The organism is Chromobacterium sp. FG89, from assembly GCF_057808735.1.
This window is the reverse complement of record NZ_JBMDIQ010000023.1, coordinates 1-56,571: the sequence shown is the minus strand read 5'-3', so window position 1 is coordinate 56,571 and position 56,571 is coordinate 1. Positions and strand designations below refer to the sequence as shown.

Annotated in this window: 56 protein-coding genes and 1 tRNA gene (1 of these 57 only partly in view); 19 read left to right on the top strand and 38 right to left on the bottom strand. The window is 64.6% G+C overall.

Features of this window, described 5'->3' with window-relative positions; all coding sequences use genetic code 11:
• The 15 genes from nuoL to tpiA form a co-directional block, all read right to left on the bottom strand.
• Positions 1-1,252, bottom strand: partial view of an NADH-quinone oxidoreductase subunit L gene (gene nuoL, locus ACODRW_RS19630; RefSeq protein WP_107800398.1) — the 5' portion only. Its footprint begins 782 nt before the window's first position; the window shows 1,252 of its 2,034 coding nt (coding positions 1-1,252); the start codon lies at positions 1,250-1,252; its stop codon lies off the left edge, out of view.
• A 32-nt stretch (positions 1,253-1,284) separates the two neighbouring features.
• Positions 1,285-1,590, bottom strand: coding sequence for an NADH-quinone oxidoreductase subunit NuoK (nuoK, locus tag ACODRW_RS19625; protein WP_019102195.1), 306 nt, complete (start codon positions 1,588-1,590; stop codon positions 1,285-1,287).
• A 26-nt stretch (positions 1,591-1,616) separates the two neighbouring features.
• Positions 1,617-2,276, bottom strand: coding sequence for an NADH-quinone oxidoreductase subunit J (locus ACODRW_RS19620; protein WP_107800399.1), 660 nt, complete (start codon positions 2,274-2,276; stop codon positions 1,617-1,619).
• Between the two features lie 9 nt (positions 2,277-2,285).
• Positions 2,286-2,765: an NADH-quinone oxidoreductase subunit NuoI gene (gene nuoI, locus ACODRW_RS19615; protein ID WP_196783887.1), complete on the bottom strand. Its 480-nt coding sequence runs from the start codon at positions 2,763-2,765 to the stop codon at positions 2,286-2,288.
• A gap of 28 nt (positions 2,766-2,793) precedes the next feature.
• The gene (gene nuoH, locus ACODRW_RS19610; protein WP_048413406.1) at positions 2,794-3,840 is read right to left on the bottom strand and encodes an NADH-quinone oxidoreductase subunit NuoH; all 1,047 of its coding nucleotides are present in this window, start codon (positions 3,838-3,840) and stop codon (positions 2,794-2,796) included.
• A 3-nt stretch (positions 3,841-3,843) separates the two neighbouring features.
• Complete coding sequence (nuoG, locus tag ACODRW_RS19605) at positions 3,844-6,174, bottom strand: NADH-quinone oxidoreductase subunit NuoG (RefSeq protein ID WP_488906501.1); 2,331 nt, start codon at positions 6,172-6,174, stop codon at positions 3,844-3,846.
• Positions 6,175-6,177: 3 nt separating this feature from the next.
• Positions 6,178-7,473 (bottom strand): NADH-quinone oxidoreductase subunit NuoF, encoded by a 1,296-nt coding sequence (gene nuoF / locus ACODRW_RS19600; protein ID WP_488906500.1) that lies wholly within the window; start codon positions 7,471-7,473, stop codon positions 6,178-6,180.
• Positions 7,473-7,973, bottom strand: a complete 501-nt coding sequence (nuoE, locus tag ACODRW_RS19595; RefSeq protein WP_107800402.1) for an NADH-quinone oxidoreductase subunit NuoE — start codon at positions 7,971-7,973, stop codon at positions 7,473-7,475. Before nuoE ends, nuoF begins: the two co-directional genes overlap by 1 nt.
• Positions 7,973-9,226 carry an NADH-quinone oxidoreductase subunit D gene (locus ACODRW_RS19590; RefSeq protein ID WP_107800403.1) on the bottom strand — a complete coding sequence of 418 codons (1,254 nt, stop codon included), beginning with the start codon at positions 9,224-9,226 and terminating at the stop codon, positions 7,973-7,975. The genes nuoE and ACODRW_RS19590 overlap by 1 nt, the downstream gene beginning before the upstream one ends.
• Positions 9,219-9,815 carry an NADH-quinone oxidoreductase subunit C gene (locus ACODRW_RS19585; protein WP_488906499.1) on the bottom strand — a complete coding sequence of 199 codons (597 nt, stop codon included), beginning with the start codon at positions 9,813-9,815 and terminating at the stop codon, positions 9,219-9,221. Before ACODRW_RS19585 ends, ACODRW_RS19590 begins: the two co-directional genes overlap by 8 nt.
• A gap of 11 nt (positions 9,816-9,826) precedes the next feature.
• Entirely contained in the window at positions 9,827-10,303 is a 477-nt protein-coding gene (locus ACODRW_RS19580) for a NuoB/complex I 20 kDa subunit family protein (protein ID WP_019103471.1), read from the bottom strand.
• Positions 10,294-10,650: an NADH-quinone oxidoreductase subunit A gene (locus ACODRW_RS19575; protein WP_019103472.1), complete on the bottom strand. Its 357-nt coding sequence runs from the start codon at positions 10,648-10,650 to the stop codon at positions 10,294-10,296. Before ACODRW_RS19575 ends, ACODRW_RS19580 begins: the two co-directional genes overlap by 10 nt.
• A gap of 90 nt (positions 10,651-10,740) precedes the next feature.
• Positions 10,741-10,825 (bottom strand) — tRNA-Leu (locus tag ACODRW_RS19570).
• A 17-nt stretch (positions 10,826-10,842) separates the two neighbouring features.
• Entirely contained in the window at positions 10,843-11,193 is a 351-nt protein-coding gene (gene secG, locus ACODRW_RS19565; RefSeq protein ID WP_227104753.1) for a preprotein translocase subunit SecG, read from the bottom strand.
• Between the two features lies 1 nt (position 11,194).
• Positions 11,195-11,941, bottom strand: coding sequence for a triose-phosphate isomerase (gene tpiA, locus ACODRW_RS19560; RefSeq protein ID WP_107800406.1), 747 nt, complete (start codon positions 11,939-11,941; stop codon positions 11,195-11,197).
• Positions 11,942-12,129: 188 nt separating this feature from the next.
• On the opposite strand from tpiA, the gene pstS reads away from it, so the two are divergent.
• The 5 genes from pstS to ACODRW_RS19535 all read left to right on the top strand — a co-directional run bounded on the left by pstS (position 12,130) and on the right by ACODRW_RS19535 (position 17,622).
• A complete protein-coding gene (gene pstS, locus ACODRW_RS19555) occupies positions 12,130-13,173 on the top strand; it encodes a phosphate ABC transporter substrate-binding protein PstS (RefSeq protein ID WP_107800407.1) in 1,044 nt (347 codons plus the stop codon).
• A 70-nt stretch (positions 13,174-13,243) separates the two neighbouring features.
• Complete coding sequence (gene pstC, locus ACODRW_RS19550; protein ID WP_107800408.1) at positions 13,244-14,206, top strand: phosphate ABC transporter permease subunit PstC; 963 nt, start codon at positions 13,244-13,246, stop codon at positions 14,204-14,206.
• Positions 14,207-14,241: 35 nt separating this feature from the next.
• Positions 14,242-15,135: a phosphate ABC transporter permease PstA gene (pstA, locus tag ACODRW_RS19545; protein ID WP_233246796.1), complete on the top strand. Its 894-nt coding sequence runs from the start codon at positions 14,242-14,244 to the stop codon at positions 15,133-15,135.
• Positions 15,136-15,147: 12 nt separating this feature from the next.
• Positions 15,148-15,912, top strand: a complete 765-nt coding sequence (gene pstB, locus ACODRW_RS19540; protein WP_043590752.1) for a phosphate ABC transporter ATP-binding protein PstB — start codon at positions 15,148-15,150, stop codon at positions 15,910-15,912.
• Between the two features lie 255 nt (positions 15,913-16,167).
• Positions 16,168-17,622, top strand: a complete 1,455-nt coding sequence (locus ACODRW_RS19535; protein ID WP_107800410.1) for an inorganic phosphate transporter — start codon at positions 16,168-16,170, stop codon at positions 17,620-17,622.
• A 274-nt stretch (positions 17,623-17,896) separates the two neighbouring features.
• On the opposite strand, the gene recG is transcribed toward ACODRW_RS19535, so the two are convergent.
• The 9 genes from recG to dusA form a co-directional block, all read right to left on the bottom strand.
• The gene (gene recG, locus ACODRW_RS19530) at positions 17,897-19,945 is read right to left on the bottom strand and encodes an ATP-dependent DNA helicase RecG (RefSeq protein ID WP_488906498.1); all 2,049 of its coding nucleotides are present in this window, start codon (positions 19,943-19,945) and stop codon (positions 17,897-17,899) included.
• Positions 19,946-20,032: 87 nt separating this feature from the next.
• Positions 20,033-20,461: a DUF2147 domain-containing protein gene (locus tag ACODRW_RS19525; protein ID WP_488906497.1), complete on the bottom strand. Its 429-nt coding sequence runs from the start codon at positions 20,459-20,461 to the stop codon at positions 20,033-20,035.
• Positions 20,462-20,648: 187 nt separating this feature from the next.
• Complete coding sequence (locus ACODRW_RS19520) at positions 20,649-21,485, bottom strand: PhzF family phenazine biosynthesis protein (RefSeq protein ID WP_488906496.1); 837 nt, start codon at positions 21,483-21,485, stop codon at positions 20,649-20,651.
• Positions 21,482-21,940, bottom strand: a complete 459-nt coding sequence (locus ACODRW_RS19515; RefSeq protein ID WP_227104763.1) for a DUF4124 domain-containing protein — start codon at positions 21,938-21,940, stop codon at positions 21,482-21,484. Before ACODRW_RS19515 ends, ACODRW_RS19520 begins: the two co-directional genes overlap by 4 nt.
• 242 nt (positions 21,941-22,182) lie before the next feature.
• A complete protein-coding gene (locus ACODRW_RS19510; protein WP_043642167.1) occupies positions 22,183-22,563 on the bottom strand; it encodes a RidA family protein in 381 nt (126 codons plus the stop codon).
• Positions 22,563-23,771 (bottom strand): radical SAM family heme chaperone HemW, encoded by a 1,209-nt coding sequence (hemW, locus tag ACODRW_RS19505; RefSeq protein WP_227104765.1) that lies wholly within the window; start codon positions 23,769-23,771, stop codon positions 22,563-22,565. The genes ACODRW_RS19510 and hemW overlap by 1 nt, the downstream gene beginning before the upstream one ends.
• 58 nt (positions 23,772-23,829) lie before the next feature.
• Entirely contained in the window at positions 23,830-24,423 is a 594-nt protein-coding gene (gene rdgB, locus ACODRW_RS19500) for an RdgB/HAM1 family non-canonical purine NTP pyrophosphatase (RefSeq protein WP_488906495.1), read from the bottom strand.
• A gap of 346 nt (positions 24,424-24,769) precedes the next feature.
• Complete coding sequence (locus ACODRW_RS19495; protein WP_107800417.1) at positions 24,770-25,840, bottom strand: ABC transporter substrate-binding protein; 1,071 nt, start codon at positions 25,838-25,840, stop codon at positions 24,770-24,772.
• A gap of 318 nt (positions 25,841-26,158) precedes the next feature.
• Complete coding sequence (gene dusA, locus ACODRW_RS19490) at positions 26,159-27,181, bottom strand: tRNA dihydrouridine(20/20a) synthase DusA (RefSeq protein WP_488906494.1); 1,023 nt, start codon at positions 27,179-27,181, stop codon at positions 26,159-26,161.
• 462 nt (positions 27,182-27,643) lie between these two features.
• Between dusA and ACODRW_RS19485 the strand changes: the two genes are divergently transcribed.
• The 10 genes from ACODRW_RS19485 (at position 27,644) to ACODRW_RS19440 (ending at position 40,640) form a co-directional block, all read left to right on the top strand.
• Positions 27,644-29,671 carry a glycoside hydrolase family 3 protein gene (locus ACODRW_RS19485; RefSeq protein WP_227104769.1) on the top strand — a complete coding sequence of 676 codons (2,028 nt, stop codon included), beginning with the start codon at positions 27,644-27,646 and terminating at the stop codon, positions 29,669-29,671.
• Between the two features lie 247 nt (positions 29,672-29,918).
• Positions 29,919-30,680 (top strand): AraC family transcriptional regulator, encoded by a 762-nt coding sequence (locus ACODRW_RS19480; RefSeq protein WP_199225921.1) that lies wholly within the window; start codon positions 29,919-29,921, stop codon positions 30,678-30,680.
• 181 nt (positions 30,681-30,861) lie between these two features.
• Positions 30,862-31,818, top strand: coding sequence for a DMT family transporter (locus ACODRW_RS19475; protein WP_199225922.1), 957 nt, complete (start codon positions 30,862-30,864; stop codon positions 31,816-31,818).
• Positions 31,819-31,862: 44 nt separating this feature from the next.
• Complete coding sequence (locus tag ACODRW_RS19470; RefSeq protein WP_048415426.1) at positions 31,863-32,684, top strand: beta-keto acid cleavage family enzyme; 822 nt, start codon at positions 31,863-31,865, stop codon at positions 32,682-32,684.
• 12 nt (positions 32,685-32,696) lie between these two features.
• Entirely contained in the window at positions 32,697-33,365 is a 669-nt protein-coding gene (locus tag ACODRW_RS19465) for an alpha/beta hydrolase (protein WP_227104771.1), read from the top strand.
• 12 nt (positions 33,366-33,377) lie between these two features.
• Entirely contained in the window at positions 33,378-34,580 is a 1,203-nt protein-coding gene (pcaF, locus tag ACODRW_RS19460) for a 3-oxoadipyl-CoA thiolase (protein ID WP_488906493.1), read from the top strand.
• Between the two features lie 52 nt (positions 34,581-34,632).
• The gene (locus ACODRW_RS19455) at positions 34,633-35,844 is read left to right on the top strand and encodes an 8-amino-7-oxononanoate synthase family protein (RefSeq protein WP_227104775.1); all 1,212 of its coding nucleotides are present in this window, start codon (positions 34,633-34,635) and stop codon (positions 35,842-35,844) included.
• Positions 35,837-37,048: an MFS transporter gene (locus ACODRW_RS19450; protein WP_488906492.1), complete on the top strand. Its 1,212-nt coding sequence runs from the start codon at positions 35,837-35,839 to the stop codon at positions 37,046-37,048. Before ACODRW_RS19455 ends, ACODRW_RS19450 begins: the two co-directional genes overlap by 8 nt.
• A 17-nt stretch (positions 37,049-37,065) precedes the next feature.
• Positions 37,066-38,670 carry a carboxyl transferase domain-containing protein gene (locus ACODRW_RS19445; protein WP_488906491.1) on the top strand — a complete coding sequence of 535 codons (1,605 nt, stop codon included), beginning with the start codon at positions 37,066-37,068 and terminating at the stop codon, positions 38,668-38,670.
• A gap of 5 nt (positions 38,671-38,675) precedes the next feature.
• Positions 38,676-40,640: an acetyl/propionyl/methylcrotonyl-CoA carboxylase subunit alpha gene (locus ACODRW_RS19440; protein ID WP_488906490.1), complete on the top strand. Its 1,965-nt coding sequence runs from the start codon at positions 38,676-38,678 to the stop codon at positions 40,638-40,640.
• Between the two features lie 71 nt (positions 40,641-40,711).
• On the opposite strand, the gene cyoE is transcribed toward ACODRW_RS19440, so the two are convergent.
• The 14 genes from cyoE to ACODRW_RS19370 form a co-directional block, all read right to left on the bottom strand.
• Positions 40,712-41,617, bottom strand: coding sequence for a heme o synthase (cyoE, locus tag ACODRW_RS19435; protein ID WP_488906489.1), 906 nt, complete (start codon positions 41,615-41,617; stop codon positions 40,712-40,714).
• A 22-nt stretch (positions 41,618-41,639) separates the two neighbouring features.
• A complete protein-coding gene (gene cyoD, locus ACODRW_RS19430) occupies positions 41,640-41,960 on the bottom strand; it encodes a cytochrome o ubiquinol oxidase subunit IV (protein WP_048408833.1) in 321 nt (106 codons plus the stop codon).
• The gene (gene cyoC / locus ACODRW_RS19425; protein ID WP_166452675.1) at positions 41,957-42,571 is read right to left on the bottom strand and encodes a cytochrome o ubiquinol oxidase subunit III; all 615 of its coding nucleotides are present in this window, start codon (positions 42,569-42,571) and stop codon (positions 41,957-41,959) included. Before cyoC ends, cyoD begins: the two co-directional genes overlap by 4 nt.
• Before the next feature lie 15 nt (positions 42,572-42,586).
• The gene (cyoB, locus tag ACODRW_RS19420) at positions 42,587-44,629 is read right to left on the bottom strand and encodes a cytochrome o ubiquinol oxidase subunit I (protein ID WP_107800428.1); all 2,043 of its coding nucleotides are present in this window, start codon (positions 44,627-44,629) and stop codon (positions 42,587-42,589) included.
• Between the two features lie 7 nt (positions 44,630-44,636).
• Positions 44,637-45,569, bottom strand: a complete 933-nt coding sequence (gene cyoA, locus ACODRW_RS19415; RefSeq protein ID WP_107801943.1) for a ubiquinol oxidase subunit II — start codon at positions 45,567-45,569, stop codon at positions 44,637-44,639.
• Positions 45,570-46,296: 727 nt separating this feature from the next.
• A complete protein-coding gene (locus tag ACODRW_RS19410) occupies positions 46,297-48,213 on the bottom strand; it encodes a BglG family transcription antiterminator (protein WP_488906488.1) in 1,917 nt (638 codons plus the stop codon).
• Positions 48,214-48,259: 46 nt separating this feature from the next.
• Positions 48,260-48,994 carry a 2-dehydro-3-deoxy-phosphogluconate aldolase gene (gene dagF, locus ACODRW_RS19405; RefSeq protein WP_081545444.1) on the bottom strand — a complete coding sequence of 245 codons (735 nt, stop codon included), beginning with the start codon at positions 48,992-48,994 and terminating at the stop codon, positions 48,260-48,262.
• A complete protein-coding gene (locus tag ACODRW_RS19400) occupies positions 48,991-50,109 on the bottom strand; it encodes a DgaE family pyridoxal phosphate-dependent ammonia lyase (RefSeq protein ID WP_488906487.1) in 1,119 nt (372 codons plus the stop codon). Before ACODRW_RS19400 ends, dagF begins: the two co-directional genes overlap by 4 nt.
• Positions 50,093-51,226, bottom strand: coding sequence for an amidohydrolase/deacetylase family metallohydrolase (locus ACODRW_RS19395; RefSeq protein ID WP_488906486.1), 1,134 nt, complete (start codon positions 51,224-51,226; stop codon positions 50,093-50,095). Before ACODRW_RS19395 ends, ACODRW_RS19400 begins: the two co-directional genes overlap by 17 nt.
• 10 nt (positions 51,227-51,236) lie before the next feature.
• Complete coding sequence (locus tag ACODRW_RS19390) at positions 51,237-51,890, bottom strand: DUF4310 family protein (protein ID WP_019101591.1); 654 nt, start codon at positions 51,888-51,890, stop codon at positions 51,237-51,239.
• A gap of 17 nt (positions 51,891-51,907) precedes the next feature.
• Positions 51,908-52,684, bottom strand: coding sequence for a DUF4311 domain-containing protein (locus tag ACODRW_RS19385; protein ID WP_166452683.1), 777 nt, complete (start codon positions 52,682-52,684; stop codon positions 51,908-51,910).
• Positions 52,685-52,718: 34 nt separating this feature from the next.
• Complete coding sequence (locus tag ACODRW_RS19380) at positions 52,719-53,021, bottom strand: DUF4312 family protein (protein ID WP_043591096.1); 303 nt, start codon at positions 53,019-53,021, stop codon at positions 52,719-52,721.
• Positions 53,022-53,024: 3 nt separating this feature from the next.
• Positions 53,025-53,387: an SFCGS family glycine-rich protein gene (locus ACODRW_RS19375; RefSeq protein WP_107800435.1), complete on the bottom strand. Its 363-nt coding sequence runs from the start codon at positions 53,385-53,387 to the stop codon at positions 53,025-53,027.
• Positions 53,388-53,426: 39 nt separating this feature from the next.
• Positions 53,427-53,759 (bottom strand): glycine dehydrogenase, encoded by a 333-nt coding sequence (locus ACODRW_RS19370; protein ID WP_107800436.1) that lies wholly within the window; start codon positions 53,757-53,759, stop codon positions 53,427-53,429.
• Between ACODRW_RS19370 and ACODRW_RS19365 the strand changes: the two genes are divergently transcribed.
• The 4 genes from ACODRW_RS19365 to ACODRW_RS19350 form a co-directional block, all read left to right on the top strand.
• Positions 53,758-53,949 carry a hypothetical protein gene (locus ACODRW_RS19365; protein ID WP_488906485.1) on the top strand — a complete coding sequence of 64 codons (192 nt, stop codon included), beginning with the start codon at positions 53,758-53,760 and terminating at the stop codon, positions 53,947-53,949. The genes ACODRW_RS19370 and ACODRW_RS19365 overlap by 2 nt on opposite strands.
• Positions 53,950-53,966: 17 nt before the next feature.
• Positions 53,967-54,686 (top strand): two-component system response regulator RstA, encoded by a 720-nt coding sequence (gene rstA, locus ACODRW_RS19360; protein WP_235086934.1) that lies wholly within the window; start codon positions 53,967-53,969, stop codon positions 54,684-54,686.
• A 6-nt stretch (positions 54,687-54,692) separates the two neighbouring features.
• Complete coding sequence (rstB, locus tag ACODRW_RS19355; RefSeq protein WP_107800437.1) at positions 54,693-55,964, top strand: two-component system sensor histidine kinase RstB; 1,272 nt, start codon at positions 54,693-54,695, stop codon at positions 55,962-55,964.
• 147 nt (positions 55,965-56,111) lie between these two features.
• On the top strand, positions 56,112-56,571 hold a 460-nt coding region (locus ACODRW_RS19350), incomplete at its 3' end, for a hypothetical protein (protein ID WP_488906484.1).

The following is a 56,571-nucleotide window of genomic DNA, read 5'->3' as shown; positions in this document are numbered from 1 at the left end:
GCACCGCCTCGATGATGGAGTCCTTGGAGTAGAAGCCGGAGAAGAACGGCGTGCCGATCAAGGCCAGCGAACCCAGCAGCGAAGTCAGCCAGGTGATGGGCATGTACTTGCGCAGGCCGCCCATATTGCGCATGTCCTGATCGTGATGCATGCCGATGATCACCGAGCCCGCCGCCAGGAACAGCAGCGCCTTGAAGAAGGCGTGGGTCATCACGTGGAACATCGCCACCGAGTAGGCCGAGGCGCCCAGCGCCACGGTCATATAGCCCAGCTGCGACAGCGTGGAGTAAGCCACCACGCGCTTGATGTCGTTCTGGACCACGCCGAGGAAGCCCATGAACAGCGCGGTGATGGAACCGGCGACCATGATCACGTTCAGCGCGGTGTCGGACAGTTCGAACAGCGGGCTCATACGCGACACCATGAAGATGCCGGCGGTCACCATCGTGGCCGCGTGGATCAGCGCCGAAATCGGCGTCGGGCCTTCCATCGAGTCCGGCAGCCAGACGTGCAGCGGGAACTGCGCCGATTTGCCCATCGCGCCGATGAACAACAGGATGCAGGTCACGCTCAGCAGCGACCATTCGGTGCCCGGAATCAGGCTGATGGTCTTGTTAGCCAGCGCCGGAGCGGCGGCGAACACATCGCTGTAGTTCAGCGAGCCGCCGAAGTAGGCCAGCACCAGGCCGATGCCCAGCAGAAAGCCGAAGTCGCCGACGCGGTTGACCAGGAAAGCCTTCAGGTTGGCGTAGATCGCGGTCGGACGCTTGAACCAGAAGCCGATCAGCAGATAGGACACCAGGCCCACCGCTTCCCAACCGAAGAACAGCTGGATGAAGTTGTTGCTCATCACCAGCATCAGCATCGAGAAGGTAAACAGCGAGATATAGCTGAAGAAACGCTGATAGCCCGGGTCTTCCTGCATGTAGCCGATGGTGTAAATGTGCACCATCAGCGACACGCTGGTCACCACCACCAGCATCATCGCGGTCAGCGAATCCACCAGGAAGCCTACGGAGAATTCGTAGCCTCCCACCGTCAGCCAGGTGTAAACCGGACCGTTGAACACTTCAGCCTGCCCGGTCAGGAAGGCGTGAAGCACCTTGAGCGACAGCGCGGCGGACAGCGCCACGCCGGCTATCGTCACGACGTGCGAAGCGCGCCGGCCGATGGCCCATCCAAATAGGCCTGCAATGATGGAACCCGCCAGCGGGGCGAGTGCAATCAGCAGGTATAAGCTCTTCATATCCATGCTTGTGTGCTTTGTGTAGGTTCCGGTTTGCCTTAGCCTTTGAGGCTGCCCAAGTCTTCAACGTTGATGGTGCGCAGATTGCGGAACAGCACCACCAGGATGGCGAGACCGATCGCGGCTTCGGCCGCGGCCACCGTCAGGATGAAGAATACGAAGATCTGGCCCGCCGTATCCGACAGGTAATGCGAGAACGCGATGAAATTGAAGTTCACCGCGAGCAGCATCAGCTCGATGGCCATCAGCAGCACGATCAGATTTTTCCGGTTCAGGAAAACGCCCAGCACGCCGATGGCAAACAGGATTGCGGCCAGCACCAGGAAGTGAGTCAGTGTCAGCACATTTCCTCCCTTATGTTGATTGGCCGTCAGGCCTGTTGCTTACCGGATTCGGCCTCGGAGGCCTCCTCCACCGTGGATTCTTCAGCAGGCTGTTCGGCCTGCATCTTCACCAGACGCACGCGGTCGTTGCGCTTGACCTTGACCTGCAGCGCCGGATCGATAGCTTTGGTGTCCTTGCGGCTGCGCATGGTCAGACCGATGGCGGCCACCATGGCCAGCAGCAGCACCACCGCCGCCACTTCGAAAGGCAGCAGATAGGTGGTGTACAGCTGGCGACCCAGCACTTTGACGTTGCTGAAGTCCGCCGCCAGCGGCGCGGCCGCCTGGTAGGCGTCCAGCCGCGCGCTGGGGCTGGCCAGAATCATCGCCATTTCAAACACCATGATGATGCCGACGGCGGCGGCGACCGGAAGATTCCTCCAGAAGCCCTCGCGCAGTTTCTCGATGTTGATGTCCAGCATCATCACCACGAACAGGAACAGCACCATCACCGCGCCCACATACACCACCACCAGGGTGATGGCCAGGAACTCGGCTTCCATCAGCAGCCACAGGCCGGCGCTGTTGAAGAAGGCCAGCACCAGGAACAAGGCCGCGTGAATCGGGTTCTTGGCCGTCACCACGCGGATGCCCGCGAACACCAGGATGGCGGACAGAACATAGAAGACAAACAGTGTGAAGTTCATGACCCCCCCTTAGCGATACTTGGCGTCGGCCGCCTTGTTGGCGGCGATCTCGGCCTCGTACTTGTCGCCGATCGCCAGCAACATCGGCTTGGTGTAGTACAAGTCGCCACGTTTTTCGCCGTGGTATTCGAAGATGTGGGTTTCCACGATGGCGTCCACCGGACAGGCTTCCTCGCAGAAGCCGCAGAAGATGCACTTGGTCAGATCGATGTCGTAGCGCGTGGTGCGGCGGGTGCCGTCGTCGCGCTGCTCGGACTCGATGCTGATCGCCATCGCCGGGCACACCGCCTCGCACAGTTTGCAGGCGATGCAGCGCTCTTCGCCGTTGGCGTAGCGGCGCTGCGCGTGCAGACCGCGGAAGCGCGGCGAAATCGGCGTCTTCTCTTCTGGGAACTGGACCGTGATCTTGCGGGCGAAGAAGTAGCGGCCAGTGACCATCAGGCCCTTGACCAGCTCCACCAGCAGGAAGGTCTTGAAAAAGTTTCGGATCGAATTCATCTTTTCACCTATCCCCGTCTCAGTGCCACAAGGACAGCGGGGTCATCATCCAGACGCCCACCACCAGGATCCACACCAGGGTCACCGGGATGAACACCTTCCAGCCCAGACGCATGATCTGGTCGTAGCGATAACGCGGGAAGGTGGCGCGGAACCACAGGAAGCAGAACAGCACCATGGCCACTTTAAGCGCCAGCCAGAAGAAGCCGCCCGCGCCCAGAATGCCCCAGGACGCAGGGAACGGCGACAGCCAGCCGCCGAGGAACAGCAGCGCGGTCAGCGCGGCGACCAGGATCATGTTGGCGTATTCGGCCAGGAAGAAGATGGCGAAGGCCATGCCCGAGTACTCGACGTGGAAACCGGCGACGATCTCGGATTCGCCCTCGGCCACGTCGAACGGCGCGCGGTTGGTTTCGGCCACGCCGGAAATCAGGTAGACCACGAACAGCGGGAACAGCGGCAGCCAGTTCCACGACAACACGGAACCGCCGGCCATGCCCTGCCCTTGCTGCTGGACGATCTCCACCAGGTTCAGGCTGCTGGACACCATCAGCACGCCGATCAGCGCGAAGCCCATCGCCAGTTCGTAGGACACGATCTGGGCGGCGGAACGCATGGCGCCGAGGAAGGAGTACTTGGAGTTGCCCGCCCAGCCGGCGATGATCACGCCGTACACGCCCATCGAGGTCAGCGCCAGGATGTAGAGCAGCGAGGCGTTGACGTTGGCCAGCACCAGCTTGTCGGTGAAGGGAATCACCGCCCAGGCCGCCAGCGCCGGAGCGATGGACAGCACCGGGGCCAGCAGGAACAGGCCCTTGCTGGAGTTGGTGGGCAGGATGATTTCCTTCATCAGCAGCTTGACCGCGTCGGCGATCGGCTGCAGCAGGCCCAGCGGGCCTACCCGGTTGGGGCCGATGCGGATCTGCATGAAGCCGATGACCTTGCGCTCGGCATAGGTCAGGTAGGCGACGCACAGCAGCATCGGCAATACGATGGCGATGATCTTCAACAGGGTCCAAACCACGAGCCCCGCGTCAGTGCCAAGAATACCTTGCAAGAACTCCATGCTTTACCCCTGGGTGATCTCGATAGCGTCGAACATGCCGCCCAGCGCCAGCGTGGCCGCGTGAGCGGTGGCGATGCGGACCGTATCCTGCGGCAGGCTGTCGTCGGCGACGATGCGCACGCGCGCCTGGCCGGAACCCTGGCTCAGCAATGCGGTGCTGTCGACGGCGATGCCCAGCTTCTGCAGCAGGCCGCTGTGGGCGGAAGCCACCGGCTCGGCCGCGTCGCGGGTCTGTTGCAGCGACTCGGCGCGGCGGCAGACGGCGTCGGCCTGGTACAGCGGCACTTCGCCGATGCGCGCCACGCCGGCGGCCGCGGCGGCCGCGACGTTCAGCTGGCTCAGCGCATTGTTCAGGCGCGCGGCGATGTCGCCCTTGGCCAGCAGCTCCGCGCGCACTTCCTCGGCGCTGTTGAAGTCGAAGCCGGACAGATTCAGCATATTGCCCAGTACGCGCAGCACTTTCCAGGCCGGGCGGGCTTCGCCCAGCGGACGCACCACGCCGTTGAAGCTCTGCAGCTTGCCTTCCATATTGACGAAGGAGCCGGCGGTCTCGGAGAACGGCGCGATCGGCAGCAGCACGTCGGCGTAATCCAGCAGGCCCTGGCCCTTGAACGCGGTCAGCGCGATCACGGTGGCGGCCTGCTTCATCGCGGCGACGGCGGCTTGCGGGTTGTAGCTGTCGAACTCGACTTCGGTGTTCAGCAGCACGTAAGCCTTCTTCGGCTGGGCGATCATCGCGGCGGCGTTGGCGCCCGCGCCTTGCGGCAGCGCGCCCGCCAGTTCAGCGCCCACGCTGTTGGCGGCCTCGGACAGCACGCCGAAGCGGGCGCCGCTCAGGCGAGCGATCTCCTGCGCCACGGCCAGCAGTTGGCTGAACGCCGGATGGTGTTGCGCCACGTTGCCCAGCACCACGGCGGCGGTTTCCGCGCCGCTCAGGCTCTCGGCGATGCGGCGCGCCTCGGCGGACACTTGCACCGCGGACAGATCGACGGCGGTTTCGCCGCCCTTGATCTCGGCCACGGCCTTCAGCACCTGGGCGAAGCCGTTGACCAGCGCCAGCGGCGATACGATCAGCTTGGCGTTGATCTTGATCAGCAGCTCGTCGTCGGCGACATGGATAATGTTAAGCTCGCTGCCTTTCTTGGCCGCGGTGCGCAGACGCGAGGTCAGCAGTGGCTGTTCCTTGCGCAGCGTGGAGCCGACCACCAGCACCGACTTGGCCGCGACCAGATCGGAAATGCCGGAACCCAGCCACTCGGCGCCCTGCTTGGCCGCATCGGCGGCGAAGTCGCTGCGGCGCAGACGGTAATCAATGCTTTCCACGCCGAAGGCGCGCGCCAGCTTTTGCGCCAGATGCAGTTCTTCGGTGGTGGAGTGCGGGCTGGTCAGGAAGCCGATGGCGTCCTTGCCGTGATCGGCGGACACGCCGTTCAGGCCCTTCACCACGTAGTTCAACGCGGTTTCCCAGTCGGTCTCGTGCCACTGGCCGTCGAACTTGATCATCGGCTGCTTCAGACGCTCGGCCGAGTTCAAGCCCTCGTAGGAGAAGCGGTCGCGGTCGGCGATCCAGCACTCGTTGATGGCCTCGTTTTCCAGCGGCAGCACGCGCATCACTTCATTGCTCTTGACCTGAACGATCAGGTTGGAGCCCAGGCCGTCGTGCGGGCTGACCGATTTGCGGCGCGACAGCTCCCAAGCGCGGGTGCTGTAGCGGAACGGCTTGGAGGTCAGCGCGCCCACCGGGCACAGATCGATGACGTTGCCGGAGATTTCCGAATCCACGGTCTTGCCGAGGAAGGGCAGAATCTCGGAGAACTCGCCGCGATGAGCCATGCCGATTTCCTGGAAGCCGCCGACTTCCTCGGTAAAGCGCACGCAACGGGTGCAGTGAATGCAGCGCGACATTTCTTCCGCCGAGACCAGCGGACCCATGTCCTTGCCCACCACCACGCGCTTTTCTTCCTGATAGCGCGAGGAGGAGTTGCCGTAGCCCACGGCCAGATCCTGCAACTGGCATTCGCCGCCCTGGTCGCAGATCGGGCAATCCAGCGGGTGGTTGATCAGCAGGAATTCCATCACGCCGGCCTGGGCCTTCTTGGCCATGTCGGAGTGGGTATGGACCTTCATGCCGTCGGTCACCGGGGTGGCACAAGCCGGCAGCGGCTTGGGCGCTTTTTCCACTTCCACCAGACACATGCGGCAGTTGGCCGCGATGGACAGCTTCTTGTGGTAGCAGAAGTGCGGAATGTACGTGCCCACCGAGTGGGCCGCTTCCATGACGGTGCTGCCTTGCGGGACCGTCAGTTTTTTTCCGTCGATTTCGATTTCAAGCATCGCTCAACACCATTTGTGGTCCACCAAGGTCTTTCCGTGTTCGATCGCGTACTCGAACTCGTGACGGAAATGCTTGGTGAAACTGCGAACCGGGAACACGGCGGCGTCGGCCAGCGCACAGATGGTGCGGCCCGCCATATTGTTGCCCACGGAATCCAGAAGCTCCAGATCGCCCGGACGGCCCTGGCCTTTGGCGATGCGATGGATCACGCGGTACAGCCAGCCGGTGCCTTCGCGGCACGGCGTGCACTGGCCGCAGGATTCTTCATGGTAGAAGTAGGCCAGACGCTCCAGCGCCTTGATCATGCACACGTCTTCGTTCATCACGATGACGGCGCCGGAACCCAGCATCGAGCCGGCTTTGGCGATGCTGTCGTAGTCCATCGTGCACTGCATCATGACGTCGGCGGGCAGGATGGGCGCGGACGAGCCGCCCGGGATCACCGCCTTGAGCTTTTTGCCGTCGCGCATGCCGCCGGCCATTTCCAGCAGTTCGGAGAACGGGGTGCCCAGCGGGATTTCGTAGTTGCCCGGACGGTTCACGTGGCCGGACACCGAGAACAGCTTGGTGCCGCCGTTGTTCGGCTTGCCCTTTTCCAGGAAGGGCTGCGCGCCGTCGCGGATGATGAAGGGCACCGAGGCGAACGATTCGGTGTTGTTGATGGTGGTCGGCTTGCCGTACAGGCCGAAGCTGGCCGGGAACGGCGGCTTGAAGCGCGGTTGGCCCTTCTTGCCTTCCAGCGATTCCAGCAGCGCGGTTTCCTCGCCGCAGATGTAGGCGCCGTAGCCGTGATGGGCGAACAGGTCGAAGTTGAAGCCGGAACCCAGAATGTTCTCGCCGAGGAGGCCCGCCTTGCGCGCTTCGTCCAGCGCTTCTTCGAAACGCTCGTACTCGGCGAAGATTTCACCGTGGATGTAGTTGTAGCCGGCCTTGGTGCCCATCGCGTAACCGGCGATGATCATGCCTTCGATCAGCGAATGCGGATTGAAGCGCAGGATGTCGCGGTCCTTGAAAGTGCCCGGCTCGCCCTCGTCGGTGTTGCACACCACGTATTTGTCGCCCGGGAAGGAGCGCGGCATGAAGCTCCACTTCAGGCCGGTGGGGAAACCCGCGCCGCCGCGGCCGCGCAGGCCGGAGTTCTTCACTTCGGCGATCACGTCTTCCTGGGCCATCTTGCTGTCCAGGATGCGGCGCAGCGCCTGGTAGCCGCCGCGCGCCTCGTAGGCGCTCAGTTGCCAGCAATGGGGATCGGAAGTGTCGACGCCATCGAAAATCACGCCATTGACGAAGATTGCCATTATTTCAGCTCCGCCAGTTTCTTATCGATTGCTTCGGGCGTCATGAAGCTGCACATCTTGTGGTTGTTGACCAGCAAGACCGGCGCGTCGCCACAGGCGCCCATGCACTCCCCTTCCAGCAAGGTGTACTTGCCGTCGGCGCTGGTTTCGCCGATGGCGACGCCCAGCTTCTTGGAGATGTACTCGGCGGCGTTGACGCCGCCGGACAAGGCACAGGGCAGGTTGGTGCAGACAGTGATCTTGTACTGCCCAACCGGCTTCATGTCGTACATATTGTAAAAGGTGGCGACTTCGTACGCGGCTACCGGCGGAATCTGCAGGTAGTTGGCGACGAACTCGATCACCTCGGTATTCAGGCAACGCTCCTCCGGAGCGGAGCCCGCTTCGCGACGTTCAGTCAGCGCGATGCGCAAGGCGCCCATCACCGCGGACCGTTTCTGGTCGGCGGGATATTTGGCGACTTCGCGATCGATTTTGGCTAGCGATTCAGCGGACAGCATCAGCGGTCAATCTCCCCAAACACGATATCCTGCGTACCGATGATGGCCACCACGTCGGCGATCATATGGCCCTTGGCCATCTCGTCCAGCGCCGCCAGGTGGGCGTAGCCGGGCGCGCGGATCTTCAGGCGGTACGGCTTGTTGGCGCCGTCGGACACCAGGTAGACGCCGAACTCGCCTTTCGGGTGTTCGGTGCCCACATAAGCCTCGCCCTCCGGCACGTGCATGCCTTCGGTAAACAGTTTGAAGTGGTGGATCAGGTCTTCCATATTGGCCTTCATGCCTTCGCGCGAAGGCGGCGCCACTTTATGGTTGTCGGTGATCACCGGGCCCGGGTTCTTGCGCAGCCATTCCACGCACTGGCGGATGATGCGGTTGGACTGACGCATTTCCTCGACGCGCACTAGGTAGCGGTCGTAGCAATCGCCGTTGACGCCCACCGGGATGTCGAAATCCAGCTTGGAATACACATCGTAGGGCTGCTTCTTGCGCAAATCCCAGGCAATGCCGGAGCCGCGCAGCATCGGGCCGGTCAGGCCCAGGTTCAGCGCGCGCTCGGGCGTCACCACGCCGATGCCGACGGTGCGCTGTTTCCAGATGCGGTTGTCGGTCAGCAGGGTCTCGTACTCGTCCACATAGCCCGGGAAGCGCTGGGTGAACTCGTCGATGAAGTCCAGCAGCGAACCCTGGCGGCCTTCGTTGCGGCGGGCCAGTTCGCGGGCGTTCTTGATCTTGGAGACGGTGTACTGCGGCATGCTGTCCGGCAGATCGCGATACACGCCGCCGGGACGGAAGTAAGCCGCGTGCAGACGCGCGCCGGACACCGCCTCATAGCAGTCCATCAGGTCTTCGCGTTCGCGGAAGGCGTACAGGAACACGGTCATCGCGCCGATGTCGAGGCCGTGCGCGCCAATCCACAGCAAGTGGTTCAGCAGACGGGTGATCTCGGCGAACATCACGCGGATGTATTGCGCGCGTTCCGGCACTTCGATGCCCAGCAGCTTCTCGATGGACAGGCAGTAAGCGTGCTCGTTGCACATCATGGACACGTAGTCGAGACGGTCCATATAAGGCAGCGACTGGATGAAGGTCTTGCTCTCGGCCAGCTTCTCGGTGCCGCGGTGCAGCAGGCCGATGTGCGGGTCGGCGCGCTGGACGACTTCGCCGTCCAGTTCCAGCACCAGGCGCAACACGCCGTGCGCGGCCGGGTGCTGCGGGCCGAAGTTGAGGGTGTAGTTACGGATTTCAGCCACCGTAGTTCTCCTCGCGAATGATGCGCGGCGTGATTTCGCGCGGCTCGATGGTCACCGGCTGATAGATCACGCGCTGTTGTGTCGGGTCGTAACGCATTTCCACGTGACCGGACAGCGGGAAGTCCTTGCGGAACGGATGGCCGACGAAACCGTAGTCGGTCAGGATGCGGCGCAGGTCGGGGTGGCCGTCGAAAACGATGCCGAACAGGTCGAACGCTTCGCGCTCGAACCAGTTGACGCCGCTCCAGACGCCGACGACCGAGTCGACCACCGGGAAGGCGTCGTCTTCGGCGAACACGCGCAGGCGGACGCGATGATTGTGCTTGACCGACAACAGGTGGTAGACAACGGCAAAGCGCGGACCGTCCCATACCTCGTCGCGGTAGGCGCTGTAGTCCACGCCGCACAAATCGATGCATTGCTCAAAAGACAGGTCGGCGTGATCGCGCAGCGTGGTCGCCACGGCGATCAGATCCGCCGCCTTGCATACAATGGTCAGCTCTTCCAGAGCCAGCGTGCTTTGCACGAGCTTGTCGCCCAGCGCCTGCTGCACAGCCGACCCTAACGCTTCCATTTTCTTGGAGGCCATAAGTTTCTACCTTAGCGGGCGATGGTGTTGGTGCGTTTGATCTTGTTCTGCAGCTGAATGATGCCGTACAGCAAGGCCTCTGCAGTTGGCGGACAGCCGGGCACGTAGACGTCGACCGGCACGATGCGATCGCAGCCGCGCACGACTGAATAGGAATAATGATAATAGCCGCCGCCGTTGGCACAGGACCCCATCGAGATCACCCAGCGCGGCTCGGCCATCTGGTCGTAAACCTTGCGCAGGGCCGGAGCCATCTTGTTGCACAGCGTGCCGGCCACGATCATCAGATCGGACTGGCGCGGGCTGGGACGGAACACGATGCCGAAACGGTCCAGGTCGTAGCGCGCCGCGCCGGCGTGCATCATCTCGACCGCGCAACAGGCCAGACCAAAGGTCATCGGCCACAGCGAACCGGTTCGGGTGTAATTGATGAGCTTGTCAGCCGTCGTGGTGACAAACCCCTTCTCCAGAATACCTTCTACTCCCATTCCAGAGCTCCTTTTTTCCACATGTAGACGAAGCCCAGGGTCAATACGCCCAGGAACTCCACCATGACGCCCAGACCATAGGTCCCCAGCTCCTTCAACACCACCGCCCACGGCAGCAGGAAGGCGACCTCAAGGTCGAACAGGATGAAGAGGATGGCTATCAGATAATAGCGGACGTCAAACTTCATGCGGGCATCTTCGAAAGCCTCGAAGCCGCACTCATACGGAGACAGTTTCTCAGGATCGGGACGATTGGGAGCCAGCAGTTTGCCCAATAAAATAGGGCCTACGCCGACCAACAGTCCGACCATGACAAACAGCAGAATGGGAAAGTAATTTTGCAGCATTTCCCGTACACCCCCACAAAAAAGGGGGTTACCCCCCTTGGCTCCAAATAAAACAGGCCACCGGAGTCCCGGTGGCCTGTTTTTGAATGGTGGTGCCGACAGTGAGACTCGAACTCACACAGCTTTCGCCACTACCCCCTCAAGATAGCGTGTCTACCAATTTCACCATGTCGGCACAGCAAGCTTTAATTGTTACTCCGGTATTTTCGATGTCGTACCCGAAGCTTTATCGCTAGGCACACCGGCCGGGATTTGCGGTGCAACCTGTTCAACCTTGGTCCCCATTACGCCCAAATCGCTTTTTCCGCCCCCAGACAGAAAAACCAGAGCAAGGGAAGTCGAGAAGAACACGGCCGCTGCGACAGCGGTTGTCCTACTCAAGAAATTCGCAGAACCAGACGCGCCGAACAAGCTACCGGAAGAGCCGCTACCGAAAGCCGCCCCCATGTCCGCGCCTTTGCCGTGCTGCATCAAAACCAGCACGATAATAGTCCCTGCAGACAGGATATTTACAATCCAGATAAGCGTCTTAATAAGTTCCATACTATATCAATTTTCCTGCGGCTTGGCAAATTGCCCTGAATGAACCGGCGTCCAGAGATGCCCCTCCAACAAGGGCTCCGTCGACATTTTCAGTCGCCAGAATCGCTTCGGCATTCTCTGCCTTGACACTGCCGCCGTAGAGGACGCGAATATTATCGGAGGCCTTGACGTTTTGCAAGCACCAATTTTTGATCGCGCCGTGGATTTCGGCGATTTGCGCCAGCGTCGCCACCTTGCCGGTGCCGATGGCCCAGACCGGTTCATAAGCCACAACGTATTCACCATGGTCTATCTCGGACAGAAGCGCAAGCTGATCTCTAATCACCTCCAACTGACGGCCCGCCTCGCGCTCGTCCAGCGTTTCCCCGACGCACAACACCGGCACCAGGCCGGCGGCGATGGCGGCGCGCATCTTCTTCAGTAGAACCGCGTTGCTCTCGCCAAAGTATTGGCGGCGCTCCGAGTGGCCCACCAGGGTGTAAGCGCAGCCGATGTCGGCCAGCATCGCGGCGCTGGTCTCGCCGGTGAAGGCGCCGTCCTGATCGAAGGCGCTGACGTCCTGCGCGCACAGGCGCAAGGCCTGACCGCGCAGCCGCTCGCCCAGGCCGGCCAGGTAGACCGCCGGCGCGGCCACGCCGACCCAGTCGCGGTTGCTCGTCTCATCCGCCAGCAGCGCCTGCAGCAGCGTCTGCGCGCTGTCGGCGCGGGTATTCATCTTCCAGTTGCCAATCACCAGCTTGCCGGCCATCTCCGCCTCCCGCGATTCTTGAATATCCGCCGATTATATCCACAGCCGCCATCTTGGCTCAAACCGGCATCCGGCTGATGTTGATTGTCCGCAAACGAAGCCGTTTCGACGACTTGTAATATTCCTGAAAAATTTCAGCCTTAGCATGCGCCCATCACCACGCACCTCATCCATTCTCAGGAGTAGGCATGAAACAGTCTGTTCGTCTGGCCGCATCGTTTGTACTGGGTTCCGTCTGCCTGTCCGGCGCGGCCGTGGCCGCCGACATCACCGGCGCGGGCGCCACCTTCCCGTACCCGCTGTACGCCAAATGGGCCGCCGCCTACAAGGCCGGCACCAATAATAATCTGAACTATCAATCCATCGGTTCCGGCGGCGGCATCAAGCAGATCCAGTCCAAGACCGTGGATTTCGGCGCGTCCGACATGCCGCTGAAGCCGGAAGAGCTGGAAAAATCCGGACTGACCCAATTCCCCACCGTGATCGGCGGCGTGGTGCCGGTGCTGAACGTGCCCGGCATCACCCCGGGACAAGTGAAGTTCACCGGCCCGCTGCTGGCCGACATCTACCTGGGCAAGGTGTCCAAGTGGAACGACCCGGCCATCGCCAAGCTGAACCCCGGCGTCAAGCTGCCGGACCTGCGCATCTCCGTGGTGCGTCGCTCCGACGGCTCCGGCACCACCTTCATCTTCACCAACTACCTATCCAAGGTCTCTCCGGACTGGGCCAAGGAAGTGGGCTCCAACACCGCGGTCAGCTGGAAAGGCAACCCGGTGGGCGGCAAGGGCAATGAGGGCGTGGCCAACTACGTGACCCGCATCAAGGGCGCGATCGGCTACGTGGAATACGCCTACGCCAAGCAGAACAAGCTGGCCTTCGGCCTGATGCAGAACCAGGCCGGCAGCTTCGTCAAGCCGGACGAGTCCAGCTTCAAGGCCGCCGCCGCCAACGCCGACTGGAAAAAAGCGCCGGGCTTCTACCTGCTGCTGACCAACCAGCCGGGCAAGGACAGCTGGCCGATCGCCGGCGCCACCTTCATCTTGATGCACAAGAAGCAGGACAAGCCGGCGCAAGGCGGCGAGGTGCTGAAGTTCTTCGACTGGGCTTACAAGAACGGCGACAAGACCGCGCTGGATCTGGACTACATCCCGATGCCGGACGCGATCAAGGGCGTGATCCGCGCCAGCTGGAAGCAAATTGCCGACAACGGCGGCAAGCCGGTGTGGAACTGAGCCGCATACAATGCACGCAAGCGGCCGGGGACGCGCTCCCCGGCTTTTTGTCTGATAAATGAGCATGCATATGCAAAAGTTGAGCAATCCGCAGCAAATCAAAACCCAGTTATTGCTGGACAATCTGTTCCGCTGGGTCACCCGTTTTTTCGCCTTCCTGGTGCTGGCCTTGCTGGTGGGCATCCTGATTTCGCTGTTGATCGGCGCGCTGCCGAGCATCCACGCCTTCGGCTTCAAGTTTCTGGTCACCAGCGACTGGGACCCGGTCAATGAGCGGTTCGGCGCGCTGGTGCCCATCTTCGGCACCCTGGCCACCTCTTTCATCGCTTTGCTGATCGGCGTGCCGGTCAGCTTCGGCATCGCCCTGTTCCTGACCGAGCTCTGCCCCACCTGGCTGAAGCGGCCGCTGGGCATCGCGGTGGAACTGCTGGCCGGCATCCCGTCCATCATCTACGGCATGTGGGGCCTGTTCGTGTTCGCGCCCATCTTCGCCGACCACGTGCAGCCGCTGCTGATCGACACCCTGGGCGAGGTGCCGCTGCTGGGCGTGCTGTTCCAGGGCGCGCCGATGGGCATAGGCATTTTCACCGCCGGCCTGATCCTGGCCATCATGATCATTCCCTTCATCGCCTCGGTGATGCGCGACGTGTTCGAAGTGGTGCCGGTGATGCTGAAGGAGTCCGCCTACGGCCTGGGCTCCACCACCTGGGAAGTGGTGCGCTACGTGGTGCTGCCCTACACCAAGACCGGCGTGGTCGGCGGCATCATGCTGGGCCTGGGTCGCGCGCTGGGCGAGACCATGGCGGTGACCTTCGTCATCGGCAACTCCACCCGTTTCGCCGCCGGCCTGTTCGAGCCGGGCAATTCCATCGCCTCCTCGCTGGCCAATGAGTTCGCCGAGGCCAACGGCGAGCTGTATCTCTCCTCCCTGATTCAACTGGGCCTGATTCTGTTCTTCATCACCTTCGTGGTGCTGGCGTGTTCTAAACTGCTGTTGCTGCGCCTGAAGAAACAGGAAGGTCGTCCTTCCTGAGCATGAGAGACGCTAACCGCATGAGCCAAACCGTTATGAATTCCGCCCTGCGCCCGCCCCAGTCCGCCATCGCCGCCAAAGCCGACAGCAGCGTCTATCGCCGCCGCCGGCTGGTGAACCGCGTCAATATGGGCGCCTCGATGTTCACCATGGCCTTCGGCCTGTTCTGGCTGTTCTGGATTCTGACCACCCTGTTGCAGCACGGCCTGTCCGGGCTCAACTGGGAGGTGTTCACCTCCAGCACCCCGCCGCCGGGCAGCACCGGCGGCCTGGCCAACGCCATTTACGGCAGCCTGATGATGACCGGCTTCGGCACCTTGTTCGGCACGCCGATCGGCATCCTGGCCGGCATCTATCTGGCCGAGTTCGGCCAGCGCGGCTGGCTGGCGCCGGCCACCCGCTTCATCAACGACATCCTGCTGTCCGCGCCGTCCATCGTCATCGGCCTGTTCATCTACGAAGTCTACGTGGTGTCGGTCGGCCACTTTTCCGGCTGGGCCGGCTCCTTCGCGCTGGCCATCCTGGTGATTCCGGTGGTGGTGCGCACCACCGAGAACATGCTGCGCCTGGTGCCGGGCAGCCTGCGCGAAGCCGCGTCCGCGCTGGGCGCGCCGCAGTGGAAGGTCACTTTGCACGTCACCCTGCGCTCGGCCAAGGCCGGCGTGCTGACCGGCATCCTGCTGGCGGTGGCGCGCATTTCCGGCGAAACCGCGCCGCTGTTGTTCACCGCGCTGAACAACCAGTTCTTCAACAGCAATATGAACCAGCCGATGGCCAACCTGCCCATCGTGATCTTCCAGTTCGCGATGAGCCCGTACGAGGACTGGCACAAGCTGGCCTGGGCCGGCTCCCTGTTGATCACCTTCAGCGTGCTGACGCTGAACATCGTTGCCCGCTGGATGGGCAGCCAGAAAAACCAATCGCATTAAGGCTTGCAGACCATGGCTGAAATCCACTCCAAGCTTCAGGTCAAGAATCTGAACTTCTTTTACGGCAATTTCCACGCGCTGAAGAACATCCAGCTGGAAATCGCCTCGCGCAAGGTCACCGCCTTCATCGGCCCGTCCGGCTGCGGCAAGTCCACGCTGCTGCGCACCTTCAACCGCATGTACGAGCTCTACCCCGGCCTGCGCGCCGAGGGCGACATCCTGCTGGACGGCCACAACGTCCTGGGCCGCGACGTGGACGTCAACCTGCTGCGCGCCAAGGTGGGCATGGTGTTCCAGAAGCCCACCCCGTTCCCGATGTCCATCTACGACAACATCACCTTCGGCGTGAAGCTCTACGAAAAACTGTCCAAGGGCGAGATGGAGGACCGGGTGGAATGGGCGCTGCGCAAGGCCGCGCTGTGGGACGAGGTCAAGGACAAGCTCAAGCAGTCCGGCAACTCGCTGTCCGGCGGCCAGCAGCAGCGGCTGTGCATCGCGCGCGCGGTGGCGTCCAAGCCGGAAGTGCTGCTGCTGGACGAGCCCACTTCGGCGCTGGACCCGATTTCCACCGCCCACATCGAAGAGCTGATCCATGAGCTCAAAGAGGACTACACCATCGCCATCGTCACCCACAATATGCAGCAGGCGGCGCGGGTGTCGGACTACACCGCCTATATGTATCTGGGCGAATTGATCGAGTTCGGCGACACCGACTCCATCTTCACCACCCCGCAGAAGAAGGCCACCGAGGACTACATCACCGGCAAGTTCGGCTGATTCCGCCCCGGCTCGCAGACCGCCGTCATGACCGTTTCCGGCATGACGGTCTTTGGCGTTTCCACGCGGGCAAAAGCGCATGACGGCGGCAAAAAACGGCCTAAATCCGCCGTTCTCCCCGCTCGGTCTGTCAAGGCGATTCCGCATGCTTTTCCGGCAAATGCGACACCATTTATTTTTTTTTTATAAGTACTTGACGGCATTGGCCTTGGACACAACAATCCCGCCTTTACGATACTGCGTGCACATTTCACCATGTTGGACCTGTTTTCCGGGCTTGAGACCCACGTCGCCATCACCTTGGTGCTTTCCCTGGGCTTCGTGCTCGCCTTTGAGTTCATCAACGGCTTCCATGACACCGCCAACGCGGTGGCAACCGTTATCTATACCCAATCGATGAAACCGCGTCTCGCGGTGTTCTATTCCGGCATTTTCAACTTCCTCGGCGTAATCACCGGCGGCCTCGCCGTCGCCTACGCCATCGTGCACCTGCTGCCGGTGGACCTGCTGATCTCGATCAACACCACCCGCGGCATGGCCATGGTGTTCGCGCTGTTGACCGCCGCCATCGCCTGGAACCTGGGCACGTGGTATTTCGGTCTGCCCGCTTCCAGCAGCCACACGCTGATCGGCGCCATTTTGGGCGTGGGCGTGGCCAATAGCCTGATCCACGGCACCTCGCTGTCCCACGGCATCAACTGGAGCAAGGCCATCGACGTCGGCGCCTCGCTGCTGGCCTCGCCCGTGGTGGGCGCCCTGCTCGCCGCGCTGATCGTCATTCTGCTGCGGCGCTACCGGCCGCACAGCAATGTGCACAAAACCCCCTACCAACGCCAGCAGGTGGAAGGCCGCAAGCATCCGCCGTTCTGGACCCGCTTCATGCTGATCGTGTCGTCCATGGGCGTCAGCTTCGCCCACGGCTCCAACGACGGCCAAAAAGGCGTGGGCCTGATCATGCTGGTGCTGATCGGCATTGTGCCGGCCAAATTCGTGCTGGATCTGGACAGCACGCCTTACCAGCTGGACCGCACCCGCGACGCCGCCATTCACCTGCAGAAGTTCTATGAGCGCCATCAGGTCGAACTGAGCAAGATCATCGTGCCGTCCAAGGGCAGCAGCCAGTACGAGTGCCATCCGCTGGAAACCGGCGACACCGTCAAGCGCCTGCTGAGTACCATGGGCGACGGCGGCGACTACCACGCGCTGAGCTCGGAACAGCGTTGGAACGTGCGCACCGAGCTGCTGTGCCTGGACGACGCCGCCAAGAAGGCCTCCGCGCTGCCCAAGCTGTCCGCCGACGACAAGCAGATGCTGCAGAACCTGCGCAAGGATCTGACCACCACCACCGAATACGCGCCCACCTGGGTGATCGTCGCCGTGGCGCTGTCGCTGGGCATCGGCACCATGGTGGGCTGGCGCCGCGTGGTGAAGACCGTGGGCGAAGGCATAGGCAAGAAAGACATGACTTACGCCCAGGGCGTGTCGGCGCAGATGACCGCCGCCATCTCCATCGGCCTCGCCAGCCAGTTCGGCTTCCCGGTGTCCACCACCCAGGTGCTGTCCAGCGCCGTGGCCGGCACCATGGTGGCGGACAAGGCCGGCCTGCAGATGTCCACCATCCGCTCCATCGCGCTGGCCTGGCTGTTCACCCTGCCGGTGTCCATGCTGCTGGCGGGCGGGCTGTACTACGTGGCCTCGCTCTGGCTGTAATCAAGTCCGGTCACGGTCTTTCAGCCTCTGTTTAAGGCTGCTGGAAAAAAACAAAGCCACCGCATCGCGGTGGCTTTTTCTTTTGGCATTTCCGCCCGGAAAATTTTCGATTGACCTGGGTCAAGCTTTAAGCCCGGATTGCTTGTGCCAATATTTTATAAATTGCTAATATTTGCTCGCTTCATCATGGTTTCTCCTTTGTTGTTTGCAGCAATCCCTTTGCGCCTCAGCCCCCCAGCCGAGGCGCTTTTTTTTTGCCCTCTCCATGGCGCACTCAAGCCTTGAGAAACTGCTCGCGTCCCGCCAGCCAACGGTCCAGATGAGCGTCCACCGCCTGCGGATGGCGCTCCAGCAGCAAGGGCGCCAGCTCGCGCGCCGCTTCCAGCAGTTCCAGGTCTTCTTCCAGGTTGGCGAAACGCAGCATGGGCAGGCCGCTCTGACGCGCGCCCAGCAGTTCGCCGGGGCCGCGGATCAGCAAATCCTGGCGCGCGATCTCGAAACCGTCAACATTCTCGTAAATCACTTTCAAGCGCGCCTTGGCCAAGTCCGACAAGGGGTTGTCGAACATCAGCACGCAGACGCTGCGCGCGCTGCCGCGCCCCACCCGGCCGCGCAATTGATGCAACTGGGCCAGGCCCATGCGTTCGGCGTGCTCGATCACCATCAGGCTGGCGTTGGGCACATCCACGCCCACCTCGATCACCGTGGTGGCCACCAGCACTTGCAGCTCGTTGCGGGCGAAGGCCGCCATCACCGCCGCCTTTTCGTCCGCCTTCATCCGGCCGTGCACCAGGCCCACGCCCAAATGCGGCAGATCGGCGGTCAGTTGCTGGTGGGTGTCCACCGCGGTCTGCAATTGCAGGGTTTCCGATTCTTCGATCAGCGGGCACACCCAATAGGCCTGCTGCCCGTCGGCGCAGGTCTTGGCCACGTGGGCGACAATCTCCTCGCGGCGCGCGCTATTGATCAGCTTGGTGACGATGGGCGTGCGCCCCGGCGGCAATTCGTCTATCACCGACACGTCCAGGTCGGCGTAGAAACTCATCGCCAGCGTGCGCGGAATCGGCGTCGCCGACATCATCAGCTGATGCGGCTCGCCGCCCTTCTCTTTCAGCGCCAGCCGCTGGCCCACGCCGAAGCGATGCTGCTCGTCGACGATGACCAGGCCCAGGCGCTCAAAAGCCACCTCGTCCTGGAACAGCGCGTGAGTGCCCACCGCCAGCCGCGTGTCGCCGCTGGCGATGGCCGCCATCGCCTCCTGTTTCTGCTTCTTGCGCAGGCTGCCGGCCAGCCAGCGCACCGGGACGCCCAGCGGCTCCAGCCAGGCGGACAGCTTGAGGAAATGCTGCTCGGCCAGGATTTCGGTCGGCGCCATCAAGGCCACCTGGTAGCCGGATTCGATCGCGGTCAGCGCCGCCAGGGCCGCGACGATGGTCTTGCCGCTGCCCACATCGCCTTGCAACAGCCGGTGCATCGGGTGCGGCTGAGTCAGATCGGCGCGGACTTCCGCCAAGGCGCGTTGCTGCGCGCCGGTCAGCGTGAACGGCAGGCGCTCGGCCAGCGCCCGGCTCAAGGCGCCGTCGCCGCGCAAGGGCGGCGCGCGGCCCAGCCTGCGCGCGCGATAGGCCAGCCGCATCGACAGCTGCTGCGCCAGCAACTCGTCGAACTTGAGCCGCTGCCAGGCCGGCAGGGCCGGATCGGCCAGCTGGCCGGCGCTGTAGTCCGGCGTCGGCAGGTGCAGCAGGCGGATCGCCTCGGCGAACGGCGTCAGCCGCAGCGGCGCGGCCAGCTCCTCCGGCAGCGTCTCGCCCAGCGGCTGGCTGTCCAGCTCGGCGTGGATCAGCTTGCGCAGCGCCGGTTGGGTCAGGCCGTTGACCGTGGGATAGATGGGCGTCAGGCTGTCCGCCAGCGGCGCGCCGTTGCCCACTTCGCGGATCTTGGGATGCACCATCTCGTCGCCGGCGAAGCCGCGGCGGATCTCGCCCAGCGCGCGCACCCGGTTGCCGGTGGTGAATTGCTTGACCTGGTTGGGGTAGAAATGAATGAAGCGCAGCACCAGGCTGCCGCTGGCGTCCTCGATGCGCGCCACCAGTTGGCGGCGCGGTCGGAACTGGATCTCATGGGCGATCACCTCGCCCTCCACCAGCACCGCCTGGCCGTAAGGCGCGTCGGCGATGGCGTACAGATGGGTCTCGTCCTCATAGCGCAGCGGCAGATGCAGGACCAGATCGAAACGGCGGCGTATGCCCAGCTTTTCCAGCTTCTTGGCCAGCGCCGGCGCCACGGCCGGCGGCTGATTGACGGGGTCGATTAGGGAGCTCATCAGCAGCGATTGTACCCAATAAAGAAAAAGGCGGAAGCTGTTCGCGCTTCCGCCTTGCTCACGCGCGCCGCGTCGCGGCCCTTGCGCTTACTGGCGCTCCCACACCTGGGAACGGAAGAAGGGGCCGATGTAGCCGCGCACGCGCAGCTTCTTGCCGTCTTCGATCAGCTTGGCGCCGGAGGTGTAGATCTTGCCGGACTTGGGATCCAGGATTTTGCCGCTGCCCCACTCCGCGCCGTCCTTCTTCAGGCCCCACAGGATTTGCATGCCGTTGACCGGCTTGCCTTTGCGGTCCCCTTCGCACTTGTCGCACACCGCTTCCGGGTTGGCGAACAGCTTGATGATCTTGCCGTTCAGCTCGCCGCCGGCGCTTTCGGTGATCTGCACCAGGGCCTTGGCCTGCTTGGTTTCGTCGTCTATCGTCTTCCAGACGCCGGCGGCGCTGTCGGCCAGCGCCATATGGCTGAACAGGCCCAGCGCGGACGCCAGGCAGGCGGCTTTGGCGAATTTTCTCATCTTGATTTCCTCGCGAATCGGACCGCGAGGCCGCGCCGCGAACGGGCGGCCGCAGCGGCCTTTTAATTATCTGAACGCCGCCCCGGAACCGCCGGCACGCCGAAAAGAAACGTTGGTTTGGAGCAGCGGCTCTAGGATGCCAACAGCCAATGCCGACGTCAAGAATGGAAACGAAGGACGATGAAACTCATAGGGAGATCTCGCCGCGGCCTATCCGCAACACCCGCCCGCCCACCAGGATCTCGCCCGCGGCGTCCACTTGCAGGTGCAGCACATTGGGCCGCGCCAGCGCCGCGCCCTGCTCCACCCGCCACTGCAAGGGCCCCAGGCCGTTGAGCGCGCACCAGCCGCCCAGATTGGCGCAGGCCGAACCGGTGCCGGGATCTTCCAGCACCGCGCCCTGCTGTTCGAAAAACAGCCGCACAGTGGCGACGCCGCCGTCCTCATGCCACAGATAGGCGACGCTGCGCCCCGGCCGCAAGGTGGCGTCGCGCAACAGCAAGGCGTGCACCGGCCGGGCGCGCAGCACCGCGCCGGCGCTGGCGGCGCGGATCAGCAATTGTTCGCTGCCGGTGTCCACCCATGTCGGCTCCAGCGCGATGTCCTCCTCGTCCAGCCCCAGCATCGCCGCGGCCTGGACGCGGCTGAGGCCGGCGTCGCGCGCGCTTGGCGGATTCGCCCGCAAGGTGTAAACGCCGTCGCTGTGGAGGATGGGGATCAGGCCGGCGTTGGTGCGCAACTGAAAGCGGGAATCCAGTTCGCCGCGCCAGTGCAGCACCGCCGCCGCGCCCAGGGTGGGATGGCCGGCGAAGGGCAGCTCCTGGCTGGGCGTGAAGATGCGCAAGCGCGCCGCCGCTTCGCCGTCCGGAAACAGGAATACGGTTTCCGACAGATTCATCTGTCTGGCCAGGAGCTGCATCTCGCGCTCGTCCAGCCCGCTGGCGTCGGTGAACACCGCCAGCGGATTGCCGCCGAAGCGCTCCTCAGCGAACACATTGACCAATTCGAACGAATACCCGCTCATGCCCCCTCCTGGAATCGATGACACGCCGCCGCGGCCAGTTTCTCTTCCACGCCGGCCAAGCGCTCGGCCAGGGATTTCCTGGCCGGCGCCGCCGCCGCGGACTGCCGCAAGCGCCGTTGCTGAAGCTCCAGACCATGACAGCGGCGGCGCGCTTTGTCCAGTTCCCGCGCCTGCGCGCGTTCGTCGCGGCGTTGCTGCGCCTGGCGCCGCCTGGCCTCGCGCGCCTCGTCGGCGGCCCAGCGCCGGCCTTGGTCCTGGTACTTGGCTGCCTCGCGGCGCTGGCGCTCGTCTTGCTCCACTACATTGAGCGGCGGCGGCTGGAAGGTTTCCGCCGCGCCGCCGTCGGCGCAAGCCCGATCGCTGTAGGCCAGCCGGCCGTCCGCGCTCCGACATTTGTAAACCTGGGCCCAGGCCAGGCCCGGCAGCAATAGCAATAGCGCGATCCGGACTCTCATGCGACCTCCACGGCTTAAGATGAGGAGTCCGGATAGTTAACATGAAAAAAGGCGGCCTGGGCCGCCTTGTGGTCTGACATTTGGAGCAGTTGGGCCGCTCAGAACCTGTTTACGATCTCGCGAGCTAAGGCGAGACAAGGCGAAAACGGCTGAAAAAGCGGAATGTACACACGGTACATGAGCATTTTGAAGACGTACTCACCGTGCCACGTCTCACGAAGCGCAGCAGATCGTAAGCAGGTTTAGAGTACCAGAACCGCTTCCGCTTCCACCAACACGCCCTTGGGCAGGCTGGCCACGCCGACGGCGGCGCGCGCCGGGAAGGGCTGGCTGAAGTACTGGCCCATGATTTCGTTGAAGGTGGCGAAATTGGACAGGTCGGTCAGATAGGCGTTGAGCTTGACGATCTGGTCCAGGCTGCCGCCGGCGGCTTCGCACACGGCCTTCATGTTCTTGAACACTTGATGGGTTTCAGCGGCGAAACCGCCTTCCACCACGTTCATGGTGGCCGGGTCCAGCGGGATCTGGCCGGACAGGTAAACGGTGTTGCCGGCTTTCACGGCTTGCGAGTAAGCGCCGATGGCGGCCGGAGCCTTGTCGGTGTGGATGATTTCCTTAGCCATTATTCATCTCCTTCTTTCAGGAACAGGGTTAATAAATCATTGAGGAAACGCTGGCCCTTGAGCGTGGGCCGCAACATCACGGCGTCGCGCGCGATCAGGCCTTGCGCCTCGGCTTGCGTCAAGGCGGATTGTATGACGGACAGCGGCAGGCCGGTGCGCTCTTGGAACAGGCGCAATTCGAAGCCTTCGGTCAGCCGCAGCAGATTCATCATGAATTCGAAGGGCAGTTCGCTCCGCCCCACCTTGCGGCTGTTTTGCAGGGGCTTGCCCTCGGCCACCGCCTGCAGGTAGGCGGCCGGCTGCTTGTAGCGCATCTGGCGGACGATGCCGGCATGGCTGCTGATCTTGCCGTGGGCGCCGGCGCCGATGCCGATATAGTCGCCGAACTGCCAGTAGTTGAGATTGTGGCGCGCGCGGCGGCCCGGCCGCGCGAAGGCCGAGGTCTCGTAATGTTCGAAGCCGGCGGCGGCGAGCCGGGCTTCTATCGCCTCCTGCATGTCGGCGGAGACTTCGTCGTCCGGCAGATTGCGCGGCGTCTCCACGGCGAACAGGGTGTTGGGTTCTATCGTCAGATGGTAGGCGGACAGATGGGTGATGCCGTAGGACAGCGCGGTGTCCAGATCGGCCAGCGCTTCGTCCAGGGTCTGCCCCGGCAGCGCGTACATCAGGTCCAGATTGACGTTGTCGAAGTGGCTCAGCGCGATGTCGATGGCGCGACGCGCTTCCTCGCCGTCGTGAATGCGGCCCAGCGCCTGCAAATGCGCCGGCTTGAAGCTCTGGATGCCGATGGACAGCCGGTTGATGCCGGCCTCGCGGTAGCCGCGGAAACGCTCGGCCTCGAAGGTGCCGGGATTGGCCTCCATGGTGATTTCCGCGTCCGGCTGCAGCCGCATGCGCGCGCGCACGCCGGCCAGCAGCGCGTCCATCGCCTGAGGCGAGAACAGGCTGGGGGTGCCGCCGCCCATGAAGATGCTGCTCAGCGGACGGCCCCAGACCTCGGGCAGGCTGAATTCCAGATCGCGCAGCAAGGCGTCGACATAGGCCATCTCGTCGAAGCCGCTCTTGGGCTCGTGCGAGTTGAAGTCGCAATACGGGCATTTGCGCACGCACCACGGGAAATGGATGTAGAGCGACAGCGGCGGCAGCTCTTTCAAGCCGACTTGACCGCCCAGCCCAAGCGCGGACAGCGAAATCTTGCTCACCTGCACGTCGCGGCTCCTTGCGGCTCCAGCCGCGCCGGCCGGGCGCTGAACGAAGGGACCCGCTTCATGCCAGCGCGCGCAGCTTGGCCAGCAGCGCTTGCAGCGCCTGGCCGCGGTGGCTGACGCGGTTTTTCTCCGCCGCGTCCATCTCCGCCACGCTACAGCCGTGCTGCGGCAGCCAGAAATGCGGGTCGTAGCCGAAGCCGCCGACGCCGGCCGCCTCGTCGCGCACTTCGCCGAACCACATGCCGTCCGCCACCAGCGGCTGCGGATCGTCGGCGTGGCGCACCAAGACCAGCACGCAGTAATACCAGGCGCGGCGATTGGCCTCGCCCTGCAGCGCCGCCACCAGCTTGGCGTTGTTGGCGGCGTCGGACTTGGGTTCGCCGGCGTAGCGGGCCGAGTACACGCCCGGCGCGCCGGACAGCGCCTCGACGCAGATGCCGGAGTCGTCGGCCAACGCGGGCAAGCCGCTCACGCGGCTGGCGTGACGCGCTTTTTCCAGCGCGTTTTCCAGGAAGGTGTGGTGCGGTTCCGGGCATTCCGGCACTTGCAGTTCCACCTGCGGAATCACTTGTATGCCCAGCGGCGCCATCAGCGCGGCGAATTCCTTCAACTTGCCGGCGTTGTTGCTGGCCATCACTAATTTGTCGAACATGAGAACTCCATCGAATGCGACGCAGCCCCGACGACGCCGGGGCTGCGGACATAAGTATAAGAACTTATTCAAAGTCTAGCGAGCTAGAGCGAGACAAGGTGAAAACGGCTGAGAAAGCGGAATGTACACGGGGTACATGAGCATTTCGAAGCCGTTTTCAACGCCGTATCGCCGACGCGCAGCAGACTTTGCTCAAATGCTAAGAGCCTGTTCAAAGTCTAGCGAGCTAGAGCGAGACAAGGCGAAAACCGCTGAGAAAGCGGAATGTACACGTGGTACATGAGCATTTCGAAGCGGTTTTCAACGCCGTATCGCCGACGCGCAGCAGACTTTGCTCAAAACAAGCTTAACGGCTGACCTTCACTTCCGTCCACATCCGCGCCAGCGAGCGCCGCTCCGCCGGCGTCAGTTCGCGCAGCACCGTCCATTTTTTCACGGTGTCCGGCGTCGGATCGATCACCGGATGGCTTTTCAAATCCGCGCGGAAAAAGGGCGCGGCGGTCTTGACCGGATTGGTGGCGCCGTTGAGGTTGGTCAATTGGGCGGCATTCTTGCCGTCCAGCATGAAGTTGATGAACTGATGCGCCAGGTCCGGGCGTTTGGCGCTGGCCAGCACCGCCATGGTGTCCACGCCCAGCTCATTGCCTTCCTTCTGCGCCACATTGGCGATGCGGAAGCGGCGCTTGGCCTGGCGCGCGTCCTCGGCGGCCTGGAAGAACTCGGTGGAGTAGCCCAGCGACACCCAGATATTGCCCACCGCCAGCTCTTTCAGATAACTGGCGTTGGAGAAGGTGGCCCAGTAGGGCTTGGCCTGCTTGATCACCGCCTGCGCCGCGCGATAATCGGCCTGGCTGGCGGTGTTGGGGTTCTTGCCCAGGTAGAACAGCGCGGCGGCGAACACCTCGCGCGAGCTGTCCAGCACCGTGACCTTGCCCTTGATCTTCTGCAGCACCTTGGGATCGAAGATCACCGACCAGCTGTGCGGGTCGATGCCCAGTTTCTGCAGACGCTCCGCGTTGTAGCCGACCGAAGTCAGCGACAGCACCGTGGGCACGGTGTAGCGGTTGCCCGGATCGTAGCTTTGGGACAAATAGGCCGGGTCGACATTCTTCAGATTCGGCAATTTGGCGTGATCCAGCGGCCGCAGCAGCTTCTGCTTGCTCATCGCCTCGATCACGAAGCTGGACGGAAACACCATATCGTAGCCCTTGGCCCCGGCCGCCAGCTTGGCCAGCATTTCCTCATTGTCGCCGTAGTAATTCTGCACCACGCGGCAATCACAGCTTTTCTCGAACTGGCGGAGGATGGCGTCCGACAAGGAGCCGCTCCAGTTATAGATGTGCAAGACGTCCTTGGGTCCGGCCCAGACGGCGGACGACAGGATGGAGGACAATAGGACAAGCTTCAGCGGTTTCAATTCAGATTCACCTCCAGACGGCCATGACCAGCATGGCGAACAGAAAAGGCGGCAAGCCGCCATGGCGGGCTCCCCCTTGGGAAGTCCCGCGACTTGGAACCTGTTCACGATCCGCAGCGCTTCGCGGGAGCTGACGCGGCGTCGAGACGCTCTTGCGCCACGCGCGGCTTCCGCCTTGTCTCGCACTTGCTCCTTGGATCGTCAACACGTTCTTAATATGGCGGCGTCGGGCCCTGCCTCAGCAAGAACAGCGCTCTCGCCTTGCTACCGCAGACCCCGGCGCCGCGAATCCGTTCCTGGCCGCGGCGGCCAGGCGGTTTATTCTGTTGATTCCGCGCGGCGGGCGGCGCCCAGCGTCGCTTCCAAGGCCTGTTGCAGCAGACGCTCGTCGGCGCCGTCCAGCAGTTTGGCGTCGGACAGCATGCGCCGCCAGTTTCTCGCGCCGGGAATGCCCTGGAACAGGCCCAGGATGTGGCGGGCGATATTGCGCGTCTTGTGGCCCTCGGCCAGGCGCGCCGCCACATAGGGCATCATCGCGGCCACCACCTGTTCACGCTCCGGCGCGGCGCCGGCGCCGTAGTAGCGCTGGTCCCAATCGGCCATCAGCCAGGGATTGTGGTAGGCCTCGCGCCCCACCATCACGCCGTCCACATGACGCAGATGCTCGTCGATCTCGGCCGGATTCTTGACGCCGCCGTTGATCAGGATTTCCAGATCCGGACGCTCCTGCTTCAGCCGGTAGACGTAATCGTACTTCAGGGGCGGGATTTCGCGGTTTTCCTTGGGGCTCAGGCCCTTGAGGATGGCGTTGCGCGCATGGACGATGAAGGTGCGGCAGCCGGCGTCCGCCACCTGGCCGACGAAATCGCTCAGGTAATCGTAATGCTCGATGCGATCGATGCCGATGCGGTGCTTGACCGTCACGTCGATGGACACCGCGTCGCGCATCGCCTTGACGCAGTCGGCCACCAATTGCGGCTCGGCCATCAGACAGGCGCCGAAAGCGCCCTTTTGCACACGCTCCGACGGGCAGCCCACGTTCAGGTTGACCTCGTCGTAGCCCCATTCCGCCGCCAGCCTGGCGCAACGCGCCAGCTCCGCCGGCTCGCTGCCGCCCAGTTGCAGCGCCAGCGGGTGCTCCGCCTCGTCGAAACGCAGATGGCGTTCGACGTCGCCGTGCAGCAGCGCGCCGGTGGTGACCATCTCGGTGTAGAGCCAGGTATGCCGGGTGATCTGACGCGCGAAATAGCGGTAGTGACGGTCGGTCCAATCCAGCATCGGCGCCACCGACAGGCGGCGCGGCGGCAGGCCGCCGCTCTCCTGAACCCTAGAATGCTTCACTCCGCTGTCCTGCATCGTATCCCTATCCACCCGAAAGCCAATCGCCGCTCAGCGTCGGCGGCCAGCCGGCCCGCCATCGCGCTAAGCGTTTGAAAAAAGGCATGAATTATCCTCCCGTAGCCGATCCAGGGTCAAGCATTGAGACAAAAACGCCGAGCAATCAAGTAGATGCGTCGCACAGCCCCAGGCAATTCCTCGCCGCAGGCAACTTTTTCAAAAATTGAATTTCATAAGCTTTAGTCTTGGCGAGCGCTTCTTCGCGCCGAGCGCGCCCTGGCAGGGGCGTCCGACGCGCAATTCATTACTAACAAAAACCATTCACAAATGAATATATTCACAAAAAGAGATCCCAGCCTCCACGGCTGTCCGCAGGTCCGGCCTCGCCGCCGGACCTGCGTCGCCAGCGGCAAGACGGGCCTGCCCGTCATTCCGGATGCCTCCACTTCAGCACAAGGTTGAACCATGTCCAAACCACTTTCCCTGCGCCTGCCGGCGCTGATGCTGTTGCCAGCGCTGCTGAGCGGCTGCCTTGAGCAGCCCAGCGTCGAGCAGCAAGCCGCGCGCATCGTCGAACAGATGAGCGTTCGCGAGAAGATCGGCCAGAAGATCATGATGGCCTTCCGTTACTGGTGCCCGGACGATCAGCCCGCCTGCACCGCCGGCATGACCGAACTGCCGGACGCCGCCAGCCGCGCGCTGCGCGACAACGCCATCGGCGGCGTGATTCTGTTCGCCAACAATCTGAGCGATTTGCAGCAAACCCGGCGTTTGTCCGAGCAGATCCGCCGGGCGCGGCCGCAGAACAGCCCGGTCGGACTGTTGATCGGTTCTGACCAGGAGGGCGGCAATGTCTTCCGCCTGCCGCGCCCGCTGGCCACCAGCTTCCCCGGCAATATGGCGCTGGGCGCCGCCTATGAAGCGACGCGGGACAGCAACCTCGCCCGGGACTCCGGCCGGGTGCTGGCCGCCGAGATCCGCGCCGTCGGCTTCAACGTCAACTTTGCGCCGGACGTGGACGTCAACAGCAATCCGCTCAATCCGGTCATCAATGTCCGCGCCTACGGCGACGATCCGGCCACCATCAGCCTGCTGGGGCAGGCCACGACGCAGGGCATGCGCGAGCAAGGCGTGATCGGCTCCTTCAAGCACTTCCCCGGCCACGGCGACACCGCCACCGACTCCCATTACGGTCTGCCGGTGGTGAACAAGTCGCGCGCCGACGCCTACGCCATCGACCTAGCGCCCTACCGCCAGGCCATCGCCTCCGGTCAGCCGCCGGAGATGATCATGACCGCCCACATCCAGTACCCGGCGCTGGACAGCAGCCAAATCACCGCCCGCAACGGCGAACGCATGATCGCGCCGGCGACGATGTCGCGCAAAATCCAGCACGATCTGCTGCGCGGCGAGATGCGCTACCAGGGCGTCACCGTCACCGACGCGCTGGACATGAAGGGCATCAGCGATTTCTTCGAGCAGGCCGACGCGGTGATCAAGGTGTTCCAGGCCGATGTGGACATCGCGCTGATGCCCACGGAGTTCCGCACCGCCGCGCAAGCCGGCCGGCTGCGCCAATTGATAGACCAAGTGGCCGCCGCGGTGGCGGACGGTCGGATAGACCGCGCCGAACTGGACCGCTCGGCGCGGCGCATCGTGGCGATGAAGCTGCGCAACGAGGTTACCCCGGCCGGCGAGGCCAAGCCGCTGCCGGCGCTGAGCACCATAGGCGGCGCGGAGCATCGCGCGGTGGAAGCTAAAATCACCCGGCAATCCATCACCCTGCTGCGCAATCAGGGCGCGGCGCTGCCGCTGCGCTCGCCCAGCCAGCGCATCTTCATCCTGACGCCCTGGGGCGAACAGGCCGAGGCGATGCGCCGCCGCTTCGATGAAAAAGGCTATCGCCAGGTCAGCGGCGCCAAATTGAGCGCCACGCCGTGGGAGGCGCAGAAACAGGCGATCGATCAGGCCGACGTGGTCGTCATCGGCACCTTGGCCACCGGCGTCAGCCCGGTGGAACGCAACGGCGACCCCAACGCGCCGGCCATCGCGCCGCGGATGAAGCGCAGCCTGCAGGCCGAGCCGGCGCCGGCCGCCGGCAACGGTTCCCTGGTCTTCAATGTGGCGGAAGACCTGCCCGCGCTCCGGACCCGCTTCGCCCGCAGCCTGTCCGCGCCGCCGCTCAGCGAGGCGCAGCAAATGCGCAATGCGATGGAATACGCCAAGCGGCAAGGCAAGAAGCTGATCCACGTGACCCTGCGCGCGCCTTACGACGTGATCAATTACGACGATCTGGCCGACGCCACGCTGGCCACCTACGCCTACTACGGCTATGAGAACGGCCTGCGCGGGCCGTCCATGCCGGCGCTGGTGGACGTGATGCTGGGCGCGAACCCGCCCGGCGGCAAGCTGCCGGTGGCCATCCACGCGCTGGACGAAAACGGCCAGCCGGGCGCGCTGCGTTACGCGCGCGGTTTTGGGCTGAGCTTCTGACGAAGCATCGCTCTTCTTAACCCTCCTCCTGCGCACCGCGGCCCTCCGGCCGCGGTGTTTTCTTTTGTCCCTGCGACGGGCGGCTCCGCCGCTCCAAGGCATTCGCATTGAAATAGACACAATTTATACTGTATGAATATTTTGTGCGCTGCAGTATCATGAGCCTGAACCGACGGCTGAAGACGCCCGCACAACAGGGCCGCAAGCCGCGCGGAACCGGGCTACCCTCAAATAAGAAAGCAAGCGCATGGCCATAGAATCCAACGCCGTCCTACCGGACTTCGCCGCGTGGAGCATGTCCAAGGACTTTCCCAGCGGTCATCAAGTCGGCCGCCACCAACACCGCGAAGGCCAGCTGATTTTCGCCGTTTCCGGCGTGATGGAACTGTCCACCGCCGACGGTCTGTGGCTGGTGCCGCCGCAGCGCGGCGTCTGGATGCCGCCCGCGGTGGAGCACAGCATGCGCGCCCGCGGCACGGTGTCGCTGCGCACGCTGTACATCCAATCCCCGCACTATCTGGCGCAATTGCCGCGCCACTCCAAAGCCATCGCCATTTCGCCGCTGATGCGGGAACTCATCATCCGCCTGATGCGCACGCGCGGCATTCCCCACGCCGATCAAAAAGAAGGCCGCTTGCTGGACGTGCTGATCGACGAAATCGAATGGTCGGGGGAAACGGCCTTGCCGCTGCCGCCGCTGAGCGATCAGCGTTTGCAGCGGGTGTGCTCGGCGATTCTGGCCAATCCCGGCGACCGGCGCGGGCTTAACGAATGGGCGGAACTGGTGGGCGCGTCCAGCCGCACGCTGGCGCGGCTGTTCCAGCAGGAGCTGGGCGTGTCTTATCTGTACTGGCGTCAGCAAGTGTGCGCGATCTCGGCGCTGCCGCGGCTAGGCGCCGGCGAGCCGGTGACCCTGATCGCCTCCGATCTGGGTTATGAAACGCCCGGCGCGTTTTCCTCCATGTTCCGCCGCATCATGAACGCGGCCCCCAGCCAGTACTTCTCCTGATCCCATCCGCGGTTCAAAGCCCAGCCGACAAGAGCGAGGCTTTGAACCGCCTCTTTTCCGCCCCGCGGACCCGCGCGCCGACACGGCTTTGCGGCAGCGCAGCATAATTGTCCGTTTTGAAGCAGCAATTGTCCGCTTGCAAGAAGCCTGAACCAAACCGTTTCAATATGATAAATGGCTATTGAAACCGCCGTCTGGCCAGGTGACCATGTCCCATCCCAACTACGACGCCAAACGCTATTGGCTGCTGATTCTGGCCGCCACCTTTCTGTTCGGCTCCACCTTTCCCACCTCCAAGATCGTGTTGTCGGAAATGCCGCCCTTGTGGGCCGCGGTGGCGCGTTTCACCGCCGCCGCCGCCGGCATCGTGCCCATTCTGCTGTGGCAGCGCTTCCGCTATCCGCGCGCCTTCGTCCGCCCTCGCCCCTGGGGCGTGCTGGCCTTGATCGGCCTGTTGCAGACCGCCGGATCGATGGGCTTTCTCAATATCGGGCTGCGCAGCACCACCCCGGCCAAGGCCGCCATTCTGATGGCCTGCACCCCGCTGATCGTGGCCTTGATGTCGCGGCTGGCGCTGAAGGAAAAAATCCACCCTCTGGCCGCCGTCGGCCTGGTCCTGGCCTTCTTCGGCGTCGCCGTCTGCATCGGCCTGAACAAGCTGGACGGCTTCGGCGCCGGCGACGCGCTGGTGCTGTGCGGCGCGGCCTGCTGGGCGGCGTCCACGCTGGTGATCAAGGGCAGCCGCATCGTGATCAACGTCTGGGCGCTGACCTTCTGGCAGATGCTGGTGGGTTCGGCCTGCCTGGCGCTGCTGGCCTGGGCCGGCGGCGAAGTCCCGACACTGCCTCACAGCGAGCGGGTGCTGGCCGCCTTCCTCTGGCTGGCGCTGCCGGCCACCACCGGCGCGATGGCGCTGTGGTTCATGGCGCTGGACCTGGGCGGCGCGGTGCGCACCAGCGGTTTCCTGTTTCTGTCCCCGCTGTTCGCCACCCTGATTTCCTTCGCCGCCTTCGGCTATTCGCTGTCGCTGCATGAGCTGATCGGCGGCGTGCTGATCGGCGTCGGCATTTATCTGGTGTCCAAGCGCCCGGACGCCGCCGCGCAGCCGCAAACCGCCCCCGTCGGCGACAAGATCTGAACACCGCAGCTTTTTCCTCTTTCATTCACATGAGCGTTCCCACCATGCAAAAACTCATCATCACCGCCGCCGTCAACGGCGGCATCACCAGCCGGCAGAAACATCCCGGCGTGCCGTTTTCGCCGGAAGAAATCGCCCAGGCCGCCTATGAATGCTGGAACGCCGGCGCTTCGGTGGTCCACATCCACGCCCGCAACCCGGACGGCACGCCCAGCTACGACGCGGACATCTACGGCGATATCGTCCGCCGCATCCGCGAGCGCTGCGACATCCTGATCAATCTGAGCACCTCCGGCCTCAATCTGCCGCCGCAGCTGGAGAAGAAGGAAGCCTGGAACCATCTGTCCTTCCGTCCGGACATCGCCTCCTTCAACTGCGGCTCGGTCAACCACGGCAGCAAGCCCTTCATCAATCCGCCTGAACTGGCCCGCGCGCTGGCGCTGGACATCCGCGAATACCGCGCCAAGCCGGAGATCGAGGTCTATCACCAGGGCATCATCGGCGAGGCGCTGAAACTGCAGGAAGACGGCTATCTGAGCGGCCCGCTGTGCTTCAGCTTCGCCATGGGCATACAGGGCGGCGCGGCCGCCACCTGCAAAAACCTGCTGCATTTCGTCGAAAGCATTCCGCAGGACAGCGTGTGGTCGGCGCTGGGCATAGGCAAACACCAGCTGGCGATCAATCTGCACACCCTGCTGCTGGGCGGCCATGTGCGCACCGGCCTGGAAGACAACGTCTATTACCGCTACGGCGAACTGGCCCGAGACAACGCCCAATTGGTGGAGCGCCTGGCGCGCCTGGCCGGCGAAGTCGGCCGCGAGATCGCCTCCCCCGCCGAAGCCAAGCAAATTCTGGGCATTCACTAAAGGACACATTACATGAGCACAATCGATCCCAATCCGCATAAAGAACACGGCCTGGAAATCTACGGCGCGCCGCTGAACCAGGCCAAGCTCGCCGTGGTGCTGCTGCACGGCCGCCGCCAGAGCGCCCAGGACGCCTACAAGAACGGCGAGGCCATCGGCCTGGCCGACGTCGCCTACATTCTGCCCATCGCCAAGGACCGCACCTGGTATCCGCACAGCTTCATGGCGCCGCTGGACAGCAATCAGCCCTCGCTGGACCAGGCGCTGGACTGCGTCGAGGCCACCATCGAGGAACTGCGCGGCTACGGCTTCGCCGACAGCCGGATCGTGCTGATGGGCTTCTCCCAGGGCGCTTGCCTGGCCGCCGAGTTCATCTATCGCCGCCCACGCCCGATAGGCGGGCTGATCGCCTTCTCCGGCGGCCTGTTCGGCCCCGACGAGGCGGCCTGGGGCGCGCCGTCCGCGGCGCTGGACTTCCCGGCCTTCTTCGGCACCAGCGACAGCGACAGCTGGATGCCGCTGGAGCGCATCGAACGCAGCGCCGAGGCCTTCCGCCGCGCCGGCGCCGAGGTGGATTTCCGCGTTTATCCGGACATGCCCCACCACGTTTGCGCCGACGAGATCGACGCCGCGCGCGATTTGCTGTCCGCGCTGTTGCAACCGCAAACCAGCTTGAGCTGAGAGGAGACCGCGATGACCGACGCTTTCATCTGCGACGCCGTGCGCACCCCCATCGGCCGCTTCGGCGGCGCCTTGTCCGGCGTGCGCGCCGACGATCTGGCCGCGGCGCCGCTGCGCGCGCTGCTGGAGCGCAATCCGGGCCTGGACCCGGCGGCGATAGACGAAGTGATCCTGGGCTGCGCCAACCAGGCCGGCGAGGACAACCGCAACGTGGCCCGCATGAGCCTGCTGCTGGCCGGCTATCCGGAGAGCGTCCCGGGCCTGACCGTGAACCGCCTGTGCGCGTCCGGCCTGGACGCGGTGGCGCTGGCGGCGCGCGCCGTCAAGTCCGGCGAGGCCGAGCTGCTGATCGCCGGCGGCGTGGAGTCCATGTCGCGCGCGCCCTTCGTGATGCCGAAGTCGGACAAAGCCTTCGGCCGCGACATGCAGATCTACGACACCACCATAGGCTGGCGCTTCGTCAATCCGGCGATGGAGAAACAATACGGCGTGGACACCATGCCGGCCACGGCGGAGAACGTGGCGCGCGAATTCGGCGTCAGCCGCCAGGATCAGGACGCCTTCGCGCTGCGCAGCCAGCAGCGTTACTTCGCCGCGCTGGAAACCGGCTTCTTCGCCGAGGAGATCATCCCGGTGACGATCCCGCGCCGCAAGCAGGACCCGCTGATCGTCAGCCGCGACGAGCATCCGCGCCAGACCTCTCTGGAGGAGCTGGCCAAGCTCAAGGCGCTGTTCGGCCCGGAGTCCAGCATCACCGCCGGCAACGCCTCCGGCGTCAACGACGGCGCGGCGGCGATGATCATCGCCTCGGCCGCGGCGGCGCAACGCCACGGCCTGCGTCCGCGCGCGCGGGTGCTGGCCTCGGCCAGCTCCGGCATCGCGCCGCGCATCATGGGCGCGGGCCCGATCGAGGCCAGCCGCAAGGCGCTGCGCCAGGCCGGCCTCGGCATCGAGGACATCGACGTCATCGAACTGAACGAGGCCTTCGCCGCCCAGGCGCTGGCGGTCACCCGCGCGCTGGGCCTACCCGACGATTGCGAACGCGTGAACCCCAAGGGCGGCGCCATCGCGCTGGGCCACCCGCTGGGCATGAGCGGCAGCCGGCTGGCGCTGACCGCCGCCGCGCAGCTGCAGGCCGGCGGCAAGCGCTACGCGCTTTGCACCATGTGCGTGGGCGTGGGACAGGGCCTGGCGCTGATTCTGGAACGGGTATAGGCCGGACGAGGCGGCCTTGACGGCCGCCGTCAAACCATACGAGGGGGGAAACATGCATCAACACGCCAATATCAAAAAAGCCATCCAGTTGAGCAACAGCTTCTGGGACATCACCACCCAGGCCGGCATGGCCAATATCGTCACCCGCAACCTGGGCGACGGCCGCCATGAGGCGGTGGCCAACGGCAAGCGCTTCGTCAATATGTCGTCCTATTCCTATCTGGGCCTGGACTCGCACCCGGACATCCTGCAGGCGGCGGCGGACGCGGTATTGAACACCGGCTCGTTGAACACCTCGATTTCGCGCATCCGGGTGCAGTTCGACATCCTGCAGCAGGCGGAGGACGCGCTGGCGGAGCTGGTGGACGCGGAAACGCTGACCGTGCCGTCCTGCGCCGCCGCCGCCGCGGCCGCCCTGCCCCTGCTGGCCTCCGGCGCGCTGACCGAAGACGTGCCGCCCTTGATGGTGTTCGACAAGAACGCCCACTTCTGCCTGAACATGATGAAGCCGATCTGCGCCGACGAGGCCGAGATCCAGACCATACGCCACAACGATCTGAACGCGCTGGAAGACCTGTGCAAGACCCATGCGCGCGTGGCCTATGTCGCCGACGGGGTCTACAGCACCGGCGGCATGGCTCCGGTGCCGGAGCTGCTGGCGTTGCAGGACAAATACGGTTTGTTCCTGTTCTTCGACGAAGCCCACGGCCTGTCCACGCTGGGCCGCCACGGCCGCGGCCTGGTGCTGGAAACCATGGGCGGCATCAATGAGCGCACCTTGATCGTCACCTCGCTGAACAAGGGCTTCGGCGCGTCCGGCGGCGCCATCTTCCTGGGCCCGCGCCACGACGCCCAGCGCCGCAAGCTGGCCACCCGCTTCGGCGGGCCGGTGACCTGGTCGCAACGCATCAACACCGCCGGCCTGGGCGCCATCATCCAGTCGGCGGCCATTCACCGCTCCGAGGAGCTGCCGCGTCTGCAACAACGGCTGCAGGACAATATCCGCCTGTTCGACCAGCATGTGGCCTCGGACAATAGCGGCGAACCGCTGCCCATCCGCTTCGTCTCCATCGGCTCGGAGGAAAACACCATCTTCTACGCCAAGAGCTTGCTGGAAGACGGTTTCTACACCTCGCCCATCTTCTTCCCGGTGATCGCCAAGGGCCGCGCCGGCCTGCGCATCATGATCCGCGCCAATATGACGACGCAGGAGATCGAGCGCTTCGCCGCCTGCCTCAATCAGTTGCGAGCCGCCCATGAATGAGAAAACCCTGACCGCGCCGCCCGCGGCGCTGGCGCAGCCGGCCGGCCGGCTGATGGCGCTGGCCTGCCTGATCGTGTTCATGGCGCAGATGGCCACCACCGTGTATCTGCCCTCGCTGCCGGCGGTGATGCGGGAGCTGGCGATGAGCCAGAGCCTGGTGGAGATGTCGATTTCCGGCTATGTGGTGGGCGCGGCCTTGCCGGTGCTGTTCTGGGGCTCGGCGGCCGACCGCTGGGGCCGGCGTGGGCCGCTGCTGATTTCGCTGGCGCTGTTCGTGGTCTGCAGCCTGCTGCTCGCCTTCGTGTCCAACGCCGCGGAGCTGCTGACGCTACGGGTGGCGCAGGGCATCGCCGGCGGCGGCGCGGCCATCATCGCCCGCATCATCGTGCGCGATCACTGGCGCGGCGACGATCTGGCGCGCAAATTGTCCGTGCTCTCCATCGCCTTCATCACCGCGCTGGGCGGCGGCCAGTTCATCGGCGGCCTGATCGGCAAATACAGTCATTGGGAAGCCGGCTTCGCCTTGATGGCGGTCACCGGCGCCGTGGCGGCGCTGCTGACAATGGGCCTGCCGCTGCAAGCCGGCCGCCCGGCCGCCGCGGCCTCCGGTCCCAGCCCGTACTGGAGCATTCTGCGCCGGCCCGGCTTTCTGTGGCCGGCCTGCGCCGGCGGCCTGGGCTTCGCCACCACGGTGACCTTGCAAGAGGTCAGCCCCTTCGTGTTTCAGGAGCACTTCGGCCTGGCGGTGGCCGGCTTCGGCAACGTCGGACTGTTGATCGGCCTGTCCTATTTCAGCGGCGCCATGGTGGTGAACCGCCTGGTGGCCCGCGTGGGCGGGCTGCGCCTGATGCGCGCCGGCGCGGCGCTGCTGGCCGCGGCCACGCTGGCCATGCTGCTGGGCTGGCACTTGGGCCTGCTGGAGCGTCTGCCCGGCCTGTGGCTGTTCATCGGCCTCTACTGCCTGACCATTTTCGGCCAGGCGGTGCTGTTCCCCAACAGCATGGCCACCGCCGTCAGCGACGCCAAGGAGCACGGCGCGCACGCGATGGCGCTGTGCGGCTTCCTGCAGCAGGGGCTGGCCGGCATCGCCGCCACCGTCTCGGTGCTGCTGCATCACGACGGCGCCTGGACGCTGGCGGTGGCCGCCCTGGGCCTGTTGACCCTGTCGCAAGTGCTGTTCAAGGTGCGCGCGCGCGCCGCCTGAATCGAGGAAGCTCTTCCATGTCCCGTATCGAATCCCGCGTTCCCGCCTCCGGCGAGACGTTTGAACGCAACGCCGAAGCCTACCGCCAGCTGCGCGAGCGCATCGCCGCCGCCCGCGACGCCGCCTTGCAAGGCGGCGGTCCGGAGGCGCGCGCCAAACAGGCGGCCAAGGGCAAGCTGTCCCCGCGCGAACGCCTATCCCTGCTGCTGGACCCCGGCACGCCCTTTCTGGAGATCGGCCAACTGGCCGCCCACGACGTGTACGAGCACGCGGTGCCCTGCGCCGGCATCGTCACCGGCATCGGCATCGTCGCCGGCCACGCGGTGGCGGTGTTCGCCAACGACGCCTCGGTCAAGGGCGGCACTTATTACCCGCTGACGCTGCGCAAGCATCTGCGCACCCAGCAGATCGCCCGAGAGCAAGGCCTGCCCTGCCTCTATCTGGTGGATTCCGGCGGAGTCTACCTGCCCTTGCAGGAAGACATCTTCCCGGACGAGCAGCACTTCGGCCGCATCTTCCGCAATATCGCCGAGATGTCGGCGCTGGGCCTGCCGCAGATCTCGGCGGTGCTCGGCTCTTGCACCGCCGGCGGCGCCTACATCCCGGCGATGAGCGACGAAACCATCATCGTGCGCGGCAACGGTTCCATCTTCCTGGGCGGCCCGCAACTGGTGCGCGCCGCCACCGGAGTGATCGTGGACGCGGAAACCCTGGGCGGCGCCGATGTGCACACCCGCGACAGCGGAGTGGCCGACCACTACGCGCTCAGCGATGAACACGCGCTGCGGCTGATGCGGGACATCGTCGCGCGCCGCGGCCGCGGCCGGCAGTACGCGCCGCCGCAAGCGCCGCAACCGCCGCGTTACGATCCGGCGGAACTGGCCGGCATCGTCAGCGCCAACCCGCGCGAGCATATTCCGGCGCGGGAAATCCTGGCCCGGCTGCTGGACGACTCCGCCTTCGCCGAATACCGCGCCCGTTTCGGCGCCACCATTCTGTGCGGCACCGGCCACATCGGCGGCTATCCGGTGGGCGTGCTGATCAACGACGGCGTGCTGTTCTCGGAAAGCGCGCAAAAAGCGGCCAACTTCATCGAACTCTGCGCCCAACGCGGCATTCCGCTGCTGTTCCTGCACAATATCAACGGCTTCATGGTGGGCGCGGAATACGAGGCCGGCGGCATCGCCAAACACGGGGCCAAGATGGTCAACGCCGCCTCCTGCGCCCGCGTGCCCAAGTTCAGCATCCTGATCGGCGGCAGCTACGGCGCCGGCAATCTGGCCATGTGCGGCCGCGCCATCGGCCCGCAGTTGATGGCGATGTGGCCCAACGCCAAGACCACGGTGGTGGGCGGCGAACAGGCGGCGACGGTGTTGGCGCTGATCCGCGCCGAGCAATTGGAAAAACAGGGCAAGGCCTGGACGCCGGAAGAAGAGGAAAGCTTCAAGCGGCCGATCCGCGACGCCTACGAGCGCCAGGGCCAGGCGCTGTACGTGGCGGCCCGCATGTGGGTGGACGCCATCGTCGACCCGGCCCAGACCCGAGAATGGCTGGCGCTCAGCCTGGCGCTGGCCGCCGCCGCCCCGGTCCAAGACACCCGCTTCGGCGTATTCAGGATGTAAACACCATGTTCAAACGAATTTTGATCGCCAACCGCGGCGAGATCGCGCGCCGCATCGCCCGCAGCTGCCGGCGGCTCGGCATCGAGCATGTCGCCGTCTACTCCACGGCCGACGCCGGCGCCGCGCATCTGGAAGGGGCCGCGGAGCGGCGCTGGATAGGCGAGGCCCCGGCCAGCGCCAGCTATCTGAACGGCGAGGCCATCATCGCCGCGGCGCTGGACAGCGGCTGCGAGGCCATCCATCCCGGTTACGGCTTCCTGTCGGAAAACGCCGACTTCGCCCGCGCGGTGACCGCCGCGGGCCTGGTCTTCATCGGCCCCGACGCCGACACCATCGCCCAGATGGGCGACAAGGCGCGCGCGCGCCAATTGATGGCGGCGGCGGGCGTGCCGGTGACGCCGGGCTCGGCGGAAGCCACCGAGTCCTACGGCCTGATCCTGGAGAGCTGCGCCGAGATCGGCTATCCGGTCATTCTCAAGCCGGTGGCCGGCGGCGGCGGCAAGGGCATGCAAGTGGTGTGGGAAGAAGCCGCGCTGCGCGAGGCGGTGGACGCCGCGGTGCGCGTCGGCCGCTCCAGCTTCGGCGACGGCCGGCTGCTGGTGGAGCGCTATATCGCGCGGCCGCGCCATCTGGAAGTGCAGGTGTTCGGCGACCGCCACGGCAATGTGGCGCATCTGTTCGAACGCGAATGCTCCTTGCAGCGCCGTCATCAGAAAATCATCGAGGAGGCCCCGGCCTGCGCGATGCCGGCCGCCACCCGCGCCGTGCTGCTGGACACCGCGGTGCGCGGCGCGGCGGCCATCGGCTACCAAAACGCCGGCACTTTTGAATTCATCCTGGCGCCGGACGGCCAATTCTATTTCCTGGAGGTGAACACCCGCTTGCAGGTGGAGCACCCGGTCACCGAGGCCGTCACCGGACTGGACCTGGTGGAGTGGCAGTTGCGCGTCGCCGCCGGCGAAGCCCTGCCGCTGCGCCAGGAGGAGATCCGCGCCGACGGCCACGCCATCGAATGCCGAGTCTACGCCGAAGACCCGCTGCGCGAGTTCGCGCCCATGCCGGGCAAGGCGCTGCTGGCGCGCTGGCCGCAAGGCTGCCGCGTGGACGCGGCCTTCGACGGCGACGGCGGCGAGGTGCCGGCTTTCTACGATCCGATGCTGGCCAAGCTGATCGCCCACGGCGGCAGCCGCGCCGCGGCCTTGGACGCGCTGCGGGCCGCCGCGCGCGACACCGCGCTGCCGGGCCTGAGCACCAATCTGGGCTTCATCGAGCGGCTGCTGCGCGAGCCGCGGGTGCGGGCCGGCGAGCTGGACACCCATCTGGTCGACCAGCTCGCCGCCGCGCCGGAAGCCGCGCCGCTGGCCGAGGCCGTCGCCTGCGCCGCCGCCGTCGAACTGACCCTGGCCTGCGTCGAATCGTCCTCGCCCTGGCAGGGCGGCATCGGCCCGCACGACCGCGCCGCGCTGGACCCGGACGCGCCCTTGGGCCGGCTGAGCTATCGCGCCGGCGCCTCGCGCTGGCAGGCCCGGCTGCTGGAACGCTCAGGCGCCCAGGTCCGCGCGGCGGTGGCGGAGCGGAGCCTGCGCGTGGAACTGCGCCGCGACGGCGAGCTGTGGCGCGGCGAGGTGGACGGGCGGCAATGGAGCGCCCTGCCCTGCGGCGACGACATGGAGTTGACGGTGGCCGGCCATCGCCTGCGCTTGCAGGCGGAGCAGCCGGAAGCCGCCGAGGCGGACGCCGACGCCGGCCAGCGAGTGGCCTCGCCGATGCCGGGCACGGTGGTGGCGCTGCCGGTGGCGGTCAATGAGCGGGTGGAGGCCAATCAGGTGCTGGCCGTCGTTGAGGCGATGAAGATGGAAAACCGCATCTACGCGCCGCGCGCCGGCGTCGTCAGCGCGTTGCACTGCCGGGTGGGCGACATCGTCGCCGCCGACCAGCTGCTGGTCAGCGTCGCGGCCGACGAGGCTTGATCGGCCTCTAGCCGCTCAGCCATGAAAAAAGCGCGGGCCGCGGCCCGCGCTTTGTCTTGGCTTGCTGGCGTTCAGGACTGCGCGGACGCGCTCAAACCGGCCAGCTGTTGACGTTCCGGCTGCCGGAAATCCACCGCCATCATCACCGACAGCGCGGTGATGGTGACGATGGAGAAGAAGAACAGCTGACGCGCCCAGACGCGGTCGTCGGTGCTGCGCTTGTAGCCGGACAAGGCCATCTTCAGCCACCACAGGCTGGTGGCCCCGGCCACCGCCAGATAGCCGTAGCCGGCGTAGCCGCCGAAGGCCAGCATCGCGGTGGCGGCGCCGAAGGCCAGGATGTAGAGCACGATCTGGCGCTTGGCGCTGGAAATGCCCTTGACCACCGGCAGCACCGGAATCCCCGCCGCCTGGTAATCCTGCAGGCGGAAGATGGCGATGGCGTAGGAATGCGGCATCTGCCACAGACAGAACATCAGCAGCAGGATGGCCGCGCCGGCGTCGAAACGGCCGGTCACCGCGCAATAGCCGGCCACCGGCGGCACCGCGCCGGACAAGCTGCCCACCAGGGTGCCGTACACCGAATGGCGCTTCATATAGAGGCTGTACACCCCCACATAGATGACGAAGCCGAACAGCACGCAGCCGAAGGCCAGCGGATTGGTCCAGCGCCACAGCGCGTAGAAGCCGGCCAGGCCGAGCAGCAGGCCATGGGCCAGCGCCGCCCGCGCGCTCATCGCGCCGGTGACCAGCACCCGCTTGCGGGTGCGGGCCATCTTGGCGTCGATGTCCCGGTCTATGCAGTTGTTGATCGCGCAGCCGGACGCCACCACCAGCGAGAGGCCGGCCAGGGTGGCCAGCAGCAAGCTCCAGTCAACCCGGCCCTGGGCCGCCAGCAGAAAACCGCCGACGGCCGAGATCAGGTTGCCGAAGATGATGCCCGGCTTGGTCACCTGCAGATAGCGCTTGAATGTCAAGACGGTCTCTCTCAAACCCGCCTCAGCGCATCATCAGCGCGTCGGCGGTGTAGATGATCCAGATCGACAGCCCGACCAGCAGCACGATGACCATGCCGGTGAACAGGAAGGAGAAGGTATTGAGCTTGCCCTCCTTGCTGAAGTCCAGATGCAGGAAATACTTCAGATGCACCACGATCTGCACCACCGCCAGCGCGAAGATGCCGATCGCCGTCGCCTGCGGCGTGAAGGCGCCGCCCATCACCATCCAGAACGGAATGGCGGTGAGCGCCACCGACAGCAGGAAGCCGATCAGATAGCTTTTCACGCTGCCGTGGGCGGCGTGTTCATGTGCCTGGCTCATCCCATGGCTCCTTTCAGGTAGACGACGGTGAACACGCAGATCCACACGATGTCGAGGAAGTGCCAGAACAGCGACAGGCAGTTCAGACGCGTCATCGCGCGGCCGGTCAGGCCGGTCTTGGCCACTTCCACCATCATCACCGCCATCCAGATCAGGCCGGCGGTCACGTGCAGGCCGTGCAGGCCCACCAGGCCGAAGAAGGCCGACAGGAAGGCGCTGACCTGCGGGCCGTGGCCCTCGGAGATCAGGTGGTGGAATTCGTTGATTTCCAGGCCGATGAAGGCGGCGCCGAACAGGAAGGTCATGCCCAGCCAGCCCAGCACCGCGGATTTATTGCCCTTCTGACCGGCGATCATCGCAAAGCCGTAGGTGATGGAAGACAGCAGCAGCGCCGCGGTCTCCACCAACACGTATTGCAGATCGAAGATCTCCTTGCCGGACACGCCTTCCGCCACATTGCGGAACAGCACAGCGTAAGCCGCGAACGCGCTGGCGAACAGGATGCAGTCGGTCATCAGGTAGAACCAGAAGCCCAACACGGTTTGCGAACCGCTGTCGTGGTGCTCGTGGTCGTCGTGCGCTTCGTGCGCGTCTTTTACATAAGTCGTCATGTCGGATTCAACCTGTTACGCGGTGGTGGTCGGACGCGCCGCCTTGTGCGGCTGGGCCGGGTCGCGCTCGGTGTAGTTGTCCACATCGATGCCCAGTTTTTCGAAACGCTCGCGCTCGATGGCCTCCACTTCCTCCGGCTGCACGTAGTAGTCCAGATCGTTGTCGTAGGCGCGCGCCAGCATGCAGCCGACGATGCCCACCAGACCGACGATGGCCAGCCACCAGATATGCCAGATCAGGGCGAAGCCCAACACCGTGGTGAAGCCGCCGATATAGACGCCCATCGCGGTGTTCTTCGGCATGTGGATGGGCTCGTAGGACTTGGGCACCGCGTAAGCCACGCCCTTTTCCTTCATGTCGGTGAAGGCGTCGATGTCATGCACCACCGGCAGCTTGGCGAAGTTGTAGAACGGCGCCGGGGACGAGGTGGACCATTCCAGGGTATGGCCGTTCCACGGGTCGCCGCTGACGTCGGCCAGCTTCTTGCGGTCGCGGATGCTGACCACGATCTGCAGCAGTTGGCAGGCGATGCCGCAGGCGATCAAGAGCGCGCCGAACAGCGCCAGATACAGCCACGGCTCCCATTCCGGGTTGGTGGTGTAGTTCAGGCGACGGGTCATGCCGAGGAAGCCCAGCACGTACAGCGGCATGAAGGCGAACATGAAGCCGATCTGCCAGAACCAGAACGAGGCCTTGCCCAGTTTCGGGTTCAGCTTGAAGCCGAACACTTTCGGGAACCAGAAGGTCACGCCGGCCAGATAGCCGAACACCGCGCCGCCGATGATGGTGTTGTGGAAGTGGGCGATCAGGAACAGGCTGTTGTGCAGCACGAAGTCCGCGCCCGGCACCGCCATCAACACGCCGGTCATGCCGCCGATGGAGAAGGTGACCATGAAGCCCAGCGTCCACAGGATGGGGGTTTCAAAACGCAGGCGGCCGCGGTAGATGGTGAACAACCAGTTGAACAGCTTCACCCCGGTCGGGATCGAAATGATCATGGTGGCGATGCCGAAGAAGGCATTGACGCTGGCGCCGGAACCCATGGTGAAGAAGTGATGCAGCCACACCATGAAGCCCAGGATGGAGATCGCGCCGCTGGCGTAGATCATGGACTTATGGCCGAACAGGCGCTTGCCGGTGAAGGTGGACACCACCTCGGAGAAAATGCCGAAGGCGGGCAGCACCAGGATGTACACCTCGGGATGGCCCCAGGCCCAGAACAGGTTCAGATACATCATCGCGTTGCCGCCGGCTTCCGCGGTGAAGAAATGGAAGTCCAGATAGCGGTCCAGGCTCAGCATGGCCAGCGCGCCGGTCAGGATGGGGAAGGAGCTGGCGATCAGCACATTGGCCCAGGTGCAGGTCCAGGTGAAGATGGGCATGTCCATCAGCTTCATGCCGGGGGCGCGCATCTTGATCACGGTGACCAGGAAGTTGATCGCCGTCAGCGTCGTCCCTATCCCTGATATCTGCAAGGCCCAGGTGTAGTAATCCACCCCCACGTCCGGACTGAAGGCGATGCCGGCCAAGGGCGGATAAGCCACCCAGCCGGTGCGGGCGAAGTTGCCCACGCCCAGCGACAGGTTGACCAGGATCACCGCCGCCACCAGCAGCCAGAAGCTCAGCGAGTTCAGGAAGGGGAAGGCCACGTCGCGCGCGCCGATCTGCAGCGGCACCACGATGTTCATCAGGCCCGTCATGAACGGCATCGCCATGAAGATGATCATGATCACGCCGTGGGCGGTGAAGATCTGATCGTAGTGATCCGGCGGCAGCACGCCGTGGCTGCCGCCGGTGGCGATGGCCAATTGCGCGCGCATCATCAGCGCGTCGGCGAAGCCGCGCAGCAGCATGATCATGGCGACGATGATGTACATCACGCCTATCTTCTTGTGGTCGACCGAAGTCAGCCACTCATGCCACAGATAGCCCCATTTGCCCATTTTGGAGATCAGGGCCACCAGCATCAGCCCGATCAGGCCGACGCCGCCCAGCGCGCCCATCACAATGGGCTCGTGGAAGGGGATGGCGTCCAGCGTAAGTTTGCCTAACAGCATGTCTTGATTACTCCTTCACCGTCAGCGGTTCGCACAGGCTCTTGGCCAGCGCGGCCAGCTTCACGTCGGCCTCGGTGGCGGCCAGCGAGGTGCGGCCGGTCATGTATTTGTGCAGCACGCCCTGGAACAGATAGGGGGTGACGGCGCCGTAATAGGCCACCGGGTTCTTTTCGCTGGGCAGCACCAGGCCGCGGTAGCCGTTCACGTCCAGCGTCTTGCCGGAGGCCTTGACCTTGGCGACCCAGGCTTCGAACTCCGCCGGCGTCTTGGTGGCGACGGCGTTGAACTTCATGCCGGAGAAACCGGCGCCGCTGTAGTTAGCGGAGAAGCCCTTGTACACGCCCGGCTCATGCGCCAGCAGATGCAACTGGGTCTGCATGCCGGCCATCGCGTAAATCTGGCCGCCCAATTGCGGGATGAAGAAGGAGTTCATCGCCGCGTCGGAAGTGATCTTGAAGTTCACCGGCACATTGCTGGGGAAGGCCAGCTCGTTGATCGTGGCGATCTGCTGCTCCGGATAGATGAACAACCATTTCCAATTCAACGCCACTACCTGCACCTCGATCGGCTTCTGGTCGGAATCCAGCGGGCGGTACGGGTCCAGCTTGTGGGTGGTTTCCCAGGTCAGCACGGCGAGGAAGGCGATGATGATGCAGGGAATCAGCCAGACCACCAGCTCGATCTTGGTCGAATGCGACCATTTCGGCTCATAGACGGCGTCCTTATTGCTGGCGCGGTACTTCCAGGCGAAGAAGAAGGTCATCAGGATCACCGGGATGACCACCAGCAGCATCAGCGCGGTTGCCGTGATGATCAGGGACTTCTGCTCCGCCGCCACGGGGCCCTTGGGGTCAAGGATTCCGCCTTGACACCCGGCGAGCAGCAGCGCCGAAGCTACAGCAAGTCCCCGCCACAGGCGTGAGGGTCTTTGGTTTCTCATCATTTACGACTTTACGGGTTGAACATTCTTGTTATCTCGCCCGGGCGCGTAAGGCTGCGCGCCATCGGCCCCGGCGGCGGTAATCCAGGCCCGGCTCAAGACCGGACGGCAACGGCAAGCCCTTGCGCGGCCGACGGCCATGCAAATGCTGTTGGCATAATAAAAAGCAATGCGGAACTCGCAGCGCGAGCTGATCAAAATCGAAAGGTCGGCATGATCAATCGACAGGGGCGACGCGAATCGCCCCGGGTGGATGACGCGACAGGAAAACGGCGACAAGCGGCCTTCCCCTGCTGGGACATCACAACGCTGACAGCCGGCGAACCCTCGGGCGGAGACGCGTCTTCCGGCGGGCAAGCAAGCCCTGGACGGCGCAGAAAGCGGCGGGAGCATCCCGGTTGTGAAGCCAGGCGGCGCTATTAAAAACAGTTCGCCCCCAACTTTCAAGGGCAAATTTGATCCAGGTTAACGGCCGCTCGCGGGGTAAATCCAGAGAGCTTGTTACAGATCAATGACGAAAATAGAGCCAAAGCGCAGACATGGCGTGATCTAGAACGAAAGCATGAAGTAAATACTCGAACCTATATACAGTTTCAAACTGTTACAAAAAAGCTGGAACTCCGCCCCTTGCAGTGCACAAAAACAACGCGATTCAATACAAATCGCAACAAAAATATAAATCAAACAATATGGATTGACAGCGAGGAAAACGCCGGCCCCGCCTGGCTCAGGCGTCGGGCAGACATAGCAAGGCATTGCGCAGAAACGCTTCGAAACTGCGGCTCTCCACCAGCCGGGTGCCGGCGCGCTGACGCATGAAGGAAACGAACAGCTCGTAGATCGCCATCGCTTCCTCGTACTCGGTCTTGCTGATCGCCAGCAGGAAGATCACCCGCGCCACGCCGCCCTCCCCCCAGGCGATGCCGTGCGGCGCGATGATGGTGCACACCGTGGTCTTGCGCGCCAGCAAGCCCAGCGAGTGCGGCAAGGCGATGCCGTCGCCCAGCATGGTGCTGAGGATGTCCTCGCGCTCGCGCACCGAAGGCAGGAAATCGGCGTCGACATAGCCCTCCTCGCGCAGCCGCCCGCAAACGCGCTCGAACAGCGCCTGCTGGCTCAGCCCCTGCTCCGCCACCCAGAAATGCTGGGCGGAAAAATAGCGCTCCAGCATATAGGGCCGGGTGCGGTCCACCGCCACCAGCCGCGCCAATTGCTCCAGCTGGTAATCCGACGGAAACGGCGACAGCAGCGCCACCGGCTTGCGCTTGTCCTCCAGCCTCACCGTGGACACCACGAAATCCGCGCCCACATGCTCCAGCGCCTCGTACTCCTGACAGGACAAGGCGGCGCACACCTCCAGCTGCGGAAAGCGACGCCGCAGCACCGCCTCCAGCGTGCGCAGCGTGGCGTTGCCGCCATCGCACACCAGCAAGGCCTGCGGCCGGCGCAGATAACCGATCTGGTAATGGCGCTCCAGCCCCACGCCGATGTGCAGCACCAGATAGCCGATCTCGTTCTCCGAGATCCGGTACGGCGAGTGCTTGGCCCAACTCGACACCGCCGCCAGCGTGAAGTCGTAGGCCAGCGCGTAATGCTGCTTGATGTCGGCCAACACCGGATTGGCCAGCGTGATCTGGTAACGCACCCGGGTGATCATGGTTTTGACGTGGGTGACCAGATCGTCGCGCAATTGCCGGTCGGCGCGCAGATCGTAGCGGTAATGGCGGTTGATGTAGTCGAGGATGTAGCGGACCAGCGCGTCGGCGTCGTCGGCGTTGATCGCGCTGGGCAATATGCCGCTCAGGCTGCGCGCGGCGATGTTGACGCAGAGGAAGGCTTGCTCGGCGGCGGCGATCTCCACCCCGCTCATGCGCCGCAGCAGGCCGGCGATGTGCGTCGCGGCCTGGGCCGCCGCCGGCGGCGCTTCCTCGCAGGAGAAATCCTGCAAGGGAAAACCGTCGACGATGCGCTTGGCCGCCACCGCGCAATAAAAGCTCAGGAACTGGGCGCCGTCGTCGCTGAGGCGGACGCCGGCGCGGCTCAGGCAGCCGGGCAGGCCGGCGCGCACCGTCGCCAGCGCGTCGGCCAGCACCGGGTCCGCGCTCAACAAGGGATGGTCCGCCCGCTCCGCCGCCAGCTGCGCCAAGAGATCGCTGAGACAGACGCGGATGGAGGATTCCGCGCCCAGCAGCTTCATGCCGTAATGCGGCTTGGCCTCTATGCTCAGGCCGTAGCCGGCCAGGCGCTCGCGCACCTCGGCCATGTCCGTCTGCAAGGTGGCGCGGCTGACGCACCAGGCGTCGGCCAGATCCTGCAGCTTCAAGGCGTAGGCGGAGCCGAGGAACTGCGCCAGCAGATAATGCACCCGCTCGCCAGCCTGACGCGGAATGGCGCGGCCGGAGCCGGCCTGCGGCCGCACCTGCTGGAAGCGTTCCGGATCGTCGGCCTGCAGCCGGTAGCCCTCGCCGCGCTTGAGCACGAAGCGCGCGCCGTGCTCGGCCAGAATGGCGTTGAGCGCGTCGATGTCGTTGCGCACGGTGCGGGTGGACACCGCCAGCCGGCGCGCCAGCTCTTCCTGCGGCAGCGCTTCCGCCTGCAGGGCGGCAAAGGCCTGGGCCAGCCGTTGATAGGGGAATTTGACCATGAGCCTCCTTCTTAAACCCATCCGCGCCCGGCCTCCCCGGACGCGTCTACAACAAGGCTTTCACCATCGACAACAGCCGCTCCACGTCGCCGGGCCGGGTTTCGCCGCTGGCGTCGATGATGGAACTGTACACATGCGGTATCACCTTGGGCACGCCGGCCTCCAGCGCCAGGCGGACGATCTCGCTGAAATTCTCCAGCGTGATGCCGCCGGTGGGCTCCAGCCAGAAATCATGCCGCGCGCAGGCTTCCGCCACCGCCAGGTATTCGTCGCGGCAATCCAGCCCGCCCATGGGGAAGTACTTGATCGAACTGCCGCCCATATCCTTGAGCATGGCGATGGCGGTGTCCACCGGCGCGGCGCAGACCGGCGCGCCGGCGCTGAGCGGGCCGGTGGACACCTTGACCAGGCCCGGAATGCCGCTGGGCGACACCAGGCCGTTGACCACGGTACGCGCCTGACCCAGCAGCGCGCGGCTGGCGCCCACGCCGGTGAACACCTGATTGACGTGCTGCGGCTGCACTTGGCCGGCAATGGCGCTGACCATGTCGGACTGGCGCGGATCGCCGGCGCCCAGTCCCACCGACAAGGCGTTGTCTATCAAGGCCGCGTACTCGCGCATGTCCGCCACCGCGCTGTCCACGTCGGCGTAGTTCTTCGACAGCACGCCCACCAGCACATGGCCTTCCGCCGCCTGATGAATCTGACGGGCATTGTGCTTGCTTCCAGCCAGTACATTCAAGCAAACGCGGTCCTGATAAAAATGGGGTTCCAGTTTCATGCCTTCTCTCCCGTCAGCAAGCGGCGGATGCGCGTGCCGATCTGTTCCAGCTGAGCGGCGTCCACGCTGCGCGCGTCCACCTCCAGCTTGCCCTCGTTGGCCCGGTATTCCCGGAAATAAATGGCGACCTCGCCCTGTTTCAGCGCGGCGGCGGCGGCCACCGCGCTGACGCCGGTGGCGCTGGCGTCGAAAGCGATCTCTGCGCGGGCGATGTCGCGGCCGGCGGCGTCCCAGACCAGGCGCGCGCTGACGCCGGCCAACTGGTTCAGCCCGGCGATGAAGGGCCGCAGCCGCTCCGCCATCGCCGCCCCGCTTTCCTTGTCCTGCTTCAGATAGCGTTCTATCGCGCACGTCAGGCCCAGAATGCCCTCCTTGCCCACCTTCATCGCCCGGCCTATGCCCTGGCTTTGCAGCTTGACCCATTCCACATACTGGCGGCGGCCCAGCACCAGGCCGCTGGTCGGCCCCTCTATCGCCTTGGCCCCGCTGTAGATCACCAGGTCCGCGCCCAGCCGGTAATACTCGCGCAAGTCCTCCTCCGCCGCCGCGTCGACGATCAGCGGCAGCTTCCGGCGGCGCGCCACCTCGGCGGCCTCGGCCACGCCGAGCACGCTTTTCTGCAAGGCGTGGTGGGACTTGATATACAAAATAGCCGCCGTGCCGGGGCCGACCGCCGCCTCCAATTGCGCGGCCGAGCACTCATTGCCCCAGCCGGCCTCCACCACCTGGCCGCCGCCCAGCGCCACCATGGCGCCCACCGGCGCGCCGAAATTGACGTTGTGCCCCTTGGGCAGCACGATCTCGCGCGGTCCGGCCACCGGCTGCGCGTGCAGATTCACCAGCAGGCGCGGGTCGTCGCGGACGATGACGGCGGCCACGGACTGGGCGATGCCGGCGGCCGCGCAGGACACCACCGTCGCGGCCTCCGCCTCCAGCAGCCGGGCGATGTAGTCGCCGGTCTTGTCGACCAGATCCTTCATCTCGAAATACCGCTCCAGGCCCTGGACCATCGCCGCCCTCACTTCCGGCGCCGGCGTGGACACGCCGAGCAGGGTCATGCGGCCGGAAGCGTTGATCACCGGCTTAAGCTGGTACTGCTCATAGATCGAAGACATGACAAGCCTTTCCTTGTTCGGTGGGCAGCAAGACGCCGCCCGCCACCGCCGCCAGCGGCGTCAGGTGCCGCACGCCGGTCAGCGTGTCGCCGTCGCAGTCGCTCTGCGGCCGCGGCGCGGTTTCAATGTCGAAGATGGTCAGATCGGCGTCCGCGCCCGCTTCCAGCCGGCCTTTTCCTCCCAGTCCCAGCGCTTCCGCCGGCCGCCGGGTCACGCAGTCCAGCACCTTCTCCAGCGGCATGCCCAGGCTCAGGAATTTGGACATCACCGCCGCCAGGCCGAACACCGGCCCGGCCACGCGGTTGCGGCAATAGATGTCCGAGCTGATGGTGTCCGGGTACAGGCCCAGCGCCATGGCTTCGCGCGCCACGCGGAAACTGAAGCTGGCGCTGCCGTGGCCGACGTCCAGCAGCACGCCGCGCTCGATCGCCGCCCGCACCGAGGCGCGCAGCGCGCCGGCGGCGTCCAGGATGCGGTTGGGCTTGCCATTGAAGCAGTGGGTGACGATGTCGCCCGGCTCCAGCCATTCGGCGATCTCGTCCAGCGACGGCGGGGTGTTGCCGATGTGCACCATCAAGGGCAGCGGCCCGAAGCGCCGCTGTATCTCCTTGGCCCGCGCCAGCGGCGCGACGCCGTTGGCGCCGACCACGCTGCCGCTGAGCCGCGCCTTGATGCCGACGATGAAATCGCGATGCGCGTGGATGGCCGCGCCGGCCAGCGCCACGTCGACGTCGTCCAGATTGGCCAATTCATGCTGGGTGACGAGGCCGATGCGCGAGATGTTCAGCAAGGCGCGCACATCGGTGCGGCAAGCGCCGGCCTGCTCGCGGAAGGCGGCGACGTCGTCGGCCCCTACGCTGCCGGCGTCCACCACTGTGGTGACCCCGCCGGCCACGCCCACCTGATCCGGCTCGTCGTGATAAATCGGCGAGGCCGGGTTGCAATGCACATGGCCGTCTATCCAGCCGGCGCTGAGCCGCCAGCGTCCGTCCAGCCGCAGCGTGCGCCGGGCCGGGCCGTCCAGCCGCCCCAGCCCGGCGATCTTGCCGTGGCGGACCGCAATGTCCATTACCGAGCCGTCGGCCAGCAAAGCGTCCTTGATCAGCAAATCATCCATCGCCGCCTCCTCAGGCAATCGCCACCGGGAACAGCGTGCCCAGCAGCATCGCGCCCAGGATGGCGCCGCCGGTGATGGGCTTGCCCCACAGATAGAAGACCAGCGCGCCCAGCAGCGAGCCGACGCCGATGGGAATCGACGCCGCCATCGCCGATAGGATGATCAGCGGGCCGAGGAAGCGGCCGGAGGAGTTACCCGCGCCCATCATCACGTCGGCGCCGTAAGTGGAATTGCCCTGATTGATGGTGAATTTGCGCGCGAAAATAATGACCGCGCCGATCAGCAAGCCGATCACCATCCCGGTGGCCAGCGCCGCGCCGAAGTTTTCCACCGGAAACAAGATGCCGGCGCCGAGGAACATCGCCGGAATGCCCAGGCCGACGCCGGTCATGATGGCGCCGCCGATGTCCAGAATGCCCACCAGCGAGCCCTCTATCACCCGGGCGAACAAGAAGCTGGCGCCGAAGGCGGCCACCGCGCCGTAGACGCCGGTGTCCATGCCGGCGCGCAGCATCGACACGAAGGCCACCTCGTTGAAAGCGCCGATGCCGTAGACGTAATACATATGCGTGCCGGCGAACACGCCGGCGGACAACAGCCCCACCAGCAAGGGAAAAGACCAGTCCGCCAGCCAGAAACCCCCGGTTTGTGCTTGTTCAGTCATCATTCTCTCCTTCAACCTCAAGCGCCGCGCACGGCGGCGTGCAGCAGTTCCAGCCAGGACGGGGCGTTCAAGTGGAAGCTGCTCAGCAGCTTCAGATCAAAGCCGCGGAAGAAGGCGCTGAGCGCGAACAGCGCCACGATGGCCGCCATCATCAGCTTGGTCACCTTGTTCCAGCCGCCCTCGTCCACGCCCTTTCCGATCAGAATGCCCAGCACCAGGCCCGGCACCGCATTGCCCATGATCAGTTGGGCCAGGCCGCCGAACACCGTGCCCCACAGACCGGAACGCCGGCCGGCCTCAATCGCCGCCAGCCAGAAAATCACCGGCATCACGGTGTTGACCAAGAGGTTGGCCGCGGGCACCAAGACCTTGACCGCGGTGATTTGCAGCGAAGCCGGCACCGCCGAAGCGGTGGTGTTCAGGAAGGCCACCAGCAGCATGCCGATTACCCCGCACACCAAGGCCATCTTGCGCGGGTTGTGCAGGGTCTCCGCCAGATTGCGGTTGCGCGCCAGCAAAGCCGCGGCGCCCCAGTGCGGAATCACCCGGTGGTCGATGTCCTGGGTGAAGGCGCCGGCGGCCACCGACGAGGCCCAGGCGTTGAAGAAAAAGCCCAGGCCGAAGGAAAAATGCGAGGCCGGGTCGCCCTCGCAGGAATTGAGCTCGCCCAGGGTGCGGAAAGCGCCCATGCCCTGGGAAGTCGGCGCGTGGAACATGCGGGCCGCGCCGGCGCCCACCGCGACGCCGACCAGACCGCCTATCAACAGCGACTTGAGAAGAATGATCAGAAGCATGGCTTCCTCCTCGGAATAAAACGACAGCCGGCGCCTAAACCTGGCGCGCGACGAAGGGCACGGCCTCGATATCCAGCGCCGTCACGCTGACCTCCACCTCCAGCGTGACGGCGTAGCTGAGCCTGTCCCGCGGCAGGAAGAAGAACAGAAAGCGCTCGCGGCGGCGGATCTCCTCCGCCGCGACCACCGTCACCCGCATGGGCTCGATGCGCAACAGCACCGGATGGCCGGCCGCCGTCACCGCGCGCTGCACGCCGGACAAGGCGTCGGCGCAAGCTTGCGCCTTGCTGTCGCCGCGGCCGCTGACCGTCACGCTGGACTCGAAACGCCTTTGCATCGCTCAGCCGCCGTATTTCTTCTGATAGGCCGCCACCAGCCGCTGCCCCAGCTCTTCCTTGTCCATGAAGCCGAAGCCGAGCACGGTGTAGCCCTCCTCGATCGCGGTCACGCCCTCCTCCACCGAACGCATGCCGTACTTGGCCTTGTAGCCGTACTTGGTCTGCGCGGTGATGGCGCCGGCGCCGCCGCTGCCGCAGAAGGAAATGCCCAGCTGCGCGCCCTCCGCCTGCATCACGTCGCCCAGCTTCATATCCGCGGCCATGCCCGCGATCACCACCGCGCGCGCGCCGGCGGCCTCCGCGCCCGCGCCCACTTTCTGTCCCTTGCCCAGGCGGTCGCCAATCACTACGGTTATCTGTGTCATTGTCTTCTCCTCTATCTCTCTATCTATGCACGGCGGACTTCAGGCCTTGTTCTTGGCCATCTCGAAATGAATGGACAGCAAAAGCGCTTCCTCTTCCGGCAGATTGCCGAACAAGGCCACCACCGCGGCGGACAGCCGCCGCGTGGTGTCCGAGATCTCGTCGAACAGGCTCTTGTCGAAATCCGGCAGCCCTTCGCCGGTCAGCGAGCGGCGCGCCATCGCCAGCACGTGCGAATCCAGCTTCTGCTGCTGAACCTCGGTCAGAGACTTTCCGGCCGCGTCCAGCAAGGCGGGAATCTGGCCCAGAACCTGGTCCGCCAGGCGGCGGATCGCGGTCTGGTCGACGGCGGCGGGACGGACTTGATCGTTCATGAGCTTTCCTTTGCAAAACGGTTGGCAATGTCAGGAAACTGTAATCAAGCCGCCGGCAACTGTGGACCGGTGGATTTTCCGCTTCGAAACGGAAATCGCCTGCTCGCCGGGCGGAAACAAGGCGGTCCTGACCGTGCTTGCAGTTGAAGCGCGCGGCGGCTCGGGCGATACTTCGCGGATTGACCACTGAATAGATGGATGCAAGGCATGACCCACCGCATCGTGTTTGTAGAAGACGACGCCGACCTGGCCGAGCTGATCAGCGACTTTCTGTCCCGCCATGAAATGGACGTGGTGGTGGAACCGCGCGGCGACGCCGCGCTGGACACCATCGCCCGCGAAGCGCCGGACCTGGTGCTGCTGGACATCATGCTGCCCGGCAAAGACGGCCTCTCCATCTGCCGCGAGCTGCGTCCCAAATTCGACGGCCCCATCATCATGCTGACCTCGCTGGACAGCGATATGAACCAGATCCTGGGCCTGGAACTGGGCGCCAACGACTACATCCTGAAAACCACGCCGCCCTCGGTGCTGGTGGCGCGGCTGCGCGCCCAGCTGCGCAATCTGCGGCCCGCTTCGGCCAGCGCCGACGCCGCCGCGCCCAAGCCCGGCACCCGCAAAGTGGTGTTCGGCCAACTGGCGATAGACCCGATCAGCCGCGACGTGACGCTGGCCAATGAAAAGATCCCGCTGTCCACCTCGGACTTCGATCTGCTGTGGCTGCTGGCCAGCCACGCCGGCGAAACCCTGAACCGCGACATCCTGCTCAAGGAAATGCGCGGCGTCAGCTACGACGGCCTGGACCGCAGCATAGACGTGGCCATCTCGCGGCTGCGCAAGAAACTGGGCGACAATCCCAGCGAGCCGTTCCGCATCAAGACGGTGCGCAACCGCGGCTATCTGTTCTCCTTGTCCGGATGGGAGTAAGCGCGCATGCGCCGATTGTTCATCCAGTTCTACCTGCTGCTGATGACCTGTTTCCTGGTGGCGGTGGTCTTGGTGGGCGCGGTCTACAAGCAGGCGGTGGACGACGTGGGCGAGCGCTATCTGTCCGACCTGCTGCGCACCACGCTGTCGCTGATCGAAGCCGATCTGCGCGGCGTGCCGGAAGACCGCTGGAGCGAAACGCTGGCCAACTCCGACCACGGCTTCACCTTCCGCGTCAAAGTGGAGAAGATGAGCAGCTATCTGCTGGACGACGAATCCAAGCAGGCGCTGGACCGCGGCGAAATCGTGATGCTGGAAGACAAATACGTGTTCCTGCAAAAGCTGGAGGACAGCAACTACCTGTTGGTGGCCGGTCCGCTGCGCTATCTATTCTTCCTGCACCAGCTCAAATGGTTCGACTACGCGCTGCTGGGCTTCATCGGCCTGTCGCTGGCGATACCGGTGTTTCTATGGATGCGGCCGCACTGGCGCGACCTGGTGGCGCTGGAGCAAACCGCCGGCAAGCTGGCCAGCGGCAATCTGTCCGCCCGCGTGGACCTGCCGCCGCGCTCCGGCGTCAGCCAGCTGGGCGTCGCCTTCAACCACATGGCCGACAATATCGCCGCGCTGATCAATAGCAAGAAGACGCTGACCAACGCCGTGGCCCATGAACTGCGCACTCCGCTGGCGCGGCTGCGCTACCGGATGGCGCTGCTGGAAGGCGACGAGAGCAGCCCGGAGCGGCAGGCGATAGAGCGCGACCTCTCCGCCATCGACAAGCTGGTGGAGGAGCTGCTGCTGCACGCGCGGCTGGACCGGCCGGAAGCGCCGCTGAAGCTCAGCAGCTTCGACGCCATCCCCTGGGCCAAGGACCGCATCGCCGGCCAGGCCGCGCTGACGCAGGACATTCAATGGCTGGAGCCGGCCGGGGCCAGCCTGGCCATCACCGCCGACGAACACCTGCTGACCCGGGTGCTGGACAACTTCCTGTCCAACGCCCGCCGCCACGCCAACCGCCTGGTGCAGACCAGCATCATCGTCGAGCAGCGCCACTGCATCATCATGGTGGACGACGACGGCCCCGGCATTCCGGAACAGGACCGCGGCCGGGTGTTCGACGCCTTTGTGCGGCTGGACGAAAGCCGCGGCCGCAAGACCGGCGGCCACGGCCTGGGCCTGGCCATCGTCGCCGGTATCGCCCGCGCCCACCGCGGCGAGGTGAAAGTGGAAAGCTCGCCGCTGGGCGGCGCGCGCTTTCTGTTCCGCTGGCCGATCTGACATCCGCCGTCGCCGCGCCTGTACATTCCGTAACATTGGGATACACAGAAGGCATAGACTCAGCCCCTTGTCATGGTTAGCATTTCGGCCTGAAAAGGACTACATGTCCACTTTCATACCAATCCAAGAAACTTAGGAGTTTCATAAATGAAAAAGCTGGCTCTGCTTGCTCTGACCGCTGCTTTCAGCCTGGTGTCCGTTAACGGCTTCGCCGCTGAAAAAGCTGCTGCTTCCGCTCCGGTTGCGATCCACAAGGCTAAGAAAGCCGAGAAAAAAGTAGCGAAGAAAGAAGCTTCCGCTGCTCAAAAAGCTCAGGCCGCCAAAGCCGAAGCTTCCGCTCCGAAGGCTAAAAAAGCCAAGAAGCACGTAGCTAAGAAAGAAGCTTCCGCCGCTCAGAAAGCTCAAGCCGCCAAAGCTGAAGCTTCCGCTCCGAAAGCTAAAAAAGCCAAGAAGCACGTAGCCAAGAAAGAAGCTTCCGCCGCTCAGAAAGCCCAAGCCGCCAAGGCCGACGCTTCCGCTCCGAAAAAAGCCAAAAAAGCCAAAAAGCACGTAGCTAAGAAAGAAGCTTCCGCTGCTCAGAAAGCTCAAGCCGCTAAAGCCGACGCTT

Bases quoted from the DNA above. Each gene is read 5' to 3' on its own strand.
- ACODRW_RS19370 (WP_107800436.1), bottom strand. From the start codon at position 53,759: ATGAACGATCAAGTCCGTCCCGCCGCCGTCGACCAGACCGCGATCCGC.
- pstA (WP_233246796.1), top strand. From the start codon at position 14,242: ATGAATTCCGCCCTGCGCCCGCCCCAGTCCGCCATCGCCGCCAAAGCC.
- ACODRW_RS19410 (WP_488906488.1), bottom strand. From the start codon at position 48,213: ATGGTCAAATTCCCCTATCAACGGCTGGCCCAGGCCTTTGCCGCCCTG.
- ACODRW_RS19400 (WP_488906487.1), bottom strand. From the start codon at position 50,109: ATGTCTTCGATCTATGAGCAGTACCAGCTTAAGCCGGTGATCAACGCT.
- pcaF (WP_488906493.1), top strand. From the start codon at position 33,378: ATGACCGACGCTTTCATCTGCGACGCCGTGCGCACCCCCATCGGCCGC.
- ACODRW_RS19440 (WP_488906490.1), top strand. From the start codon at position 38,676: ATGTTCAAACGAATTTTGATCGCCAACCGCGGCGAGATCGCGCGCCGC.
- ACODRW_RS19620 (WP_107800399.1), bottom strand. From the start codon at position 2,276: ATGAACTTCACACTGTTTGTCTTCTATGTTCTGTCCGCCATCCTGGTG.
- rstB (WP_107800437.1), top strand. From the start codon at position 54,693: ATGCGCCGATTGTTCATCCAGTTCTACCTGCTGCTGATGACCTGTTTC.
- nuoE (WP_107800402.1), bottom strand. From the start codon at position 7,973: ATGCTGTCCGCTGAATCGCTAGCCAAAATCGATCGCGAAGTCGCCAAA.
- ACODRW_RS19445 (WP_488906491.1), top strand. From the start codon at position 37,066: ATGTCCCGTATCGAATCCCGCGTTCCCGCCTCCGGCGAGACGTTTGAA.
- dagF (WP_081545444.1), bottom strand. From the start codon at position 48,994: ATGAAACTGGAACCCCATTTTTATCAGGACCGCGTTTGCTTGAATGTA.
- cyoD (WP_048408833.1), bottom strand. From the start codon at position 41,960: ATGAGCCAGGCACATGAACACGCCGCCCACGGCAGCGTGAAAAGCTAT.
- pstC (WP_107800408.1), top strand. From the start codon at position 13,244: ATGCAAAAGTTGAGCAATCCGCAGCAAATCAAAACCCAGTTATTGCTG.
- ACODRW_RS19515 (WP_227104763.1), bottom strand. From the start codon at position 21,940: ATGAGAGTCCGGATCGCGCTATTGCTATTGCTGCCGGGCCTGGCCTGG.
- ACODRW_RS19455 (WP_227104775.1), top strand. From the start codon at position 34,633: ATGCATCAACACGCCAATATCAAAAAAGCCATCCAGTTGAGCAACAGC.
- ACODRW_RS19535 (WP_107800410.1), top strand. From the start codon at position 16,168: ATGTTGGACCTGTTTTCCGGGCTTGAGACCCACGTCGCCATCACCTTG.
- ACODRW_RS19385 (WP_166452683.1), bottom strand. From the start codon at position 52,684: ATGCTTCTGATCATTCTTCTCAAGTCGCTGTTGATAGGCGGTCTGGTC.
- secG (WP_227104753.1), bottom strand. From the start codon at position 11,193: ATGGAACTTATTAAGACGCTTATCTGGATTGTAAATATCCTGTCTGCA.
- rdgB (WP_488906495.1), bottom strand. From the start codon at position 24,423: ATGTTCGACAAATTAGTGATGGCCAGCAACAACGCCGGCAAGTTGAAG.
- rstA (WP_235086934.1), top strand. From the start codon at position 53,967: ATGACCCACCGCATCGTGTTTGTAGAAGACGACGCCGACCTGGCCGAG.
- ACODRW_RS19575 (WP_019103472.1), bottom strand. From the start codon at position 10,650: ATGCTGCAAAATTACTTTCCCATTCTGCTGTTTGTCATGGTCGGACTG.
- ACODRW_RS19465 (WP_227104771.1), top strand. From the start codon at position 32,697: ATGAGCACAATCGATCCCAATCCGCATAAAGAACACGGCCTGGAAATC.
- ACODRW_RS19450 (WP_488906492.1), top strand. From the start codon at position 35,837: ATGAATGAGAAAACCCTGACCGCGCCGCCCGCGGCGCTGGCGCAGCCG.
- ACODRW_RS19510 (WP_043642167.1), bottom strand. From the start codon at position 22,563: ATGGCTAAGGAAATCATCCACACCGACAAGGCTCCGGCCGCCATCGGC.
- ACODRW_RS19485 (WP_227104769.1), top strand. From the start codon at position 27,644: ATGTCCAAACCACTTTCCCTGCGCCTGCCGGCGCTGATGCTGTTGCCA.
- ACODRW_RS19470 (WP_048415426.1), top strand. From the start codon at position 31,863: ATGCAAAAACTCATCATCACCGCCGCCGTCAACGGCGGCATCACCAGC.
- nuoG (WP_488906501.1), bottom strand. From the start codon at position 6,174: ATGCTTGAAATCGAAATCGACGGAAAAAAACTGACGGTCCCGCAAGGC.
- cyoC (WP_166452675.1), bottom strand. From the start codon at position 42,571: ATGACGACTTATGTAAAAGACGCGCACGAAGCGCACGACGACCACGAG.
- pstB (WP_043590752.1), top strand. From the start codon at position 15,148: ATGGCTGAAATCCACTCCAAGCTTCAGGTCAAGAATCTGAACTTCTTT.
- ACODRW_RS19585 (WP_488906499.1), bottom strand. From the start codon at position 9,815: ATGGCCTCCAAGAAAATGGAAGCGTTAGGGTCGGCTGTGCAGCAGGCG.
- ACODRW_RS19395 (WP_488906486.1), bottom strand. From the start codon at position 51,226: ATGGATGATTTGCTGATCAAGGACGCTTTGCTGGCCGACGGCTCGGTA.
- ACODRW_RS19525 (WP_488906497.1), bottom strand. From the start codon at position 20,461: ATGAGAAAATTCGCCAAAGCCGCCTGCCTGGCGTCCGCGCTGGGCCTG.
- cyoB (WP_107800428.1), bottom strand. From the start codon at position 44,629: ATGCTGTTAGGCAAACTTACGCTGGACGCCATCCCCTTCCACGAGCCC.
- ACODRW_RS19520 (WP_488906496.1), bottom strand. From the start codon at position 21,485: ATGAGCGGGTATTCGTTCGAATTGGTCAATGTGTTCGCTGAGGAGCGC.
- ACODRW_RS19375 (WP_107800435.1), bottom strand. From the start codon at position 53,387: ATGACACAGATAACCGTAGTGATTGGCGACCGCCTGGGCAAGGGACAG.
- ACODRW_RS19380 (WP_043591096.1), bottom strand. From the start codon at position 53,021: ATGCAAAGGCGTTTCGAGTCCAGCGTGACGGTCAGCGGCCGCGGCGAC.
- ACODRW_RS19580 (WP_019103471.1), bottom strand. From the start codon at position 10,303: ATGGGAGTAGAAGGTATTCTGGAGAAGGGGTTTGTCACCACGACGGCT.
- nuoF (WP_488906500.1), bottom strand. From the start codon at position 7,473: ATGGCAATCTTCGTCAATGGCGTGATTTTCGATGGCGTCGACACTTCC.
- nuoH (WP_048413406.1), bottom strand. From the start codon at position 3,840: ATGGAGTTCTTGCAAGGTATTCTTGGCACTGACGCGGGGCTCGTGGTT.
- ACODRW_RS19390 (WP_019101591.1), bottom strand. From the start codon at position 51,890: ATGACTGAACAAGCACAAACCGGGGGTTTCTGGCTGGCGGACTGGTCT.
- pstS (WP_107800407.1), top strand. From the start codon at position 12,130: ATGAAACAGTCTGTTCGTCTGGCCGCATCGTTTGTACTGGGTTCCGTC.
- cyoA (WP_107801943.1), bottom strand. From the start codon at position 45,569: ATGAGAAACCAAAGACCCTCACGCCTGTGGCGGGGACTTGCTGTAGCT.
- ACODRW_RS19480 (WP_199225921.1), top strand. From the start codon at position 29,919: ATGGCCATAGAATCCAACGCCGTCCTACCGGACTTCGCCGCGTGGAGC.
- tpiA (WP_107800406.1), bottom strand. From the start codon at position 11,941: ATGGCCGGCAAGCTGGTGATTGGCAACTGGAAGATGAATACCCGCGCC.
- ACODRW_RS19365 (WP_488906485.1), top strand. From the start codon at position 53,758: ATGAGCTTTCCTTTGCAAAACGGTTGGCAATGTCAGGAAACTGTAATC.
- recG (WP_488906498.1), bottom strand. From the start codon at position 19,945: ATGAGCTCCCTAATCGACCCCGTCAATCAGCCGCCGGCCGTGGCGCCG.